Genomic DNA, 56,714 nt, shown 5'->3' with positions numbered 1-56,714 from the left:
GGGCCGAGGGGCGAAAGGCCGATATCCTGGGCTTTCAACTTCCGACATGGAAGAGCGTGCTTGAACGTCAATATGATCCATGGGAATCAGAGCACCTTGTCATCGACACAGCGAACGTGTCCGTTGAGCAGGCCGTCGAAGCAATCACGCAATGCCTATCGCTGGCGCCTCCGGAAACTCGAACGCGCCCGTCAACGGCAGCCCTATCAGCGCCCCCGGACAGCGACGATGTAATTCGTTAACCGTCGAGGTCGCCGCAATAAAGGCGAACATCGCGAGCCGAAGGAAAATGCCTGTCTAAGACGCGCGGACGACCTCAGATTGTTGCCACAGAGCCTTCAAGTGGTCAACGAACCATTTGCCTGCGGGTCCCGGGGGCTGCGAAGGCTGGTGATACACGGACATTGTCAGCATCCAGCCACTCGGCGGCATGTCATCCACGTCCAGAACGACCAACGTGCCTGCGGCAATGTCTTGTTCGACCATGTGCAAGGGCATTCCTCCCCATCCCACGCAATCTTTGAGAAACGCATACTTCGTCGATAAGTCCGCCAGGCGCCACGTCGATGCTGACGCAACCCCGAAGTCACGGCCTGCGGTGAGATCCGACCTGTCTGTCAGGACTAGTTGGACATGTTTGGCGAGTTCACGCCGCGGTATCCGATGGCCCACGCTGGCGAGGGGATGGCATGCCGAAGCGACTGCGACCAACGGCAGTTCGCCGAGTCGCTCGCTAACCAATGAGGGAAACGCCTGCGGCAGTGGTGGCAGTATTCCCAAGCTGCATCGCCCATCCAGAACGGGTTGATAGGCGGCTCCCAAGCCCTCGACGAAGAGCCGCAGCGGCGTCAACGGAAACCGCTCTGCGAATGCTTTCGCGACGGCGCTGACCACGGCGGTCGGGAAGAAAACATCGACCACCACCGAGAGTTCAGCCTCGACGCCCGACGTCATGAGTTTGGCACGTGCCTTAAGCGTGTCCACCCCGGCGACGATGTTGCGCGCGTCGGCGAGCAACAGCACGCCCTCCGGTGTGAGCTTCGGAAACCGGCCCGAGCGGTCGAACAGCACCACCCCTATCTGATCTTCCAGCCCCCCGACCCAGCCGCTCACCGCGGACTGAACGCGGTTGAGCTTTCTCGCTGCAGCCGAGAAGCTGCCCTCATCCACGGCGGCGATGAATGTTCTGAGTTGATCTAGCGAGATCCCGTCCAGCATTGGTGCTCCATCCATCTTTGGGGTAGATGGATTGTATCTCGATATACCGGCTTCTCAGATGCATGAGGCGCTGCAATTATTTGTACCAACGCAGCGAGGTTGTCGTGAAGCGCATCGGCCGCGCTTTACGGTGCCCGGATCGAGCCCATTCAACCAAGGAGTTCTTATGACCTGTTCCATCATCGGCAGCGGCTGCGTCGGCGTCGCCATCGCCAGTCAATTCGCCCGTAGCGGCATCACGGTCGGCATCGCGAACACGCGCGGGCCAGAGTCCATCGCGTCCATGGCCCAAGAGTTGGGTGACGAGGTGATGCCCCTCACGCTACAGGAGGCACTCAAGGCAGATGTGATCATCCTGGCGGTCCCGTTCTGGGCACACCGCGACGTCGCGAAAGCGGCGGTGAGCTGGAAAGGCAAAGTCGTCATCGACGCCACTAACGCCTACGGCGTGCCGCTGTCCGAGCTGGACAACCTGCCTTCCTCGGCGGTCGTGGCGAAAGCGTTCCCAGGGGCATCCCTTGTCAAGGCGTTCAATCATTTGCCCGCCAAAGTGCTCACCGAGGATCCCGTCTCTGCCGGTGGCCGTCGGGTGATCTTTCTGTCCAGCGACGACGAGGCGGCAAGCGCCACGGTCGCCGCCCTTGTCGAACGGCTCGGTTTCGCGGCGGTCAGCCTCGGCAGGATCGCCGAGGGCGGTCAGCTCGTGCAGGCCCGGGACAGAAGCTGGGCGTCGCTGATTTTCCAGGACCTGTTCAAGAGGGAGCAATAAACCATGTACGACCATGTCATCTGGCCAGAGCGCTACGACCCGAAAACGTCGGCCATCTACGCGCTCAACGACATCGACGTGAAAGCGCCGCCCGCAGTGGTGTGGAAGCTGCTCATCGACGCAAAGAACTGGTCGAGGTATTTCCCACCGGAGGATCAGGTCGAGATCCTGTCCGGCGAGTCGGAACTGGCCTTGGGAACGCGCTACCGTCGCGTGACCGTCGGCTTTCCGATGAGCTTGGTGGTGACCGAATACGTGCCGAACCGAAGGCTCGCCTGGGCGACCATCGTCGACGGCGACGCGACCGGTTCCAGCGCTTACCACGGTTGGGTGATCACGCCGACGGACGAAGGTTGCCACGTGCTGACGGAAGAGACACAACAAGGTCCCTGGTTTCTCGACGTGCTCGGACGCCAGCATCCCGGTGGGCTCTATCGCTATCACCAGGATTGGGTTGAGCGCCTCGCGCGTGCCGCAGAGGCGGAAGTTGCGAAGAACGCCGGATGACGTGTCAGTTTCAAAGTGCAAGGGCGGTGCGCGTTGGACTGTTTGCAAGCGGAAGTCGCGGACCTGCTTCCGCGCGAACGAAGTCTGGTTTTGCGTGCCTGTGTCGATGAATCGAATTGGCGGAGCAGTCGCTCTGCCATCCATACCCAGAGAAGAAGTCTATGAAAATCGAACTTAAAAGCCGCAAGGCCATCGTTACTGGCTCGACGGCGGGCATCGGCCGCGCGATCGCCGAGGGCCTCGCCCGCGCAGGCGCATCGGTCGTGATCAACGGGCGCGGAGAACAGAGAGTGGCCGCCGCGTTGGAGGAGATCCGGGCTCTCTTGCCCGACGCGGAATTGACCGGCATTGCCGCCGACCTGTCGACCGCGGAGGGATCGGCAGCCCTCGTGGCGCAGGTGGCGGATGCCGACATCCTCGTCAATAACCTCGGCACCGCGCATCTGAATGGTTTCTTCGACCAGAGCGACAGCGAATGGCTCGACCTCTTCCAGCTCAATGTGATGAGCGGCGTGCGCGCCGCACGACATTATCTGCCGGGCATGGCCAAGCGCGGTTGGGGTCGGGTCGTGTTCATCAGCAGCGAGTCCGCCATCATGATTCCCAAGGAGATGATCGACTACGGCATGACCAAGACGGCGCAACTTGCGATATCGCGGGGACTTGCGGAGTTGATGAGCGGTACCGGGGTGACCGTCAACGCGGTGCTGCCGGGGCCGACGCGCTCTGAGATTCTTGGCAACTGGATGAAGGCTACGGCTCAGGAGCAGGGCATCACGCAGGAAGAAGCGGAGCAGAACTTCCTGAAAACGATGCGCCCGACCACGCTACTCAACCGGTTCACGTCTACCGAAGAAGTCGCCAACATGGTGGTGTACGTCTGCTCCGAGCAGGCTTCCGGTACGAGCGGCGCGGCGTTGCGCGTCGACGGCGGTGTCATTCGCGCGATTCCCTGAGCCGATGCTCGATGCGCCTTTACTGCTAACGGCGCGCTCAAAGCTTCCGGGCCTCCGACAGTCCCGCCAAGCTCCGACCCTCTCCAAACCCAATCATGAAAAACGATATGTTCGAAGCAATCCATTGGCCTGCGGACATGGCACCCAGCCGCTCGCCCATTCATTTCACCAATGAGCTCGAGGTTGCCGTCGCGCCTGAAACCATCTGGTCTCTTCTCATCGAACCTAAGGCCTGGCCCCGCTTCTATCCGGGCGTCAAGGAAGTCGCCCTGCTGGACGGGCATCAGATGTTGCAAGCCGGCACGCGCTTTGAAACTAACCTGGCTGGCCAGGACGTCATCGCGTCGGTACAAGAGTTCTATCCCATCTCCCGCATCGCCTGGGGAGGCGGCCCGAAGGCTTCCGGAGAGTCCAGGGCCTATCACGCCTGGATCATCACGCCGACATCCCGCGGTTGCCACCTCTGGACTGAAGAAACGATGCAAGGGCCGCTCTGGATCGAATTGGCGAAGGAAGCGCCAGACATCTTCTGGCGCACCCATGAAAAGCTTCTGGAAGACCTCGCGAAGATCGCGCTCGAACTCGAAGCACAGGGCCATGTGAAAACCGATCGATAGTTGGCGGTGCGGAATATCCGAAACGCCAGCGTGCAGGCCTGCCGAGATATCGCCGCGATACGACCTGCTCGCGGTGATTGATCTGTAACGGTCCGATCTGGAGACCTGCAAATTTTCGCATCGACGAGCATCTCGGCATTACCTGACGGCGTCGTTGGCGCAGGTCGCAAGTCGGCCATCCGGATGTCGGCTCCGCTCAGTTACCGGACGCAGACGTGCCAATGACGCAAATCTCATCATCGGCCAACCCGATCAGCCGCCGCTCTTCGCCGCTCTTCGCCGTTGCGCCACGATCGATCTTGAACAGTCCGAAGCGATCCAAGCCACGTTTTAATTTGCGTCTCTGATGCCCCCTGCCTGAGCGGCGCTCGTCTTCAGGAGCTGCGCCAGATTGCCCACTGCCGCCGCCCCGAAGCGCTTGATGCGCTCACGAGCTTCCATGACGTTCGGGGCATCGCGATAGTGCGCGAGCCTACTGAACGGATTGAGCCGTGTTTCCTTTGCCCAGTTGGCAAGTGCCGGGTACGCAGCCCGGGCCCGTTCGTGCGCAAGAGTCGCAAGGAACGCGGACAAGTAATCCGTGTTCGCGTCCCAGTAAGCGATGGGCGGGCAGAGGTGGTTCTTGTCCTCGTCGCTCTTCACAATCGCCTCGATCACGCCGAGCATGGCGAACTGGTAACACACGAATCCCCAGAGGAATGGCTGGACGGTCACTCGCCCAGTCTCGAAGATCGGGCGCAGAGGTGGTCGCGCCAGCCCTCTCGACGCGCAGTGGACATGCACCGTCCCCTCGCTCGTAGACACGCTGCCCTCGTCCAGAACGATCTTTCCGCGCTCGATGCTGCGCACGTGGCCGAGGCGAACGACGTCCTCGATCCGGCGCAGAAGCTCCAACTCGGCCTCGCTGATCACCGCACCGCGAAACATGGTGGGAGCGAGGCCGGGATCGATGCGAAGGAAGAATCCTTCCGTTTCGAGGCGCGCAAAGAGATCCTGGATCGAAGTCGCCTGTGCCATCGCCTCGAGCTGGATCGCCATGCCGCGATAAGAGTCTGGGAGCAGCGCTTGCGGCTGCTGGAACCGGCGGTTCACCCACCATGCCTCTCGTGGTTTGATCCAGCGGATGGACGAAGCGGGCACGGCCTGTTCCAGCAGCCATACACAGGTGTCGAGGGCCGTCTTGCCTGCGCCGATTACGACGAAGCGCTCAGGCCGCTCCGTGATCGTGATACGCGCGATCTCGCCTGCGGGCACGCAGCGAACGCCATCGGCTACTTTGAAGGGAGGGGCGCTCGTCGCGGGAATGGTGCCTTCGAGATACGTGGTGTCGACGACCTTGCGCCGCACGCGCACTTTCCATGACTCTTGCGCGAGCCGGGACACAAAGCGGTTTTCCCCCAGGTAGTCGCTGCCCGGAAAGTAGTGGACGCGTCCACTGGGCAAAAAGCGGCGATGCATGACTTGCGCGAAGTAGGCCCGGATCTCGTCTGCGCCGGCGAGTTCGTAGTAGCCGCCATTCGTCCCGGCCACGTCGAGCGCGTCCTGCCCAAGCGGCACCGAGCTGACCCCGTAGAAGGCGGACGGCTGATGGAGACGGACGTAGGGATAGGCGTCGATCCAGTGTCCGCCGGGAGCATGGCGGCGATCGACTATGGTGACCGTCGCGTCGGAATGTGTGAGCAATGCGTCGGTAAACGCCATGCCAGCGGCGCCGGCACCGACCACGAGATAGTCCGTTTCGTGTTCTTCTATAGCCATTTCTCGCTCCTGTAACCCAGTCGGCGCCCTGACACCGGAGTCCGAAAGGCGGTTCCGGGTCGACTACGGAAGTTCGGTGCTGGTCGACGGCCGGCGTCGCGCGGCGTTGGTTATTCGTCTCTGTGCGGCCACAAGCTGCCGATCGCATGTGTCGTCGGTCGGACATTCATGGGTCGGCTTCGCCTCTCTTTTAGGCGGGTGCTTCAGGCTCCGCCCGAACCTCGACCGGCGGGACCACACAGCCGGCGATTCCCGCACCCTGGCATACATCGCCGATCATGACGCCGGACGATCGTCTGATCAGCGTAGCGGAAGCGCGGCTCGTGTACCAGCCGAGCGGCGCCATATGAGTCGTCTTGATTTCCTCGCAACGCGGATCGTCACTCTTTTCGATGCCGTAAACCTTTTCCAGATTGATCTGCACCGGATTCAGGCAATCCTTCGCGGTCTGGCCCGGGCAGCAGTTCCGCGTGCTCGGAGCCAGACGCTCCTCCGAGTCCAGCGCATGCGCGGAGCGCGCGCTCAGGAGCGCCAGTACGGAGGTGGGAACGTGGGACGTATTGACTTCGTGCTGCTCGCAAACCAGCTTCACGAAGGACGTTTCCTGCGCATCCGGCGGGTTGCCGTCGATGTCGAGAAGGAACGGACGCGTGTCTCCGGCTGGCGCAAGATTCGACGCGTGATCCCATAGCGTCTGCCCGCCCGAGTTGTCGGCGTAACCGCCATCAACGAGCCGGTGAGGATGGTCATCGTCACGCGGCGGATACGCGCCCGCCGGCGAGATAATCGGAAAACGTGCGCTGTGCAAGACGGCTTCTCCGAGCGGCATCGAAGATACATCGTAGTTGCGAGGAGTCGGTAGGCTCGTGTAACCGGATTCGTTGCGCACGTTCGAGAACCAGCTGCGCGCGCCGGTATCGGCGTCCGTTGTATTGAAGTACACCTTCGGTTGCGGCGAGATCGCGCCGTCGAGCCGCGCGATGGGCATGGCGAGCGTGACCGAAGGCTGATAGCTGCTGTCGGCCTTCATGAGCTCCGACGATTTCAGCGCCTCGATGAGCGCATCGTTCCAGCTTCTGAGCATCGCCATGCCTCGTTGCGGATGTATGGCGGGAACGAGGTCCACACTCAGCATTCTTGCGATCACCGGCGACAGATGGTCCTGCACGAGCGCCTGAGTCACGACATCGGTGAGCGGCGTTTTCAGGTCACCCATCCTGCACGTCTTCCACAGCCCGCGCGGCTTTAGCTCCTGGCGCGCCGCCAGATAGACCGCGACGCCGAGGCTGCCACCGGAGACGCTGCTCATCGTCTGGATGTGGTCGCCGAAGAGGCCACACGAGGCATCGTCGGCGAGGGCGAGGACCTGGGCCGTGTAGATCGCCGCGCGCAGACCGCCGCCATAGGCGTTGACAATCACGTTCGGTGTGCCCGTCTTCGCGGTGGACGGCGACGCGTTCTGCGGCGGCGGATCGAGCGATGCAGACGATTTGGGCGCGTCGAGTGTTTCGTGACCCACCGGCTCGTGAAAGACGATGCTCACGACGACGAATACGACGACCACCACAAACGAGGTGAACCCGGGCACGGCGCGTGAAACGTGACGCAGTAGGAGTTGGATGCCGCTGATCAGCACGACGGCGGCGGCGAGGAACAGCATCACGGTTGCCGCCGAACCGATGGTCCGGATGAAACCCGTGGAACTGAACGCGAGCGCGATGAGCGCGCCGAATCCGAGCACGATGAACGCGATGACCTGAAGGGTCACCTCTTTGAGGCGCAGCGCATCGTTGGCTTCCGGCAGGTCCGTTGAGAACAGCTTGTCGACGATCGCGCGTCGCGCCATCAGGAACCACAGCAGCGCGGCGGGCAGCAGCGTGCAGAGTGCGGAAAGCACGCCGACTTTCCACGAGGCGCTGTAGCGGATCAACAATCCGCATGAAATCGCGAACGCCGCCCCTCCGACCGACATCAACACCACCCTGTCGTTGCGCGCAGACGTCTTTCCGCGCTTGCGGCCACGCATCGCGCCGGTTACGAACAGCAGCGGCCCGGCGAGACCGAACACGACCAGCATGAGTCCTCCGGCGCCGTGTCCGCCCGGTTCGACATTCGCGAACATGAGCGCGCCTATGGCGGCGCCGAGCGCGGCGACGCCGTAAGTGCGCGGCAGCCATTTGATCGCGTGGCGCACGCGCTTTTCGTCGTGCGAGCCTTCGGGATCCTCGTATTGCGCCTGCCGTGGCTGGAAATCGCGCAACGCCCAGACCATCGGCATGCCGAGCCACGCCTCGACCGTGCAGAGCAGCCGGGAGCAATACCAGACGGCGAGCGCGACCAGCACCGATCCGAAGAGGTAGGACATTAGCGCCCCGATCTCCCATTGCGGTTTCGAATCGCTTCCGGCCGTATTGGACACTGACTCCGCGAATCCGCCGAGGATGTCGCGGCTCTGTGGCACGAGATAAAAGAGCGCGGCGAGGATGATGAGGCAGACCGTCGGAATCAGCGCCCGGCGCAGGCTCAGAAAGAGCCAGGGCATGATCCAGGCAACCGAGCGGCTGAGCCAGCTGTCGTCGAGTTCCGACGGATTGATGACGAACGGCTTGTTCTCGAGCTTCGGAGTGGCCATGACGCGTCCCTCTCTCGCTGGATTCGTTCCACGCGCCTGGACGCACTTTGGCGGCAGATATCGGGCGGTCGAATCGTCGGGGACGAATCGGCCATTCAATATTTAGGCGATTCGCGCCACGCGGGCGGGATTGTGGCGGATCAGAAGAGCGTTTTGGCCAGCGATGGCTAGCTTTGCCGAATGGCGGCAAGACTCAGGTCGCGAATGATGGCTGTAGTTCATCCAGAACGCGATGTCACCGCGGTGATGCGACGACTTTCCGCTCGGGCCCGGCAGAAGTCTGCCAGAAGCTGCCAGTTGGCCCGAAATTGCGAGTGGCGACGCACAAGCGAACAAGAGGCGTTCGGAGCTGGCCGTATATCCTTTTCAATCGATCTACTGCGCTCAGCCCGTTGATGGACGACGACTGTCAAGAATCAAGAGCGAACGCATTCCCATGCGCCTGTCCCGAATGAACGAGCGCGGCGTGCTGGCTTTATCTTTTTTGAGGGAACGGCCGGGACGACAGTAAGTGTCCCGGCAAGACTTTAGTGGGCTTCCGCGTGCATGGCCTTCTTGACACCTTCATCCCTCATCGGCTCATTGCCCCCGGTGACGTGAATGGGACCCTCTGGGACTTTCACGTCATAGCAACTCTTGATAATCTCGCCGTCCTTCATGACAAGGGAAATCTTTGCCGGATCCTGCAACACCTTGAGATCGTCCAGCGGGTTGCCGTCGACCAGGACGATATCCGCGTAATATCCCTCCGCCAGTTTTCCGATGCTATCCGGCTGCATCATCAGTTCGCCGCCAAGAGCGGTTGCTGACATCAATGCTTCTTTCGGGGTCATGCCGATGTATTTCACAAAGTGCTCAAGGTCGCGGGAGTTCGTACCATGTGGCATCCACGCAAAGCCGTAGTCGCCGCCCGGTAAAATCCGGATGCCGCGCTTGTGCATCTTTGTCAGCGTGTCGGACGCTACTTCGAGCTCACGGGCGTAGCCCATCTTCGTTGCAACTTCTTCTGTGATGCCCCACTTCTCAGCGTGATAGAGCGTGCTGACAAGCCAGCCGATACCGGGCGCGACGAAGTGCTTGTCCTTGTTCGCTTCGAGCATGTCGAGCGCTTCCTCGTCCGCGAAGCTCGCGTGGAATACCAGTTCCAGACCGTGGCGTACACACTGCTTGACCGACTCGCTCGATCGGGCATGAGCGGCGACGCGCTTGCCGGCACGTTTCGCTTCTGAAGCCAGCATGGCAATTTCTTCTTCCGAGAACGGAGAGGCCTCTGCCGGGATGCCTGCGATGTATTCGCCCGACAGGTTGATTTTCAGATGGTCGACGCCGTATTTGATGAACATGCGCGCCGCACGACGCACTTCTTCCGGTCCGCTCACCACCTCACCGAAGTTCAATTCCCTGAACGGCAGATGGGGAAGCGTGTTGTCGCCGAGACCACCAAGCGTTGTGATTTCCTGACTGCCCGCCAGATAACGTGGCCCAGGAAACTCGCCCGCGTTGATCGCGTTGCGCAGCACGACATCAAGACGCGCCTTCGCAGCGGCCGCACCCAGCGCGGACGTAAAGCCCATTTCCAGATAGCGCTTGGCCACACGCACACACCAGAGAATGTGCTCTTCAGGCGGCATGAACTGAATTGCCGAGAGCGAGGGCTGGTCGTTCCACGAAAAGTGCGTATGGGCCTCGGTCATGCCCGGCATGATGAATCGGCCGCGCCCGTCGATAGTGCGCGCGTCTTCGGCGTTCACGCGATCGCCATTCTTCGACACACGGGTGATGCGATTATCCTCAACCAGGATTTCGCCGATATACGGGTCAGCGCCGGTGCCGTCGAAAATATTGACGTTGGTGAATACGGTTCTGTTCATGTCTCCTCCGATAGGTGGGGGACTTACTGCGTTGACTTGTAAAAAGCCTTGAGCGCTTCGGCGCATTCGACAGGCTTCTCGAAGGTGGTCCAGTGGCCGCAGCCAGAGAGGACCATCACGTTGCTTCCGGCGATGCGCTCGCCCATCGCCTTCACCGCTGCGGGCTGCCCAACGCCGTCTTCATCGCCCGTGACGAGAAGCGTTGGAACGCCAATCTTCTCGACTTCAGTCGCTTGGGCCCCAGCGAGTGCTTCGCAGCTTTGTGCATAGCCTTCCGGCGACTGACGCATCACGCTTTCTCGCACGAGAGCGATGGCGACTGGGCGCTGTGCCTTCGTTTCAGCGCTCGTCGCGCCCTTGACTATGGCATCAGCGATCTCCTGCACGCCCGCGACGCCCTTCTCGCGGGAAAGGGCTGCACGCGCCTGAATGCCTGGACGACCTTGCTCCGGAGGCGCCAGCAGCGGCCCGAACAGAGCAAGGCTCTTGACGAGTTCGGGATGCTTGATTGCCAGATGCTGCGCGATGATCGTGCCCATCGAGTGCGCAACCATGTGCGCTTTCGAGATGTCCAATTCGCGCAGCACAGCAGCCAACGTCTCGACATACAAGTCGATGGACAGCGGCTGGGACGGCAACGCCGAACGGGCACTCCCGGGCAAGTCGGGACGGACGACTTTCATACCTTCGAACGCTGACAGAACCGGCGTCCAGTTGTTCGACGAACCGCCAAGACCGTGAATACAGACCACTGCCTGTCCGTCGCCATCGACTTCCACCGCGATGTTCTTGACCAGGGTTGTCGTCATTCGCCCACCTCATTTTCCAGCACGCCAACGTTCTCGATTTCAATGCGAATCACGTCGCCCTTCTGCAGGAATTTCGGCGGATTGAAGCCAATACCGACGCCCGCTGGGGTGCCCGTCGCAATCACATCGCCGGGTTGCAGTTCGATGCCAGCCGACAGCGTCTCGATGAGCGTCGGGATGTCGAAAATCAGTTGTTTCGTGTTCGAGTTCTGGCGCAGTTCACCATTGACCCAGCACTTCACGTCGATGTTCTGTCCGTCGACTTCGTCTGCAGTCACCAGATATGGACCCATCGGGCAAAAGCCGTCCAGCGATTTGCCAATAAACCATTGCCGGTGGAGCTTCTGCAGGTCACGCGCGGTGAAGTCGTTGATCACCGTGTAGCCGAACACGTAGTCCATGGCGTCAGCCTTTTTGATGCCGCGGCCTGCCTTACCGATCACCACGCCGAGTTCGGCTTCGTAGTCCAATTGACTGGTGACGTCAACGTGGGGCGGAATCTTCACGCCCGGACCGATAACCGTGCTGGCCGGCTTCGTGAAGATGACCGGTGCTTCCGGGGCGTGCTCGCCGTCCTTGGCGCTGCTGTCAAAGCCCGATTTCTGGAATTCGGCTGCGTGTTCGTGGTAGTTCTTGCCCACGCAGAAAATGTTACGACGGGGCTGGTCGATAGGTGCCAACACGGTTGCTTCGCTCAGAGGGCGTCCCCCGCCCCGTGGGCGCAGGTCGCCTTTGATTTGGCTGAAGCACCGGACCAATTGGACCATGTCTCCAGTGAATTCCGGTACCAGCGCCTCTACCGGCCAGAACACCGACGCATCAGTATCCACGACAGCAATAAGCGCTACGTCGTCCACGCGGAGGTTTGCAAGTTTCATAAAATGGCTCCTTAAAAAGTCCAATTGGTTTGCATGGATGAAACTGTAGAACCATATTGGGCATATTGCAAGTGAGGGTTAACCAATATCGTTACCAATTGGTACTTATCGTGATATGATTAGCTCAATGAAAACCGGGGAGCATGAGATGAGCGATGTCGAGGCGAAGAGCCCTGTGCGGGCCGCCGGCGCGAAAGCGTTGGCCGCGTATCTACATGATGAGATTGCGTCAGGTCGCATGCGCGATGGAATCAAGCTTCCGGCTGAACGGCAATTGAGCGAGCAGTTCGGTGCTTCGCGCGGCGCTGTCAGGCGCGTTTTGCAGGATCTGAAGGACCGTGGCCTGATTACTCAAAGCGTCGGTAGTGGGACTTTTGTGCTTCCCGGCGCGGCCAAGGCGTTGCCGGCGCCGGAAATCGTCGTTGACGAGATATCCGAGACGCAGACCAGCCCGGCCGAACTGATGGAAGCGCGACTCCTTATCGAACCGTTGATGCCAAAGCTGATTGCGCGCAACGCCACGTCGTCCGACTTCACGCGGATGATGGAATGCATCGACCGCTCAGAGGCGGCGCAAACCGTCGAAGAATTTGAGCACTGGGATGGCGAGTTGCATCGCACGTTTGCACTGGCAACTCACAACTCGTTCTTCCTCAAGGTGCTTGAATTGACCAATCGTATTCGTGAACAGGGCGAATGGGGCCGACTCAAGCGTCACTCGCTCACGCCAGAGCGGCGCAAGGAATACGAGGCACAGCATAGGGCGATTGTCGAAGCGCTACGTGATCGAGATGCTGAAGAGGCTGGTCAGGTTTTGACCGGGCACCTGCGTCAGATTCAACACAACCTGTTCGGGAATTGATGGCCGTATCTGCGTCCGTGAGATGGGCACGCAGTATCTGCCATGTCTCATGCGCGAGGTATGGCGCTCTTAAGGAACCGAGTTAGGAGAGTGAAGGTTAGTTGATGTCGGTGGCTGTCCGCACTACGCCAACGAACCGCCGTTCACAACGTTGCGCTGAGGGACCGTTTCGGGTCGAGAGGACTCGTTCGTCCTACGCTGGATTTCGACCGAAATCCAGCGAATCGGTGCCTCTTAGTACAGCTTGCCCGTGCGGCGCCCGGCACCGCTAGGTTTTCAGTGGCGATCACCGTCGATCTTTTGACCATCGATCTGCGCGGCAACCGCTAGAATTGCGGTTTTAGCCGGAATACGCTCGTGTCTTTTGCCTCGCTTGGCCTGATCGATCCCTTGCTCCGTAATGTGCAGGACCTCAATTACCAGACACCCACGCCGGTGCAGGCCAAGGCGATTCCTGCTGTGCTCAGTGGCCGCGACGTCATGGCTGCGGCACAGACCGGCACCGGCAAAACGGCGGGCTTTGCGCTGCCACTGTTGCAACGGCTGGTGCAACACGGCCCGGCGGTGTCCAGCAACCGCGCGCGTGTTCTGGTGCTGGTGCCCACGCGTGAACTGGCCGAACAAGTGCTGCAAAGCTTTGTCGATTACGGCAAAGGCCTCGACTTACGATTTCTGGCCGCCTACGGCGGTGTGAGTATCAACCCGCAGATGATGAAGTTGCGCAAAGGCGTGGATGTGCTCGTTGCCACGCCGGGCCGTTTGCTGGATCTCCATCGCCAGAACGCAGTGCAGTTTGATCAAATACAAACGCTGGTGCTGGATGAAGCCGACCGCATGCTGGATCTGGGCTTTGCGCGCGAACTCAACGCCGTCTTTGCTGCCTTGCCCGCTCAGCGCCAGACCCTGCTGTTCTCTGCCACATTTACCGATGATATCCGCGCCATGGCGGAGGGCATTCTGCGCGGCCCCGTCAATATCAGCGTCAGCCCGCCCAATTCCACGGTCAGCAGGATCAAGCAGTGGGTGGTGCCGGTGGATAAAAAGAACAAGCCTGACCTCTTCATGCACCTTGTGGCTGAGAACAACTGGCAGCACGCACTGGTGTTCGTCAAAACCCGCATTGGCGTGGAGTACCTGGCGGCCATGCTGGATGAAGCGGGCTATGCGGTCGACACCATCCACGGCGACAAACCGCAACCCGCGCGCATGCGTGCGCTGGAGCGCTTCAAGACGGGCGAAGTACACATGCTGGTAGCCACCGATGTAGCTGCGCGCGGGCTGGATATCGACGACCTGCCGTTGGTGATCAACGTTGATCTGCCGATCGTGGCGCAAGACTATGTGCACCGTATTGGCCGTACCGGCCGCGCGGGCGCCAGCGGCGTGGCAGTTTCCCTTGTGTGTGCCGATGAAGCGCCGCAACTGGCCGCGATTGAAGCGCTGATCCGGCAAACGCTGCCCCGCGAAGAAGAGCCGGGTTTTGAAGCCGAACACCGCGTGCCGCAAACCAGCGCGACGGGCCAGATCATCAAGAAACCCAAAAAGCCTAAGAAGCCTAAGAAGCCCAAAGTGCCGCAAGCTGCGTCGGGCGCCATGCCGGTGCTCAGTAAAAAGCCGCGCCCGCAAAGTGGCGAAAACAAAAGCAAGCCTGCGGCGCAGCGCGCTGTGGCCACGGGTGAAGGCGCAAGCTTCTCCAGCGCTAACCCATTCAGCGTGCAAAAGCCACGCAGCAAGCCCGCCAGCAAGGCCGCTGCGGGTTCACGTAAGTCGGCTGGCAAACCCGCTGGTGGCAGCGGCAAACGCCAACCCTGACGCAAGGGGATGAGTAACGCCAGCCCTGGAACAGGCTGGCGGTTTGCCGCCCGCTGGCAAGCATGCAAGGGTGCAGTCACTGGATTGACAATCGAATGAGAGTAGAATTTTCGTCGAAAAACATTATTTGCTAGTTGATTGACTATTAGAGCCCTGTTTTTTACAGGTTTTAATTCGTTGAATTGTCGCTTGATAGTTCTCGCATTCTGGAGAATGCGGGAGGAACCTGTGGCGTTTCAGTATGGTGCAATTGCACTTGGCGACAGATAATAGCGGCTACAACAATTTGAGCGCTATTTTTAGGATTACCCATGGAAATCAAAGTCAACTTTCTCGATAAGCTGCGTCTTGAAGCGAAGTTCGACGACTTCACGGTAGTGGCCGACCAGCCTATCCGTTATAAGGGCGATGGCTCGGCGCCTGGTCCTTTCGATTATTTTCTGGCCTCATCTGCCCTGTGCGCAGCTTACTTTGTGAAGTTGTACTGCGTAAATCGCAATATTCCGACCGAAAATATCCGCCTTTCGCAGAACAATATTGTTGACCCGGAAAACCGGTACCGACAGATCTTCAAGATTCAGGTTGAGTTGCCGCCAGATATCCTGGAAGCAGACCGCCGTGGCATTTTGCGCTTTATCGACCGCTGTACGGTGAAAAAAGTGGTGCAAGCCGGCCCCGAGTTTGTCATCGAAGAGGTAGAGAATCTGGATGCCGACGCTCAGTCCTTACTGATGTTGAAGCCGGCTTCTGACGCCAGCACTTATATTGCGGGCAAGGATCTGCCGTTGGAGCAAACCATCGCCAATATGTCGGGTATTTTGGCGGCCTTGGGCATCAAGATTGAAATCGCTTCGTGGCGCAATCTTGTTCCCAATGTGTGGTCGCTGCATATCCGCGATGCGCACTCGCCGATGTGTTTTACCAATGGTAAAGGAGCGACCAAAGAAAGCGCGTTGGCGTCGGCGTTGGGAGAGTATATCGAGCGACTGAACTGTAACCATTTCTACGCCGGCGCGTTTTGGGGCGAAGACATCGCTAACGAGGCGTTTGTACATTACCCGAACGAGCGCTGGTTCAAGCCTGGCCGTAAGGATGCGCTGCCGGCTGAAATTCTGGATGCGTACTGCCTCGAAATTTATAATCCCGACGGCGAGTTGCATGGCTCGCATTTGTACGACACCAATTCCGGCAATGTGCAGCGCGGTATCTGTTCGCTGCCTTTTGTGCGGCAGTCGGACGGCGAAATGGTGTATTTTCCGTCCAACCTGATCGAAAACCTGTTCGTCAGCAATGGCATGAGTGCCGGTAATACGCTGGCCGAAGCTCAGGTGCAATGTCTGTCCGAAATTTTCGAACGGGCGGTAAAGCGCGAAATTCTGGAAGGTGAAATCACATTGCCTGATGTGCCGCACGAAGTGCTGGCGAAATATCCAGGCATTCTGGCCGGGATTCAGGGGTTGGAAGAGCAGGGCTTTCCGGTGCTGGTAAAGGATGCGTCGCTGGGAGGGGTGTACCCAGTGATGTGTGTCACCTTGATGAACCCGCGTACAGGCGGTGTGTTTGCCTCGTTCGGCGCGCATCCAAGCTTGGAGGTGGCGCTGGAACGTAGTCTGACGGAATTGCTACAGGGCCGCAGTTTTGAGGGCCTGAACGAATTACCTCGGCCTACCTTTGCCAGTGAAGCCGTGACTGAGCCCAATAACTTTGTCGAGCACTTCATCGATTCCAGCGGAATTGTGTCGTGGCGCTTTTTCAGCGCTAAAGCGAATTTCGAGTTTGTTGAGTGGGATTTTTCTGGCCAGGGTGAAAACTCCAATGCCGAGGAAGCCGCAACCTTGTTTGGCATTCTTGAAGACATGGACAAAGAGGTGTACATGGCGGTGTATGACCAGCTGGGCGCCATGGCCTGCCGGATTTTGGTGCCCGGGTATTCGGAAGTTTACCCGGTAGAGGATTTGATCTGGGATAACACCAACAAGGCGCTGCTGTTCCGCGCCGATATTTTGAACTTGCATCGCCTGGACGATGCCGGCCTGGCAGCATTGCTTGAGCGGTTGGATAACAATGAACTGGATGAGCACTCCGATATTGCCACTTTGATCGGCGTCGAGTTTGACGAGAATACGGAATGGGGACAGCTAACTGTTCTCGAGTTGAAGCTGTTGATTAATCTCGCTTTGAAGCAACTTGAGGAGGCACAAGAGCTGGTGGGAGCCTTCCTGCAATACAACGACAACACGGTTGAACGCGGATTGTTTTACCAGGCCTTGAATGTGGTGCTGGAGGTGCTGCTCGATGAAGACCTGGAACTGGACGACTACGCGGTCAACTTCCGTCGCATGTTTGGCGACGCTCGGATGGACGCGGCAATGGGGTCGGTGGACGGCAGCGTGCGGTTCTATGGTTTAACGCCAACGAGTATGAAACTGGAGGGTCTCGATAGGCACCACCGCTTGATCGACAGTTACAAAAAATTGCATAAGGCGCGGGCCGATGTGGCGGCCACAGCGCGTTAGGGTTACGAGTCATGCCGCGAAAAGACCGCAGGGTGCCAGTCGGCGATTCACAAGCCCAATAGGCAAAAACGGCCATGAAGCAGCGTTCGACTGGACGGCTAACCGGACGGTCGAGTGTCTAGTTCGCTAATGGCGACTCACTCCGCCGGTTCGACGTCGGACCGGGAGCGGCCACACGAACGGACACTCGGCGACGCGGGACACATCGTTGAATCGATCTCCACACTTCCCGTCAAATCAGCCTTCACGTAACGGAGAAGAACAGGTGCCGGATCCGACGAACGAACGTAACTCCAGACTCTGGAGGCGAACCTTGTTCCTCAATCCAGGACCGATTGCCAGACCCCTCAATCTTCGCAACGTAACGTTGCATGTCAGCGGCGGCGTCAATTTCAAGTAAAACGGACGGTTTGAAACTCACCATGGCGAGATGATCAAGTGGTGGGTTCAGGATCACTCTGGTCTTTCATGCGATAGCTTTTGCCTTCGATGACGACGGTCTCGGCATGATGGAGGACGCGATCGAGCAACGCGGAGGTCAGCGTGCTGTCGTGGTTGAAGATCTCGGCCCAGTGCTTAAACGCTCGATTTGAACTGAGGATTGTTGCGCCATGCTCGTACCGCTGACTGATGATCTGGAACAGCGCGTCGGCACCCTGTTTATCGATGGGTAAATATCCCAGCTCATCGACGATGAGCACGCGCGGTTTGACGTAGCGGCGCAGTTCACGCTTGAGCCCGCCATGCGCGTATGCGGCGTTCACCGAGTTGATGATATCGACCGCGGTGGCGAAGAGTACAGAGTAGCCGCGCAGACAGGCGGTATGTCCGAGCGCGATACTCAAATGGCTCTTGCCGAGCCCGACGCCACCGAGGAAGATCACGTTGGCTCGCTCTTCGATGAAGTTCAGGCGAAACAGATTCTGGATCTGCAGCCGATTGATCTTGCTGGGCCAATTCCATTCGAATTGATCGAGCGTCTTGAGCACCGGGAAACGGGCGAGCGCGACCCGCCGAGCAATACTGCGATCCTCGCGTTGATGCGCTTCACCTTCGATCAGGTTCGCTAAATAGTCGACATGCGACCAGTGCTGCGCCGCCGCCTCGGTGGCCAACGCCTCGTAATGTTGCAGCACGTAGCCCAGATGTAGTCCCGTGAGCTGCGTGCGCAACGGATCGATGGCGAGTTCGCTCGGGTGCGCGATTGTGGTGTTACGTTGAGCTTTCGTCGTCATGGGGCTGCTCCGGTCCGTAGCGTGAGAGATCCGGTTGCGCGAGTTCGATGTCCAGCAAATCCTGATGGCGGATCAGGTGCAGCGCGCCGGGTTCAGGCAAATCGCGTGCTTTCATCTCGAGGATGTTGGCGATGTACTCGCAACTGAAGGCGTGGAACGAGAGCCCATCCTGCAAGGCGCGCGCGAGGGCCTCGATGCCGTAGATCTCGCTCAGCGCGACGATCTTGCGCATGTGCTGCCGCGCATTGGCACGCCGTTGCTCGAGCCCTTCGTAATAGGCCTGAGCGTGAGGGCCCAGACTCAGGAAGCGCAGCATCAACCGCTGTTCGCGAGCATTGCGGCGTTGTGCGAGGAGTGCCTTCGGATGCTCGGGGTCCTCGATGTCCTGGCGGCGATCGTAGCTGCGGGCATGTCGGGCGATCAGCAAGTTGTCGTGGTAAATGCAGACCCGCTCGGGATAGGCTTTGAGCGTCACGCGCTCGCTTGCGTACTGTGCCGGCACGGAATAATGGTTGGTGTCCAACGCCACGCGAAACTGCTTGGACGCACGTACCGTCACGATGCGTGCAACGTCGTAGGGTAATGGATTGAGCGGTTTCAGATGGGCTTGTTCGGCGGCGAACAGATCGGCGGGTCGCTGATGCGTCTCACCGTGTATGCGCACATTGGCGATGGTGTCGAGCCAGAGTCGGGCCGCAGGGTTGATCGCGCTGAACTCGGATAGCTCGAGCCCGTTGAGGAGATTTTTTTTGACGTAACCAACACCGTTTTCCACCCGGCCTTTCTCGTTGCCCTTGCCGACGTTGCAGGCAACGATGTCGAAACCCCAGTGCCGCGCCGCATCGAGGTAGCGCGGATTGAACACTGGCGCCTCGCCCGCCAGGCGTTGCAGCACGGCGGACTTCAGATTGTCCACCATCACCTTCCTCGGGCAACCATGGATGGCTGCGAACGCGTGCTCATGGCACGCAAGGAAGTGCTCCATCGTCTGCGACACGGTGAATTCCACATACATCAGGCGGCTGTAGCACAACACCATGACGAAGAACGACAGTCGCCGCCGAGTCGAGCCGACGCCAATCGAGCCGTATTCGCCCCAGTCGATTTGCGCGCACTCGCCGGGGGCGAAGGCGAGCTTGAGGAACGCCTGGCGCCGCGGCGGACGAACCTTGTGCACATAGTCGCGCACGATCGTGTAGCCACCGTCAAAGCCAACTTCGCGCAAGCGCTGGAAGATCTGCTGCGCGCTGTACGGATGCCCGTCAAGCCAACGCACCACCTGCGCCTTGAACGGATCAAGTCGGCTGGCGCGTGGGGGCGATTGGCGGGGCCGGTACTGACCGGCCTTGAGCCATTTCGTCACGGTTTGCGGATGCAGCCCGAGCGCGCGCGCCGTTTGCGTAATCGTCAGGTGCTGCCGATCATGGCAATCGCGGATCTTGCAGTACGCCTCATAGTCAAGCATGGCGCTTGCCCAGCGCCGCGTGCAGCCGCTCGAGCTGCGTGGCCACATCCGGGTGGCCACGCGGGGACGCTGCCGACTCAGGAGGCGGCGCATCCAGCGCCAGCACCTGATACAGCGGCCTTTGCCAGGCGATCAAGCCAATACGGATCAGATCGTTGCGGGCCATCTCCAGACGCGCCGGCGCCATCGACAGGCGATGCACCAGCGACGTGTCCGCGTAATAGCTCAGGCCCTGGGCATCGGCGACAGTGACCAGAAACAGGTACAGCGCGGCGGCACACGCGTCACAGCGCTCGATATACCGCTCGCGCACCAGCCGGTGATCGACCCAGCTGAAGTGCGCCGGAATCTGCCGCATCCGCTCAGGGCAGATGACTCGCTTGATCGGCATGCTCGCGCCCCCCGCTCAAGATGTCCTTTCCCAGTTGTAGCAGTCGCCGGGTGCTGCGCGCGATGTCCTCTTGTAACGCACTGTCGGTTAAATGGGCGATCAGCCCAATCAGCACGGCCGGTTGCGCCGATAAGGCCTCTTGTAACGCCTCGCCCACTAAGAATGCGGATTCCTCTTTTATTTCAATGGCTTGCGTGCGGCAGTCATCTTGTAACGCACCGGCCGCTGGTGAGCCTGGATGCCGCCAGTACCCCGGATGCTCGCCACGCCAGCGCTGTACTCGCACGACGTTCTCCGCGCCGCGGAAGTAGTCCTGGTTCTCAGGTAGGGAAAGCCACCGGCGTTGACTGGCCGCCTTGCTCGCCTGACGGCACGCGGCTTGGCAGCAATACCGCTGGTGCCGCACATTGCGCGGATCCGGCCGGAACAACGTCCCGCAACCCAGGCACTTACGCTGTCTTTGGCGTGTCATGGACCGGCCCCTCCCTGGGGCCAGATCATGCGCCGCTGCGCGAGCTAAGCCCACGCAGCGCGCGCGAAGAACAGGCAGGGTCATCAGCACAGCCAAGGAAAAGACCGACGAAGAAGCGACGAAGAACCGAAGAAAAGCCAGGTTCTAGAGAGATGAATTTGGGCAAGAAAATGCAGGAAGAAAAAACACTTTCACGCCGTCAATTTTTGACGACTTTCAGAACGCCGATGACAGTTGCAAGATGTGCCGGCTCTGGGCGCACTCCTTTTTAGCGCGTTCCTCGGAACAATCGATGATGCTGGGCAGGACACGGTCCAATACACATCAAAGGCGGCGGCAATTGTTGGAGGTTGGTATGGAGAATGGATTCCCGAGGCTTCGTGGGCGATCGAACACGCCGGTGAGCTTGGTTCGGCGTGCCTTGTCTGCAACTACACGCCCTACGGTTGCCCGGTTGTTGCCGTTGTAGCTACGGCACCTGCGCGAAGGCAGGTCGGTGACGGCGGAGCCCTGATTGTTGCAGCGCTGTCGTCGCTTGCAGCGCTTGGTTATAGGGAATGCTGCGCCATGGTGACTGTGGGAAACAACGCTTCCGAGCGTCTGTTCCTCAGTCATGGCTTCTCGCCCGACATGGACTGACAGAGTCGCGGCAGGCAGTCTCCGGGCCGGGAGCAACCTTTCAATTTCCCAACTTCAATCGCTGATAGTCCGAAAAGTGGCTGGGTCAACGTAAGAGCACGCTGCTAACATCCGCTCTCCCGTAGCAATCAAAGGGATGAGTGATGAGAACAAGAATCATCCGTAGGGCAGGCGAATCGGATGTGCCGGATCTTACGCAAATCCGGAACGATGCACACGCAATCAAGGTGGCGCACGGCGACTATGCGTGGGGCAAGCAAGGGGACGGATTTTCCGAGAGTTGGGTACGGAACAATGTCTCTGAAAAAGAAGTGTATGTCGTTGAGCTGGAAGGTAATCCGGTCGGAACGTTTTCGCTCGATCTGGACGAGGACAATCACTGGGGACCGCAAGAACCGATCGCCGGTTATGTGCATGGGCTTTCTGTGCGAAACGGCTTTAACGGACGTGGACTCGGGGGCTTCATGCTTGATTGGTGCGCTAACAAGGTGAGCGGCTTGAATCGGCGTTCTGTTCGACTCGACTGCGCAGTCCACAACGCGAGGCTATGCGCCTACTATGAGTCTCTTGGCTTTGTCCGCGTAGGACTGTATCCGGAGCCCGAACCCGGCGGCTATGTCTGGTCGCTGTACGAAAAATTGGTCCCGATACGCAATTGATCCTGCCGTGGTTCTTCAATGACATCATCAACTTTGTTAACCATCGCTAGGTGACCCCTTCACCCGAAGAAGGCGACCGAACCCGGCGGCCGCCGTGGCGCGGGTGAAACTCGTGGTTGCAGCGGATTAGCGATGCGAAATAATGCGTGTGCTGTGTGCGAGGGCGCGCATCCAACATAAGAGTCTCCGGATAGCATGCCTACACGAGGATCATCTGGAATCCAATTTTCGGCAAGGCTCTGCGGCACCAAGCGCCGCAGAGCCCGGTCTCGCCTTACATTGACCATGCACCAGCAAAACCACACGTTGGACTCGCACAATCGTCAGATGCTAGTCAACCCAGAGACAACCGTATCGTGAAGCGAGCGTGGGCTTTCTCCTGCATCCTCACCTTGAGCGCGCTCCTTGGCGGATGCGGCAAGGACGGATCGCGAAACGCTACTCAGGAAGCCGGCGCATCCGCGAGTCAGGCGCCGCTTCAGCCTGGGCAGGCCGCGAGCGGCACACCCGCCGCATCGGGCGCGCAGGAGCGGAGCGCGCCGGCCACCGTCACCAAGGCGCAGTTGCCGGGGGAAGCAGCCGAAACGCTGCGTCTGATCAAAGCGGGCGGCCCTTTCCCTTTTGGCGAGGACGGTGTCTTGTTCCGCAACAGCGCGGCATTGCTGCCGGAACATCCGCGCGGCTATTACCGTGCATACACAGTTCGAACGCCTGGCTCGGCGGATCGCGGGCAGCGCCGCATCGTATGCGGTGGACCGCGCAGGCAGACCCGCGACTGCTACTACACCGACGATTACTACGCCAGTTTCAAACGCATTGCAGAATAACTGAGCCAATTAAAAACGCCCCGGGCCTCCTGTCAGTGTGATCAGGGTTGGGGCGCCTGTCATTCTGCCGACGTCGTCACTTCTCCAGGGCGGCGCAGCATCTTGTCGACTTCGCCCGCGTGCATCTCTTCGACATAGATCATCTGACGGGCGAACTCCTCGAGTGCAACCGAGCGGTCCTCAACCAGCGCGAGCAGTTCGCGATAAAGCTCCAGCGCGAGGTTCTCCGCTCGCAGCGACTCGCGCAGGATCGAAGAGATATCGAATGTGTGGGAGTCCAGGAGGGGGCCGATCTCAAGCGACGGATAAGCGCCCAGAGTGGTGATCCATTCTCCGACCTGTTGTGCGTGCAACAGCGATTCATCGGCCTGCTCGCGCAGCCAGGATCTGATCGGAATGCGTCCGAAGCCGAAAACAAGAAACGAATAGTGTGTATATCTAACGACGCCGGCCAACTCGGATTCGAGAATCCGGTTCAGCACCGCAACAACGTTTTCCTTTTCTATCTCTGCCATTTGGGACCTCCTTTTTATGTCACCGCGACAGACGCAGTCCGCGTTTTCGCCGCTCGTATCACGCCATAGGGCTGGACGGATATTGATTAAATGTAGTCCCGCAGAGCGATCGCGCAAGGCATTAGTTCGGGTTCAATGCGGCGAGCGAGTTGGGCTACCCGTGCATCATCGCGTGTCCAGCCGATGCCACCACCATCAACAATCAGCATGGTGTGCAATCCCGCATCGCACAAAAAAAGTACCCGTCATTGTCTGCAAAAAAAGTGCGGAAATTCTGCCAACAGGCGTAGTCGATCCGCCCCAGTATTCGGTAATCTTGCATGCACGATGTTGGCACGCTCGGGCCTGCCCGGCCTTTCCGCCTACCTGAGACCGGATGGACACCCGTGATCCACGAAATGACCAAGACAGTTCTGCTGATTGTCGCGGCGTTGTTCCCGATCATCAACCCGCCGGCGGCGGCGTTCATCATCCTGAGTCTCACGCCGCACGCGAGCGAGGCGGAGCGCGCGGATCTGGCGCGGCGCATTGCGATAAACAGCTTCGTGATCCTGCTTGCGTCGCTGTCGGTGGGCGCCTACCTGCTGTCGTTTCTCGGGATATCGATTCCGGTGCTGCGCGTGGCGGGCGGAATCATCATCCTCATGGCGGGCTGGAACCTGCTCCAATCCTCCGACGATGACTCCGGCGAGGAAGCGCAATCGGAGCGGGCGTCGCGTCGGGATGTTTCGCTGCGATCGAAGGCGTTCTATCCGCTGACGCTGCCGGTGACGGTCGGTCCCGGGTCGATCTCGGTGGCTATCGCGCTTGGCACCGGTACGCCGCGCAGCGGCCTGCAGCCGTCTCATTTCATTGGCGTGGGCGTGGCGCTCGCGCTGCTGTGCATTGTCATTTACTTGTGTGTGCGCTTCGTGGCGAACGTCCAACGGCTGCTCGGGCCGTCCGGCACGCAGATCGCCATGCGACTCTTCGCGTTCGCGATCTTCTGCATTGGCATGCAGATCCTGTGGCTCGGACTCTCGGAACTGCTCAATTCATTGCATCCGCACTGAACTCTGCGGACGCTGCAACAGGAGCGTCGCGCGCCGGTGAACCACGGCGCCGAGCTGCACCAGGGTAGTGAAGACCGCGACGGTGAGGGCCGCGCTGGCAATGGCGAGCGAGATGTCGAACAGGGTTTGCAGCGTGGCGATCATGACGGATTCCTTTACCTTGTGCCGTAGACGCGTCGTGGGCGTCGTGCGCGTTATATCGATGAGCAGGATTCTGACGGTGCAGAATGAGGGGAAAATGAGCGGTGTGGCGGATCAGAAGCCGACCACGGCGCCGAGCAGCAGCCAGGGCAGCATTTCTTCATACGTAGCAGGGCGTTCACCGGATAGCGCGACCTTCTCGGCCGGCAGGTTGTCGTCCATGCGCAAGGTGGCCTGATCGCTGTTTCTGGTGCTCGAGTCGTGATTGAAGAGCTGGAACATGAGTCATCTCCCGTTGGGTCGTGAAGCGAACCGGTGGTTCGCGTGACTGCATGTTCACAGGCAAGAATGAGCAGACAATGAGCGCGGGGACAGCCTCGCGCTGCGCTTGGTCCTTCAGCCAGAACCGGAATTCGACCGATGAACCCATCGCTTTCGTCCGTTTTCGCGCGCTATTCGTTGAGACCGTCGCTGCGCAACAATCTCATCATTGCGCTGGCCGTGCTGGTCAGCGTGGTCGCCGTTGCGCAGGGCATCAGTACTTATCAGCTCTGCCGCACGGGCATGAGCGCGCTGCTCGACCTGCGCCTGGAGCAGGTCGCCATGCGCATGCGCGGCGATCTCGCCGATGCGATTCCGAGCGCGCCCGCGCGCGGCTCGCAACCATCGCGCGATATTGTGATCACCATTCGTAAGCCCGGGACCGATGTCCCGTTCCGCTCCACCGATCCGTCACTGTCACTGCCCGAAAGCGCCCCGGCAGGATTTTCTTCGGAGCAGGTGAATGGCGAACGCTGGCGAATCTACACGCTGCGCCAGGACGAGAGCTTGATCCAGGTAGCGCAGCGTTCGTCGGTGCGCGACGAGCTCGTGCGCGAAGCCGCGCTCACTACGCTCTGGCCCACGCTGATCCTGTTGCCGCTCGTGCTCTTCGCGGTGGTTGTGATCGTGCGTGGCACGCTGCGGCGGCTGACGCCACTCGGGCAGGCAGCGCAATCCATCGATGCCGCGAATCTGAAACCGCTGCCCGTCGCGGGCGTGCCAAGTGAAGTGCTGCCGTTCGTCGAATCGATCAACCGCATGATCGCGCGCCTCGCGCAAGTGATCGAATCCGAACGAAAGTTCATTGCCGACGCCGCGCACGAACTGCGCACGCCACTTACTGCGCTTCAGTTGCAGGCGGACAATCTGCAGCCGCATATTGTGGCCGGCAACCAGGAGCGGTTTCAGGAGTTGCGCAACGGCATTGCTCGCAGCGGTGCGCTGATCGGGCAGTTGCTGCGGCTCGCGCGCGCGGACGCGCCGCTCGACATCGCGGTCGAACCTTCGGATGTTTCGCCAATCGTGGTCGATGCCGTCTCCGGCGTGCTGCCCATTGCATCGGCGCGGGGTATCGACATTGGCGCGGAGGCCATGCTCGCAGACAAGGTCGCCGCTGCACGGGCAGATGTGGCCATTGCCGTCAAGAATCTGGTGAGCAACGCGGTGCGCTACACCCCGGATGGCGGCACGATCGACCTGCGTATGCGTCGCGAGGCGAACGCACTGTGGATCGAGGTCACGGATACCGGTCCGGGCATTGCCGAGGAGTCGCTGCCGCGTGTCTTCGACCGGTTCTTTCGGGCAAACAGCAACACTCTCGCGGACGTGGAAGGGACCGGGCTCGGCCTGTCGATCGTGAAAGCGATCACGGCGAAGTATGGCGGTCAGGCAGTCATCCAGAACCGCCGCGATGGCTGCTCGGGGATTATTGCTGCGGTCAGTTTTCCGCTGGCGAGTGCGTGAGGGTAGTGGTGAACGGGTTGAAGGCGTGTGCCGCCAAATGCAGAGGCGCTGTGGGAATGGAGTGAGCGCTGAAGCGGCACTGCTTGCTGAGCCTTAGCAAGCGCTGAAACGGCACTGCTGGTCGCGCCTGAGTAAGCGCTGAAGCGCCAACTCAGGCATGGGACCAGAGTAAGGCGCTAAAGCGCCAACTCTGGTCGACACAGGAGGAAGGCATGAGAGTCCTGCTGGTTGAAGACGATCTCCAGATCGGACAAAGCCTGATGCGCGCACTGAAGGACGCGGACTACGCCGTGGACTGGGTGCGCGACGGCGTCGCTGGACGCAAGGCCATGAGCGCGGCCGACTACACCGTGGTGCTGCTGGACATCGGCTTGCCGGGCATGTCAGGCATCGAACTGCTGCGCACCGCGCGCGCGGGCGGCAATCCGGTGCCGGTGCTGATCCTGACCGCGCGTGACGATCTCGATTCGCGCATCGAGGGCCTCGATATTGGCGCCGACGACTATCTGCTCAAGCCCTTCGAAGTCGGCGAGCTGCTGGCCCGGATCCGTGCGGTGCTGCGGCGCAAGGCGGGTTACGCCGTATCCCGGCTCGGCGATGACACCCTAAGCCTGAATCTCGACCAGCGCACGCTGACCTTCGGCGACAAGGCCAGCGCGCTGTCCGCGCGCGAATTTGCGCTGATGCACGCGCTGCTCGAACATCCGGGAACGATCTTCTCGCGTGGGCAGATCGAGGACAAGCTGTACGGCTGGGGCAAGGAAGTGGAGAGCAATGCCGTCGATGTGCTGATCCATTCAGTGCGCAAGAAATTCGGCCAGGGCGTGATCCGCAATGTGCGCGGACTCGGCTGGACAGTCATGCTCGGCGCGCCGGCCGAGCGCAAACCCTCCGACGACTGAGCGAGGCCATGGAAATCGTCCGCGTCTCGAAACTTCTGCTCGTGATGGCGATGGCGCTGCTCGCGTCGCTCGTAAGCTTCGGTAACCTGACTGATTACGGGACCAATCTTGCGTTCGTGCAGCATGTGTTCCTCATGGACACGACCTTCCCGGGCAACCCGAACCGGTATCGCGCGATTACATCGCCCGTCGTGCAGAACGCGGGTTACATGCTGATTATTGCGCTCGAAACCGCGACCGCCGTGTGCTGTTGGATCGGCGCCTTCAACATCTGGCGCGCGCGCCGGGCGAGTGGACAAGCGTTCAGTCATGCGAAACAAATGGCGATTGCGGGGCTCACGCTCGGCTTCCTCACGTGGCAGGTCGCGTTCATGTCGATTGGCGGCGAATGGTTTGACATGTGGATGTCGACGACGTGGAACGGAGAGGAAAGTGCGTTCCGGTTCTTTGCGACCTTTGCACTCGTGTTGATCTTCGTGAGTCTTCGCAATGACGATACGGCTGCATAAGTTCAGCAAGATCGCGCTGGCGCCGGCAATGTTGCTGCTTTTCGCCTCTTTGCCCGCCATGGCTGCAGAGCTGCTGGTCGATACGGGCACGCCCGCCACGCTCACGACCGAAACCTTGTTGGCCATGCCCGATGCCGCGACAATCCAGGTCCCGGGCGACGTCACCTATCATCGCACGATGACCTATCGAGCCGTGCCCTTGCGCTCGCTGCCGGGCGTGCGAACATTGCCCGCCGATGCCGAACTGCAGATCACTGCAACCGATGGTTTCGTCACCAACTTGCCTGCGGCGCTCGTGCGCGGCGGTAGTGGTCACGGCGCGACGCCGTGGCTCGCGATCGAACCGCTTGACAAGCCTTGGCCGCGGACATCGAAGGGAACTGATATCGGCCCGTTCTATCTCGTCTGGATCAATCCAGATGCATCGGGTGTGATGAGCGAACAGTGGCCGTATCAGATCAATGCCATCCGTACGGTGGTCTCGCGCGCGGCGAAGTGGCCGCAAATTGCCGTGGATGACAGGGTGCCGGCGAACTCACCGGTTCGCCGTGGACAGGCACTCTTTGCCACGCAGTGCATGGTTTGCCATCGCATGAACGGCGCGGGCGACGCAGCGGTCGGCCCGGACCTGAACCTGCCGCGTAATCCGACCGAGTACTTCCAGGCGTGGGCGCTAAGGGCTTATATTCGCGATCCGAAATCAATCCGGGAATGGTCTGGCATGAAGATGCCAGGCTTCGACAAGACCCGCCTTAGCGATCCAGACCTCGACGCGATCATCGCTTATCTGGGCTACATGGCGCATAGGCGTAAGTAGCGACGCGCACGATGAGAACGTACGGAGACTCTCGGGCGTGCAGGAAGGTGCCTCTCGTGTTCAAATTCAGCTTTCACGGAGGCACATATGGTCGCTGAACGTCAACAAAACGGTAACCGTAACGGTGGCGCGGTCAAACGGTACGCGGTTCGAGACTTTTTCCGCAGACCAGACAAGCACGCGTTCACAATCGCGCCTGATGGACGGCACCTGTCCTTTCTTGCGCGGTGCTCCGGCCGCCAGAATATCTTCGTGCAAGCGATCGATACTGACGGCGCTCCCATAGGCGAGCCGCACGCCTTGACCAACGAGACGGAACGCGACGTGCCTGGGCAAGCATGGAAGGGCAACGATCAGATCCTGTTCGTGAAAGATTTTGGAGGCGACGAAAACTTCCACGTGCTTTCGGTCCCCATCAACGGTGGCGAGCCGCGCGATCTGACGCCGTTTGATGGCGTCAAGGCCAGTATTGTCGATGACCTCAGGGACGACGACCGCCACGTGTTGATCCAGATGAATCGTCGCGATCCGCAGGTCTTTGACGTTTTTCGTGTTGACGTCATGACCGGAGAACTGACGCCGCTCGCTGAGAATCCGGGCAATGTCATGGGCTGGATGACGGATCACGAAGGGCGCTTGCGCGTCGCGACCGCGTCCGATGGTGTCAATCAGACGCTGCTCTACCGCGACGTCGAGACAGAGCCTTTCCGGGCCGTTCTGACGACGGACTTCCGTGAAGCTGTCTCACCCTTGTTCTTTACGTTCGATGACAAACGGCTGTACGTTTTATCGAATCGAAGGCGCGACAAAGCCGCAATTTTCGAATTCGATCCGCAGACGGGCGAAGAGGGAGCGTTGCTGTTTGAGACCACGCATGTCGACGTGAGCGAGCTCGTGTATTCGAAAAAGCGGCGCGTGCTGACAGCCGCCTTATATATCGACGATCGGGTTCGTCGCCATTTCTTCGATAACTGGGCTCGAGACGTCAGGGCCGATCTTGAGCGGCAGTTGCCGGATCAGGAAATTAGCATAGTGAGCATCACGCGCGACGAGTCGCGCGCGATCGTGCGTGCCGCAAGCGATCGGTCGGCCGGCTCAGTGTGGATCTACGACATCGATCGCCGGCGCTTGGCCAAGCTTGCCGACATGATGCCCTGGCTCGATCGTGCCGATATGGCGCCCATGCTGCCGATTCGCTTTAAGGCACGCGATGGCTTGCAACTCAGCGGATACCTGACGTTGCCCGGGGGATTCGAGCTTGGGCAGGATTTTGCCGAGCCCTTGCCCTTGGTCGTCAATCCGCATGGCGGTCCTTGGGCAAGAGACATGTGGGGATTCAATGTCGAAGCGCAGCTGCTTGCGAACCGCGGCTATGCGGTGCTACAGGTCAATTTCCGGGGCTCGACGGGATATGGACGGGCTTTCTGGGAAGCCAGCTTCGGGCAATGGGGTCGCGCCATGCAGAATGATATTGACGATGGCGTCGACTGGCTCGTATCCCAAGGGATTGTCGATCCGGCGCGCGTCGGGATATACGGCGTAAGTTATGGTGGCTACGCGACACTGGCGGGCGTTGCGTTTTCGCCGGATCGATACGCGGCTGCCGTCGACTACGTCGGTGTATCGAACCTCTTCACTTTTCTCGAATCGATTCCTCCGTATTGGAAACCGCTGCTCGACATGTTCTACGAGATGATCGGCAACCCGCAGACCGAAGAGGGCAAGCGGGCACTGCACGATGCGTCGCCACTGTTCTTCGTGGACCGGATCGTGACTCCGCTCCTGGTCGCGCAAGGCGCCAACGATCCGCGAGTCAAACAGGTTGAGAGCGATCAGATCGTGGAGGCTTTGCGTGCGCGCGGCGTCGATGTCAAATACATGCTAAAGGAAAACGAAGGGCACGGCTTTCGCAATGAAGAGAACCAGTTCGAGTTCTATGAAGCAATGGACGTGTTTCTTGCCGAACATCTCGGCGGAGCTGCAGGCAGCGAGCATGCAGGGCGTTGATAGTTGAGAGCGTACACAACGAAGGTATCGTTATCCCGCAGACACTTGGCCCATTCAGCGCGGCCGATGTGACGGCTGCGGCAAGGGCGCGTCGCCGTTTATCGACTGGCTGCCCAGTGGGATATCTGAATCGCCGTTGCCCTGCTATGCGGGCTTGTTTTCAAACCGTGCCTTGCGACTTACAGATAATGGTGCGCAGCGAAACAATGGCAAACGCTATTGCAATAGCACACGCGCGGCCAACGCTGGTTCGGACCCAAACGAGAAAGAAGCCCAATGCGCTTGACCCTCACGTAACGTAAGGTTCTAGCCTTTGTCGTGCGCACTGAACGGAGGCATGCATGCTTTTGAAAGTAGGGGAATTGGCGAAGAAGAGCGGACTGACCGTCCGCGCGTTGCATCACTACGACGCTATCGGCCTGCTCACGCCCTCGGCGCGCGCCGACAACGGCTACCGGCTGTACAACCGCGACGACATAGCCCGGCTCCATCGGATTCAGGCGTTGCGCGGTTTTGGTCTCACGCTGGCCGACATCGGCGCTTATCTGACCCAGCCCGATAAACCTCTTTCCGACATCATCGCGCGTCAAATTGCCATGCTCGACGTGGAGATCGGTCCATTTTTCCACATCGCCGTTAGCGGGGATAAAGAGCTCACGATGGATCAACATGACGCGTCAGAAAGCACCGAACCCGGGCAACACATTCCGTTCATCACGCACGGATCGTATCCGAGGCGGGGAGGGAATCGGGTCTGGCCTCTGGTTGATAGCGGCCCCGCTTTTCGCCGGATTTGCGAAGCCGTGGAGCTGGCGCAGCACAGCGTCTGGGTCACGGTCACATTCGTGGCCACGGACTTCCAGATGCCGGACGGACGCGGCTCGATTTTCGACGTCCTGGACCGCGCGGTCGAACGAGGCCTGGACGTCCGTGTGATTTTCTGGCGGCCCAACCCCGAGAGCAGCGGATACGGGCAGACCTTCGCCGGCACGAGCACGGACTTCGACCTGCTTGCCGCACGCGGCTCGCGTTTTCTCGCACGCTGGGATCGTGCTCCTCTCGCCTATTGTCATCATCAGAAAAGCTGGCTGGTCGACGCAGGCAGGTCGTCGGAAACGGCTTTTGTCGGCGGGATCAATCCAACTTTTGCGGCCGTCGAACCGGGACACATGGGTGAGGGGCAACGTCACGACATCTATGTCGAGATCACGGGCCCATCCGCTAGCGACGTGCATCACAATTTCGTGCAGCGATGGAACGAGGCCAGCGAGCGGAACATGGCCTTGGGAGTGTGGGCGCATGGCAGCGATGAGCGCTTACCCTTCCCAACGGACCTATCCGAAGCACGAGGCAACACCGTCGTGCAGATTCAACGCAACGTGCATGCGGGTTGTTATAGCGACCCTCATGCGGCGCCTGGATGCGCTCCGTATCAAATCGACATCGCCAGCGGCGAGCGGTCGATCACCGGTCAATACTTGCTGGCGATCAATGCGGCCCGCCGCTCTATCTATCTCGAGAATCAAGCGCTCCCTGTGCCGGAGATTGCGTATGCGCTCGAGGAGGCGCTCAAACGAGGCGTGCATGTAGTGCTTTTGGTACCGGGCGAACCGGAGGAATATGTGAGCCTGTGGCGCCAACGTCCCGAGCGCAAGCCGTTTTTCGACCGGCTGGAAGTGCTCGGTCAATACGAGCATTTCGTGCTGACGGGCATAGCCGGGAAGACGCGATCCGGCGACCGGGCATACGTCTACGTTCACGCGAAGATCATGCTGGTCGATGACGTATGGGCGACGATTGGCTCATGCAACCTGCATGCGAATTCCCTGTTCGGGCACAGCGAGATGAATGCAGCGGTGTGGGATCGTGACGTGGTGCGAGCATTGCGCTGTCAGCTTCTGCTTGAGCATCTGGGGCAGGATACTGAGCATCTGGACGACCAGTGGGCGATGCAGCTTTATCAACGTATCGCTCGCGAAAACGCGGCCCGATGGGAGGTCGGTGATGTCGACTGGCAAGGTCTCGCATGCAGCCTGAATCCCGCGACGTATGGTGAATCGAAGGCGCGCTAGATGACGCCAGCGCTGCGCTTCACGATCCCAGGCATCACTCTGGCAGAGCCTCGAACGCATTGCTCACTGCATCGATGGCCGCATCGTCGATATGCCGGTGAATCACAAGACGCATCGCTTGCGCGCCGCTTGCCCGCACTGCAACCCCATGAGTTGCGAGCCATTGCGCGTAGTCCTCCGCCCGGCCGTCCGGTACGGCCAGCCGCAGGATATTGGTTTGCGGCGCCAGTGGATCAGTCTCCACGCGCGCGTTGTTCTGCAGCCTTTGCCAAAGCAGCATCGTGCGCCGATGATCCTCGGCAAGCTTCGCGGGCATCGTCCGTAACGCGACCAGACCCGCGGCGGCCATGATGCCCGCTTGCCTCAGTCCGCCGCCAATTGTCCGGCGCAGAGTCCTTGCCCGTTCGATGAATTCACGCGAGCCCAGCAGCACCGAGCCCATCGGCGCGCTTAGCCCTTTCGACAGGCAGAACGTGACACTATCTCCATGTACGGCAATCTCGCGGGCTTCAACGCCCAGCGCGAGCGCCGCGTTGAACAGGCGCGCACCATCCACATGGACGGCAGCGCCTCGTTCACGTGCAATGCCAGCTACGCGGGCCATATAGTCGAGCCCTTGAACGCAACCGCCCGCGGCATTGTGGCTTGTCTCGATGGCGACCATCGCCGTCGGTTCGCCGTAGCGCGAATAGCCGCCGCGAACGTTATCTCTTAGCAGGTCCAGGTCCATCTCCCCACGACGCGAAGCAATGGTGCGACAGAACAGGCCCGCAAGCCGGGAGACGCCGCCGCCTTCCGAGTTGGCCATGTGCGCGTGCTGGTCGAGGACGGCTTCACCGCCACGGCTCGCATGAACAAGCGTCGCCAGCACATTGCCCATCGTGCCGCTGCATACGAAGAGTGCAGCCTCCTTACCCAGCAACACCGCCGCTTCCTGTTCCAGCGTCTGAACGGTTGCGTCGCCTTCCAGCGTGTCGTCGCCGAGTGACGCTGCGCGCATCGCGTCCCACATGGCGTCAGTGGGGCGGGTCACGGTATCGCTGCGCAGATCGATCATGCCGGTCATGCAATCCCCCTCGGCACACCCGTCGCATGCTGCGGAGAACTTGGCTCCGGTTCAGCCTCGCTCGCCGGCTGCTCGTAAGCCACGTGCGCCAGTTTCATCACCAGCTTGACGGCAACCGTGTTGCTGTAGACGTTGATTGCCGTACGTCCCATGTCGAGAAACGCGTCGACGCCCGCAATGATCGCCAGTGCCTCCACCGGAACGCCGATGGTACTCAGCACCATCGCGACCGCCACGAGGCCGCCTGAGGGCACGTTTGCGCTGCCCTTGCTGGCAAGCGTGGTGACGATCACGATCGACAGCAGCGTGTGCCAGTCGAGCGGAATGCGATACGCGTCCGCCAGAAACCCCACCGCGAGCGCAAAGTACATGATCGAGCCGTCGCGATTGAATGCATAGCCGAGCGGCAGCACCACGGATGCCACGGCTTTCGGCACGCCCATCTTCACCAGCTTTTCCATATGCAGTGGCAGGCTTGCTTCCGACGAGCGTGTGGCGAACGCCAGCAGCACCGGCTCGCTGATTTGCCGCGTCACCTGCCACGGCTTTTCACCGATCACCTTCAGCACGATCATGAAGATCACGACAAGCAGCGCGAGGCCGAGATACATCACTCCGACCAGCTTCACGAGCGACAGCAGCGTTGCGATCCCCTGGGTGGCGAAGAGCCACGAGATGATCGCGAAGATCGCGATGGGCGAGAGCGAGATGATCCAGTCCGTCACTTTGAACACCGCTGCCATCAATGCGTCCAGCACATCGATCAGCGGCTTCGCGCGGTTGCCGAGCGAGGCCAGCGCAAGCCCGAGAAGCACCGCGAAGAACAGCACCGGCAAAAGATTGCTGCCCGACATAGCCGCCACGATATTGCTAGGAATCATGTCGAGGAAAAACTTGGTCCAGTCAACGCTCGTAGCAATGACTTTCCCGGGCTTGGCTGCTTCGGCCAAGTTCGCACCCAGGCCCGGATGGAACAGCGCATTGAGCCCGAGACCGATGAAGATGGAGATCACGGTCGCAACGAAGAAGTAGATGAGGCTGATCGCCGACACCCGCCCGAGCGAGCGGGTCTGATTGCCCATCTGGTAGATGCCGAGCGTGATCGCGGTGAACACCAGCGGCACGACGATCATCTTGATCGCCTGCACGAACGCAGTGCCAACGGGCGCAAGCTTCGCGGCGAAATGCGGAAACAGAAACCCGACCACACATCCCAGGACCAGTCCGAGGAGCATCTGCAAAGGCAAGGCTATTTTTCTACGAGCGTGATGCGACCGCATGACTATTCTCCTGGGACAGGTGATGAGTGACGTGACTAACTTGAGCGGCGCAGAGGACGGTTACGTCCGCTCGTCACTCGTGTGCGCGAGAAACTTCAGGCGAATTTGCATCGCGCGTTCAAGGTGGCCGTAGACGAGTCCGCGAGCGTCTTCAGCGTCGCCGGCTTGAATCGCCGCGTAGATTGCCAAGTGCTCCAGCACCGCCTGTTTCGTCCGCTCGGCGCTGTAGCGTTCAACGCGCCGCAACGCGAGACCGCTCTGATCGCGCAGGTTTCGATAGGTCTGCCGCAAGCGCCCGTTGTCGGCGCATTCGAACATGGCGTCGTGAAATGCCCAGCCAATGCTCTGCGCGTCGTCAACGTCGAGTGCACGGCCGGCATTGACTCCTGCTACCAGCGCTTGCAGTCCCGCTGCCGCTTCATCAAGCGAAGCGCAGGGGCCATGGCGCGCTGCAAGGAACGCCGCCATCCCCTCTAGCGCAAGACGCATTTCGTGGATCTCGCGCAAGTCGGCCACCGACATCTCGCGCACGAACGTGCCTCGCATGGGCACGATTTCAAGCAGGCCGTCGCGTGCGAGCCATTTAACTGCCTCACGAATCGGCGTTCGGCCGACCTGCAAGCGCTCAGCGAGGCTACGTTCGGAAAGTGCTTCGCCTGGGCGAAGCGATCCATCGACGATCAACGCGCGAAGGCTTGTGTAAGGTTCGGGAATTTCACTGGTTTCTGTCTGGTTCATGACTGGTATACCAGCATGAAAAAAATAGGCGTGCAAGGTTTTTTGCAGATATTGGCGAAGCGCGGCGTGGGCGTCAGCGGCCTATCCGAGTCGAAAGTTCGGGATTTTCAGGTTGATTGCTGCACTGCGCGAAGGCGTGCTTTAGCGGCTGGCTAGCACGGCAGCTCGCGTGTCCTAGCGGCGTTATCCCACCCAGAACAATCCGGACGCGCTGCACTCGGCGCGAATGAAATCCGCCAAGAGCTTGACTCGCGCTACATCGTGCGAGTCCGCATGCGTGACCAGCCAGTAGGAGCGGCTTAACGAAATTTCATCGGGGAGAATGCGAACGAGGGTGGGATCGATGCGGGCGATAAAGCATGGCAACACGCCTATCCCCGCGCCGCCGCTAACTGCTGCGGCCTGACTAATCACATTCGAAATACGCACGGACGGCGTGAGCGACGTGGAAATCTGCGACAGGTAATCAAGCTCAGCACTCCACATCAAATCTTCTACATAGCCGATCCACGGATGATTGAAGATATCTTGAAACGTAGTGATGGGTGCATGAGTGTCGAGGTATTGAGGCGATGCATAAACCCCAAGGGAATAGTCGTTGAGCCTGTGTGCATAAACTCGACCCTGACTTGGGCGGGTCATGCTGACTGCAATATCGGCTTCGCGTTTGGACAAGCTGAACATGCGCGGATTAGCGACCAGTTCTATCTCCAGGTCGGGATGCATGGCCGTGAGCTTCGCAATCCTCGGCGCAAGAAAGTAGGTCCCGAATCCCTCCGGCGTGCCGACTCTGACCGTCCCCGTCAATCCAACTGATGGGTCGCCCAAGCGCGCGTTGATGCGCAGGGCCAGGCTCTCCATGGCCTCTGCATCAGTCATCAAACGCTCGCCTTCGGGCGTCAGCAAAAAACCGACTGAACGCCGCTCGAACAACTGCACGCCAATGCTTGCCTCAAGCGAGGCGACTCGCCGGCTTAGCGTGGAATGGTCTACGCCCATTTGCTGCGCTGCGACAGTGAGACGCCCCGCGCGCGCGACAGCCAGGAAGGCTTGCAGGGAATCCCAATCAAATCTTCGCATGGGAGTTTTTGCACAGCGCGGTTGTGGAATTGCCCATTCTATTGCAAAAAGCTGGCTGCTATCTTTGCCTTCATGCTCTTCCCCGATGAAGGCGCGCGGCTCGATCCGGTACGAAGAACCATGTCGAATCGCGATTCAACCGTATGATTAAAGGAGACAGCATGTCGCTTATTGCGAAGCTCGAAGCTCGTGCCCAGGCAGGGCGTCCCGTCAGAGTAGGGCTGATTGGCGCTGGTAAATTTGGATCGATGTATCTGTCGCAGGCACCGCGTACGCCGGGCATTCATCTGGTCGGCATCGCCGATCTCTCGCCGGCGCGGGCACGCGGCGCGATGCAGCGTGTGGGTTGGGAAGAAGCGCGTTATTCCGCGAGTTCGTGGGCGGAGGCTTTGCGCAGCGGCTCGACCTTCATCACTGACGACGCCGACGCGATGATCGCAAGTGACCACGTCGATATCGTCATCGATGCAACGGGCAGCCCCGCAGCGGGCATCCATCACGCGCTGCTGTGCTGCAAGCACAAGAAACACATTGTGATGGTCAACGTTGAAGCCGACGTGCTTGCCGGTCCGCTACTTGCGCGCCGTGCGGCGGAGGCGGGCATCATCTATTCGATGGCTTCCGGCGATCAACCGGCATTGATTGCGGAACTGGTGGACTGGGCTCGCACGATTGGCTTCAACGTCATCTGTGCCGGCAAGGGCACCAAGTACTTGCCGGTCTATCATCAGTCAACCCCCGACACCGTCTGGAGCTACTACGGCTTCACGGAAGAGCAGGTTGCTTCCGGCGACTTCAACGCCCAGATGTTCAACTCGTTCCTTGATGGCACGAAGTCGGCGCTGGAAATGGCGGCGGTATCGAACGCATGCGATCTGCGTCCGCCTCCTGATGGCCTGGCGTTCCCCGCTTGTGGCGTCGACGATCTGCCTGAGTTGCTACGCCCGGCCTCTGAGGGCGGGATCCTTCCGCATCGCGGCAGCGTGGAAGTGGTGTCGTCGCTCGAACGCGATGGCCGTCCTGTGTTCCGCGACTTGCGCTGGGGCGTCTACGCCGTTTTTGAAGCACCCTCCGATTACGTCCGCGACTGCTTTGCGCAATACGGTCTCAAGACTGACAAGAGCGGGCGTTTCGCTGCCATGTATAAGCCGTATCACCTGATCGGTCTCGAACTCGGGGTATCGATTGCCAGCATTGCGGTGCGCGGTGAGGCCACGGGCGCGACCACGGGGTTCCACGGAGACGTTGCCGCCACCGCGAAGCGTGACCTGCGAGCGGGTGAACGGCTGGACGGCGAGGGCGGTCACACCGTCTACGGCAAGCTGATGCCCGCGGTGGACTCGCTGGTGCAGGGCGCACTGCCCATTGGCCTTGCGCACAACATGGTGCTGCAGCGTCCGGTTGCGGCAGGGCAGCCGGTTCGCTGGAGCGACGTGGCCTTCGACACCACCAAGGAAGCCGTACGCGTACGTCTCGAGATGGAGGCGATGTTCCGCAAGGAACTTGGCATAGAGGTGGCAGCCGAAAAACTCGCATCGTAATTGAATCATAAGCAACCCTGACTGATCTGGCCGGGCGTCCGCCCGGCCGCACTCTATAACGTCCGGCAAAGGACGACGGAGGAGACATGAGCCATATCAGCGAAACCCTTTTGGTGGCGCCGGGGGCGCGTACCGATGTGTACCGCAAGATCAGTTGGCGCATCATGCCGTTCATCGTGCTGTGTTATTTGTGCGGTTATCTCGACCGGGTGAACGTCGGTTTTGCCAAGTTGCAGATGCTCAATGCCCTGCACATGAGCGATGCTGTCTATGGTCTGGGCGCCGGCATCTTCTTTATCGGCTATTTTATTTTCGAAGTGCCCAGCAACCTGATCCTGCATCGGGTTGGCGCTCGTCTCTGGATCGCGCGCATCATGATTACGTGGGCCATTATTTCGGCGCTTACGCTGCTGGTGAAAACGCCGATGCAGTTTTACACCGCGCGCTTTTTTCTGGGCGTGGCCGAAGCGGGTTTCTCGCCGGGCATCATGTTGTACCTGACCTATTGGTTTCCCGCGAGAAAACGGGGGTTCGCGCTCGGCGTGTATTACATTGCGATCCCGTTGTCAGGGGTGGTCGGCGGTCCGTTGTCGGGCTGGGTACTCAGCAGCTTCAGTCATTCCACCGTCATGGCGGGATGGCAGTGGCTGTTCCTGATCGAAGCGCTTCCGGCTCTGCTTTGCGGCATTGCGGTGTTGGCCTTGATGGTCGATCGTCCCACGCAGGCCAAGTGGTTGACCGACGATGAGAAAGCCCAGGTGACAGGGGAGATCGAACGGGAGGATTCAGAGAAGACGACGCATCACAACCTTGGCGCTATTCTTTCTGATCGCCACATCTGGAAACTCTGCGCCGTCTACTTCTGCCAGATCATCGGCTTGTACGGCATCAGTTTCTGGTTACCGTCGATCATCAAGGACTCGGGGTTGAGCGACGTATCGACGATCGGCTGGTTATCGGCTATTCCCTACCTTGTCGCCATTCCCGCGATCGTGCTAACTGGAATGAGCTCGGATCGCTTTCGCTCGCGCCGGATGCATTTTTCCGTGCTGGCTGTGATCGGTGCAATAGGATTCGCTGCGAGTGGCTATGTGGGTCACCATCCGACGCTCGCGGTGATCTGGCTGAGCGTGGCGGCTGCGGGCATATTGTCGGCGCTATCGTTGTTCTGGAGCATTCCATCGTCGTTTCTTGCCGGCACTTCCGTGGCTGTTGGGATTGCCGGAATCAACTGCGTGGGTAACCTCGCCGGTTTTGTCTCGCCCTATGCGGTGGGATGGCTCAACGTGACGACGCACGACAATCGCATGGGCCTGTATTTTGTGGCCGCGTGCCTTGTGCTGGGTGCATTGCTGGTGCGAACTATCTCAGGAAAACTCGCGGATAGATGATCGTTACTTGCTGTGTTGGAGGGGGCCTGAGTTCGCAGGCGATTCCATGCCCGCCACGGCCCTCTTCCACGCAGACAAAGTCGCGTTGGTGGGACGCGGCGGCGTTTTCCTGGTCGCCAGCGAAACAGCTATGCCATCCACGCGGCACCCAAAATAAGTTGTTAAGTAATCCGAATCTATCTACTGCATTTCAACACAAGCCTCGCTTCCAGGCCACCGTCCGGCCGGTTGAGCAACGACAACTCCGCGTCCATCGCCGAAGCGAGTTGCCGCGCAATCGCGAGGCCGAGCCCGGTACCGCCAGTTCCGCGGTTACGCGATTCTTCCAGCCGATAGAAGGGTTCAAACACAGCTTCCAGCGACTTAGCCGGAATACCCGGCCCGCGATCGAGCACTGAGATCGTCACGCGCCCCTCCGGCGACGCGGCAACCCTGATCTCGGCCGCCCCGCCAAACTTCAAAGCGTTATCGACGAGATTGCCCACGATCCGGCGCAACGCCTGAGGGCGCGTCACAAGTGCGGTGTCGATTCGCCCGTGGAGCGAGACGTCCTTGCCGGCATCGACATAGTCGAACACGAGGCTGTCTAACAGCGCGTCCGGATCAATACGGATAGGCGCTTCAGTCGCACCGTGCATGGTGCGCGCGTAAGTGACGCCTTCCTTGACCATCGTTTCCATTTCCTGCAGGTCCTGCTGCAGCTTTGCCCCTTGTGCGCTGTCATCCATCACATCGACGCGCAAACGCATGCGGGTAATCGGCGTTTGCAAGTCATGCGAAATTGCCGCGAGGATCTGCAGGCGCTCGGTCATGTACATCCTGATACGGTCCTGCATGGCGTTGAAAGCCCGCGCCGCGCGCGCTACTTCGTCAGGTCCGTCTTCGGGCAGGCGCTCTGCTTTCAGGTCGGGGCCCAGGGTATCGGCGGCTCGCGCCAACTGGCTTAACGGACGCGTCGCCAGCCGTACCGCGACCCAGCAGCAAGCGGCCAGCACCACCAGTTGCAGGATAAGCAGCCACGACAACCACGGGGACAGCGGCGCGCCCGGCATGGGGCGGTAGTCGATTGTCAGAGGTGTGCCGTCACTCAACTGCAGATGGACTTGCAGGCGGTCGGGTTCACCCGGCACGGCGTTGACCGTTAGCGGATAGCGCTTGCCGATGCCGTCTGCAATCGATTGAGCCACCCTCGCGGATAGCTGTGCATCAGGCGGGGCACCCGGGATACCCGGGCCAAGAATGAAGCTATACGTGCGCCGCGCCAGCCTTGGCAGCCATTCGGCCCGTTCGTTAGCGGGCAAGTGATCGAGGAGCGCGACGGAGCTGGTGACCTCGCGTTCGATGTAACCCATCATCACGTTATTCATGGTCTGGTCCCGTTCCGTCATGGTGAGCCAGACCGAAAGCGTTTGCACCAGTGCAAGGCTGACAAAGAGAATCAGGGCAAGCCTCGCAAACAGCGTGCGCGGCCAATGCAGCAATGCATTCAGCTTCATGGATGACCTTCAATCATGATCACGGCCGCCGAAAATACATAACCTTCACTGCGCAGCGTCTTGATGTAACGGGGCTCGCGCGCCGTATCCTGCAGGCGCTGTCGCAAGCGGCTGACCAGCAGGTCGATCGACCGGTCGAACGGATCGGCCTGGCGGCCCTGGGTCAGATTGAGCAATTGATCTCGCGTGAGCACGCGCTGCGGATGATCGAGGAACACGCGCAGCAAGCGGTACTCCGCGCCGCTGAGGGCCACCATGGTGCCCTCGGCGTCGAGTAGATGGCGCGCGGTGGTGTCGAGCCGCCAGTCGCCGAAACTGATCACCGGCGCGGTCTCCGTCACCTGCATGCCGGGCGGCAGCATGCGGGCGCGGCGCAACACGGAGCGGATGCGCGCCAGCAGTTCGCGCACCGCAAACGGCTTGGACAGGTAATCGTCAGCGCCCATTTCCAGCCCGACGATACGATCCGCCTCCTCGCTCCGGGCGGTCAGCATCAATACCGGTACCGAGCGAAACTTGCCCGCACGCAATTCCCGGCATAGCACCAGGCCGTCCTCGCCGGGCAGCATCAGGTCAAGCACGATCAGGTCGGGCGCACCCTGCTCGAGGACCGTGCGCATCTGGCGGCCGTTGGCCGCCAGCGAAACGCGCATGCCGTTCTTCTCGAGATAGGTGGCAAGCAATTCGCGAATGCCACGATCGTCGTCGACGATCAGCACGTGGTCAATGTTTTCCATCAGTGAATCAGTCCTTCCGACGATTGACGCGCACGCGGTTCACCGTATTCATCTTATTCACGTTAACCAGCGAACATTGCACGGGGTGCGCCATTTCCGCTGCAAGTCCGCCCGCCAGGAAGGCGAGAACCGCCATTAGCCGTTTCATGCGTCCTCCACGACGGACAGGCTGGCGCCATTGGCTACGCTGGCCTCCAGCGTATACGGATCGATGCCTTCCAGGCAACCGATGTTGACGCGCCAGAGCTGCGGGTCTTTACGCGTCTGATGGAACGGATAAATGCCGCAATGCTTGCAGAAGTAGTGCTTCGCCGTGCGCGTATTGAACTGGTAAAGCGTCAGCGCTTCGTTACCCTGCAGGATCTTCAGTTCGCCCGCAGCGAACGGCGGCGTCATCAGCGCGCCCTTGCGCCGGCATAGGCTGCAATTGCAACGCGAAGCAGGGACGACGGCGCTACGGACTTCAAATTTCACGGTCCCGCAATGACAGGACCCTTGCAGCAGTTCGGTACTCATCTGGCTCTCCGCGGTAGGGATGGTTGCTTCATCGCCCTTGCTTTATAGCCCAGTAAATGCGGCGCTTTGTATCGCAATGTATCTGGGTGTTCCCCCGACACAAAACATTGCACCCAGGCGGTTTCGGCGACACAAGCCAGATACGAGCGGGCGTTCCAATACAGCCATGCCAACCACTGGAACGCCTGTCATGCATAACCTGCTTGAAACACCTATCGCCCTGCTGGCGGGCCTGCTCACGATTGCGTCGCCTTGCATCCTCCCGGTGATGCCGATCCTGCTCGGCACCTCCGTTGAGCGGCCCGATCGTGTGCGGCCTCTCTTCATCATCGCCGGCTTCATCCTGACCTTCGCGTCCTTCGCGCTGTTGCTGGGCGCCGTATCCAGCACGGTTCACGTGGCGCAACAAGCGCTGCGCGACACCGCCATTGCGTTACTGGCGTTGTCCGGACTGCTGCGCCTGTGGCCACGTCCCTACGACTGGCTGATGACGCAGCTTCAGGAGCCGCTGCAGCGCATGGGCGCAGCGGTGGCTCCGGGCACCCAGGCCGCCAGCGGCAACGCCGGTGGCTTCGTGCTCGGCATGTCGCTCGGCGCGGTATGGACTCCGTGCGCCGGACCTGTGCTTGCATCGATTCTGGTGCTGGTGGTCAAGGCCCAGGACCTCGGATGGTCATCCCTGTTGCTTGGTTTGTATGCGCTGGGCGCGGCGATTCCCATGCTCGCCATCATTTATGGCGGTCAGTACATGACCCATCGCGTGAGGCTGGTGTCACGTCACGCACACCGCCTGCAACAGGTGTTCGGGGTGCTGGTGATGCTCACTGCCCTTGCGATCTACCTGCAATACGACGTCCTGGTCTACGCCCGGATCGCCGCTCTCTTCCCCTCCCTGAAAGGACTCTGACATGCTCTCCCGACTCAAAACCGCCGCTACCGTCGCCCTGTTTGCTGCAGCCGTTGCAAGCGGCGCCGCAGCAATCGCAAGTCTCGTTGCAAGCCCCGCGGCGAGTGCCACCGAAAGTCTCGTCGCAAGTCCGGTTGGCACCCGCACCACCGCTCCGGAATTCACCGGCATTGAGAAATGGCTCAATAGCGATCCCCTGACCATGCAGCAGTTGCGCGGCAAGGTGGTGCTCGTCGATTTCTGGACCTACACTTGCATCAACTGCATCGACGTGCTGCCTTACGTGAAGGCCTGGAATCAGAAATATAAGGACCAGGGCCTGGTGGTGGTCGGAGTACACACGCCCGAGTACCCGTTCGAACGCAACACGGACAACGTCAAGACGGCCATCAAGCGCTTCGGCATTACATTCCCGGTGGCGCAAGACAACCGCTATGCAACGTGGAACGCCTACGACAACCAGTATTGGCCCGCGTTTTATCTGGTCGACAAGAAAGGGCACGTGGTCTACACGCACTTCGGCGAAGGTGACTACGAACAGACCGAGGCGAAGATCAAGTCCTTGCTGGCGGAAAACCCGTGATTCGTGTCGCCATGTATCTGTGCATTGAGCCGATGCATAACATGGCGGTCGTCTCGCTTTTCGATGCGAATCAGATACGTTCGCAGGTCTAAGTATGCAAGCAGCCTTCAATGGCGCGTGGGATCACGTTGCCATTGACCGGGAACCTGGCTTCATCGTCATTCGGAGATTTTATGTTAGACAACATCCTTCCCCAATCACCGTCTCGCCGGCGTTTTGTTGGTGTGGCGGCGGCAGCCGTTGCTGCGGGCTCATTGAGTCAGCTCGCCTTTGCAGAAACTAATCAAGCGACTACTGAAGTTGGTCAATCAACAAGCGGCGACAAGACTGCTATTCGTCCACTTCGTGTGCATGTGCCGGAATCGCAACTGATCGATTTGCGCAGACGCATCAAAGCGACAAGGTGGCCCGAGCGGGAAACGGTCACCGATGACTCGCAAGGCGTGCCGCTCGCGATGATTCAGGAACTCACGCGCCATTGGACGACCGATTACGACTGGCGCAAGTGCGAGGCAAAACTGAACACCTTGCCGAACTTCGTGACCGAAATCGACGGACTGGATATCCACTTCATCCATGTTCGTTCAAAACATGAGAATGCAATGCCGCTCATCGTCACGCATGGGTGGCCGGGCTCGATCATCGAGCAGTTCAAGATTATCGATCCGCTCACCAATCCGACAGCGTATGGCGCGAGCGCGTTGGACGCGTTTCATCTGGTGATTCCGTCCTTACCGGGCTACGGATTTTCAGGCAAACCTACCGTTACCGGATGGGGTCCGGAACGCACTGCGCGTGCTTGGGTGGTGCTGATGAAGCGCCTTGGGTACGGGAAGTTTGCGGCGCAAGGCGGCGATCTGGGCGGCGTGGTCGCGAACGTGATGGCTAAGCAGGCGCCTCCGGAATTGCTGGGCATCCACGTCAACTTCCCTGCCACTGTTCCGCCCGAGATTGTGAAAGCGCTTCAGGCGGGTGATCCGCCGCCAGCCGGCCTCTCGGACGACGAAAAGCACGCTTACGAGCAACTGAGCAGCGCTGCCATGAAGCGGCGCGCCTACGCATTGGAACAGGGCACGCGCCCGCAGACGCTCTACGGACTGTCGGACTCGCCCGTTGGATTGGCAAGTTGGCTTCTTGATCACGGTGACGGGTATATTCAGCCGGCGGCGGCACTCACCTCGGCTGTGTTCGGGCGCCCGGTCAATGGAGAATCCGCGGGCGAGCTGACACGAGACGACGTCCTCGACGACATCACGCTCTACTGGTTGACGAACACGGGGATTTCGGCGGCGCGCTTCTATTGGGAGACACACTTCAACGTCACGGCTGCAGCCGACGTGTCCATACCGGCTGCTATCAGCGTCTTTCCTCGTGAGAACTATCAGGCACCGCGGAGTTGGACGGAGCGTGCGTATCACAACCTTATCTACTACAACAGGGTGGGCAGGGGCGGGCACTTCGCCGCGTGGGAACAGCCGCAATTATTTGCAGAGGAGGTTCGCGCGGGGTTGAGACCGCTGCGCGCCTAGTGGATCGGGGGAGGTTGGCTTGGACCGACCGGATAAGATTGTTGCGCAGCGTTGGGGCCGCCGCCATGCCTCTTGTGCATATCGGTCAGGGGTAAATCGATCCACGAAAGTCCGCTTACTTAAGGACTTTGTTCGGCGTAGCGCTGAATGAGATGAACCGGGCGATGGACCATTTGCCATCCGGCTGCCGTTTAAAAATGTCCATCCCCGCTTCAGTACTCACGCTCTGGTCGGTACCCTTGCGCGCCGTAAGCGTCCAGAATAGCCGTACTACGGCGATGTCCCCGGAAACCATGATTTCGCGGATGTCAGGGCTGTCGTAATGGAGCTGCAACTCAGGCTTCGCCAACACGGCACTCAGCTTCCCGCAGAGCGCGTCCCGGCTACCATTAAGCGCTCCAGGAACGGTCGAAACCAGATCAGGGGCGAACACATCGCAGACCCCTGCAGCATCGCGAGCGTTGAATGCTACCGTCCAGCGCCGCAGCCGATCCGTGATCGCGGCCCTGTCTGAATCCACGTCTGCGCGAGCTGGAGTCGCCGCACCAACGCCCGCCAACACGGTGGCAATCGCCAGCAACCATCTGATCATGGACCTCTCCAAGTCAACCGGACTCGCTCGTCATTTTATAGGGAACTACGGCTGAGCAATGGGCACCGGATCAAGCCGATTACGACCGCGCCCGGTATTCGGCAAAGCTCTGATGTATTGATAAATCGACCGTTGTTCAATAGCTAACGAAAGCGTCGTCGCTTGCATTGTTTGAGGGTGGCGACGCTTCCAGATTGGCACATATAAGGTTCGGACTACTTCTGGATATAGATTGCGCATCTAACTTCCTTATCCGCATTCGGGGCGTTGCGAACCGTGAGCTTTGAAGCGCCGCCGCATTCAGCCAAGCGGCGATACTCCGATCACATGCGTATGAGCCGACAGCAGCACGAACGCGTACAGCCCCAACCCCACGACGATGACGATCACATCGTTCACGGCCGAAGCCGGGGCGCCCGGCACCGGGCGGACGTGGGCGCGCCGGCTGACCGAGATCAGGTCCGCCACGGACCAGACAAGGAAACCGCCGAACAGCAGCAGATCGTTGAGCGTGCCGTTGGCAAGCAAATGCGACACCGCCCACAAGATCACGGCGAGCAGCATCGGATTGCGGGTCAGGCGTTTAATGCGGCCGGGTAAATAAGCCGCAATCAGCAGAGGAAACACGGGCAACATGAGCAACAACGCGAGGTGCCGCAGCGCCATCGGCGGCGCGTAGACCATGACCGGTGCTTGTCGCGCGATGCCGTAACCGTAGATCATCGCGACGAAACTCGCGATCGACACTAGCGCATACAGTCCCTTCCACCCCTTCTCGCCCATCCGCGCGGCTTGCGCGTCTCGCCAGCGTGGCGCGACGATGGAAACGGAGTGGATGCCGAGGAAAATCAGGAGACCTGCAACGAAGATTGTCATAGGTTGATTGAATGTTGACGGCAGCAACATTTAAAATAAATGCTGCGCTTCTGTTCGTCAAGTTCAAATTGACGGCGTCAACATCACGGAAACAGATGACCATCAGGAACATGAGCAAACAAGCATTAGCAGGCGTGGTCAAGCGTCCGTATCACCATGGCGCATTGCGCGAGGCAATGCTGGAAGCAGCCGAACGCATCCTCGCTCGTGAGGGCATTGGCGGGCTCACGTTGCGAGCCGCCGCGCGCGAGGCTGGTGCTTCTCACGCCGCGCCCAAGAACCACTTCGACAACGTGACCGGGCTGCTCAGCGAGTTGGCAGCCGTAGGTTTTCGACGCTTCGAGCGTCGCCTGCTCGATGCCGCCGCCGCGGTGTCGACCCCAGAGGCGCGGCTTGCCGCCCAGGGGCGCGCCTACGTCGAGTTCGCGACACAGTTTCCGGGTCTCTTCATGCTGATGTTTCGCAGCGAACGGCTCGACCTCAAACGACCCGGTTTGCGCGAAGCAATGAACAGCGCGTCGTCGGTACTGCGCGGAGCGGTCGGGGCGCCACAAGAGCCGGACGCGCCGCTGCCCACGGACGGCGCCGCGCGGATAGTTGCCGCGTGGGCACTGGTGCACGGGTTCGCCATGCTACAGATCGACGGGCGTCTTGACGCCATAGTCCGTAGTTTGCCCGAAGGCATGGACGCAATGGCGTTGCTCGATGTGATCCTCAACGCGGGCGGCGGCCAACTGAGAAGCAGCGACGCTCTTGCATGCCAGGAAAGATGAAAAACACCGGCCGCACTTCTGCTGGTTCAATTTTTAGTTTGCCTTCCAACCGATGCCGCATGGATGGGGTCCGAAGCATGTGTTTTGTCAACGCCGCTGTTCGATCCAAACCAGCCGGCCATGACGCAACGTCGTTATGCAGCGAGCGCTGCGTCCATCGCAGGCAGATAGCTGTTGAACCCGGCCTCCACAAGGGCTGCGCGAACGCGCCGGAGTTCTTGCCGGGTCTCTTCGCGAGAATGGTCTTGCAGTGCGCGAGCAAGGGCGCGGCCGCGGGCTGCAAACAAGTCTGCCCAGGGCAGAGGCTCGGCACGCGCATAGTCTTCGAGCGTCGCGACGTAACGCAGTGCGCCGGCCGCATCGCTAGCGGACAGCATCGCTTCAATGGCGTCGCGGTAGAACCAGAGATGATTGTGGCCGACCGCGCCTCGGCGCAGGAGGTCAGCCCCCTCGCGGAGCAGTCGCTCACGCTCGCCGTCGTCCTCGACCGCGCGGCTCAACGCGCCCACGGCCTTGGGTGCGCTGAACTGCGTGCCCACTTCGCGGCAGATCGTTAGCGCTTCACGCAACAATTCAGCGGCGTCTTTCCGGTGACCGCTATCGAGCAGCACGCGAGCCCGCATTTCCGCACTCTGTGCCTCAAAGCGGCGCGCGCCCAGTTGAAGGATGAGTTGCATCTCCCGCTCCAGATGGATCAGCGTAGCCTCCATGTCGCCCATTTCGTAGCAGGCAAAGACGCCCAACGTTTCGCACAACATTTGGGCGCGCGGCTGCCCGACCAACGCGGCCGCGCGCGCAGCGGCGCTTGCGTCCTCCCGCGCTTCGCGCGCCTCGTTAAGGTAGATCCGGCTGAAGCCGGCCATTGAACGATTGGCGACCTCGATACGGCCGAAGCCGTGTTCGCGACTCAACGCTACGCACCGGCTGAAGTACTCGAAGGCGGTGCGCATTCGCCCTTGCGCGTAAGCAGCGTCCGCGAGACCCCCGAGCGAGCGAGCCTCCGCTTCGGGGGAGCCGAGCCGCTGTGCATACGCGAGTCCGTGCTCATGCTGGGCGCGGCAATCCGCGATCTTGCCAAGCGGAAAAAGGATGTTGCCGCGCAGATGATGCAGGCGCGCGAGCTCGGGCACCATATCTCTGCGTTGCGCCACTTGCTGGGCTGCCTCGAGCAACGCAAGCGCTTCGGCGAGTCCTTCGCTCACGCGCAGACCCTCGGCCAGCCCCAGTTGGGATTGACAGAGACTCGCTTCATCTGGAGCCGCGGCCACGGCCGCGCGGTAAGTCGCAATCGATGCGGCGATGTCGCCGAGATCGCGCTGCAATTCGCCCCTGAAACAGATCAGCGCATGGCGGTCCTCATTCGTTTGCGCGAGTTCCAGACCGCGCTCGACCAGCCGCAGTGCCGTCTCGGTAAAGTAAGCAGTGCGCTGCGCGATCGCCGCGTCGAGGTACGCGCGCGGCGCGCGGTCATCCTCGGCACGATCGAGATGCTGCGCACGTAGCACCGGGTCAGTCGGCGCGAACCAGTCGGCCGTCAACCGATGCAATTCGCGGCGGCGCGCCCGCAGCAGCGTTGAGTAGGCGCTCTCCTGAATGAGCGCGTGGGCAAACAGAAAATCTTCGCCTTCTGGCAAGACGAGTGCGTTGGCAACGAGCCCGTCGCAGACATACTCAGGGTCGTCGATCAACCGTCGCAGCAAGGCGAGGCCAAAGCGCTGGCCGATTACCGCGGCAGCCTGGAACGCTTCGCGTTCGCGCGGCGGCAGCCGGTCCATGCGCGCCAGTACGAGGCTCTGGATGGTCGCCGGGACGGCTTCTTCGCGGCCTTCCTCCGCGTTGTGCAGGAGTTGCTCGAGGAACAGCGGATTGCCGCCCGCCCGTTCGATGCAGGCACGCGCGATACGCCCGGTTGCATCGATAAAACCGCCCGCAAGATGCAGCGCCTCTTCGCAACGCAGCGGCCCGAGATCGATTGTCGCGAAGGAGGTGGCCCGGCAACTGGCCCGCCACGCCGCGTCGAGCGGATCGCCGTCCACCCGCGAAGTCATTACAAGCAGACCTGGCCCTTTTGTGACAGCTGAGGCAAGGGCGCTAAGGTAACCGAGCACCTGCGGGTCGGCCCAGTGCAGGTCTTCCACGACAATCATGATTGGGCCGCGCCTGCAGGCCTCTTCGGCGATCGTCCTGACGACCGTGCGTTTGCCGCGCGTGCGGGCAGAACTGTCCATAGCGTCGTAGAGCGTGCGCCATTCGCCGGTCTGCGTGAGGTCGAGGATGTCATGGATAAACATGAGCTGTTCAGCGCCGACGGCCCCAGAAGCGCCGATGCGTGCGGCGGCGGCACGCCGGGCATCGGCATCGGCTCCGGCGCCGGCCGGCAAGCCCAGCATGCTGCCAACGATGGTGCGTATGGGGTCCTGGTCCTTTCCCACGCCAAAATCCAGAACGAGGCCGCGGTGGCTGGCCATTCCCAGCGTTTCGGCGAAGCGGCGCATCTCTTCGACGAGTCGCGTCTTGCCGATGCCCGCCTCGCCGCGCACGTACACGACCTGGCCGACCCGTTGCTGCAGGCACGCGTGGACGAGACCCTTGAACTGCTCGAACTCAGCCTTGCGGCCAACAAAAGGACTGCGGCTCGCCGTGCCGGTATCGCTTGTGAGACCGTGCAGGCGCCACACGCGCACGGGCATGTCGATTCCTTTGAAGCGCATTGTGTCGGCGACCTCGCTGATCACGGCACTGCCGAGCGTGCGATGCACGCTGTCAGAGAGGAGCGTCTCTCCGGGGCCGGCGGCGGCGACCAGCCGGGCCGCCAGATTCACGGAATCGCCGAGCACTGTGTAGTCCTGGACGTCTGCGCGGCCGAGCGGACCCGCGACCACCTCGCCGCTGGCGATACCGACGTGCGCCTTCAGCGTTCGCGACGCGTGTCCGCTCAACCCCGCGCTCAACCCATTAAGCGCCTCGTGAATATCCAGTGCGGCGCGCGCCGCGCGCAGTGGATCGGTGTCGTGCGCGCGTGGCGCGCCGAAGATTGCCATTACGGCGTCGCCGATGTGCTTGTCGATCGTGCCGCCGTAGCCAAGGACGATGCTGTCGACGAGCGCCGTGTAACGGCTGGTCACATCGCGCAACTCTTCTGGATCGAGCGCTTGCGAAAGCGCGGTGAAACCGCAGAGATCGGCAAAGAGAATGGTGACCTGGCGGCGCTCACCTGCGGGCGCATTCACAGCGCACGACGCTGCACACAGTGCAGCATCGCGCTGATCGGCAATCGCCAGCAGAATGCGCTTGCGGTGGCCAAGCGAGAGGATGCCGAGCTCTTTCAGATCCGCGTCGTTGAGCTGGGCCAGCATCGCAAGATCGATGTCGTTTTCGGCGAACGCGGGAGCATACTGATCCAACCCCAATGCATGCAGCCACTGATCGATATCCATCATTGCCGCCCAGTCCGGTTCTTTCGACGCGGCTCGCGCAAACGCCGTCGCAGCTCAGTCATAGGCAGTCGTGGGACCGTTCGCCCGGGCCGAACCCACTGCGTCAACTGATCAGACGAATCGACGCAACATTGGCGGCCAGACGTCAGGGGCTCCACGCCGCCCCTGTCCCCAAGGCTGTCCAGATAAACACAGTGTACGTCCAGCCAGCCGGTATCCGATACGGGGCGTGTACGACGAAGATTTCACATGCACAGGCCAGATGCGCTAGAGCGGGGCGCAGCGCGTTTGACATGGTTCGGGAGCACGGTGGATACTGCATAGCGAATCGGGAACGGCGTCGGGCGAGCGGAACGCACTGTCATTAGTCATCCGGAACGATTCGTCATGTTCGAACAAGACAAACCGCTGCGCGTCGCGCGAACGGCGCGGCTCAGGCGAAATCCGGCCCGCACTTACTGGGGAGCGCCGTGAAGGCAGGCAAGACAGATTCCTCACCGGAAGTGCGCTCCGACTCAGCCCTTGCGGGACTGATCGGCGACCTGACTGCCGGCACCGTATCGACCCTCGTCATGCTCTGCTACGCCATGAGCCTCGGCACCATGATCTTTAGCGCGGATCTTGCCCGATACGCCCAACTGGGTGTGCCCACGGCTCTCGTCAGTTGTGTTGTGACCGCGCTGGTGATCGCTTTGACCAGTTCGATGCGCGTCAACATTGCCGGGCCAGACAGCAACGCGACTGCGTTTCTCGTCGGCGTTGCTGCGGGTGTCGCGAGCAGCGTGCGCACCGACGGCGGGTCAGTCCATGCAGTCCTGGTGACGGTGCTGATCGCCATCGCGCTGTGTTCGGTTGTGACCGGCCTTATCCTGTATGCGATCGGTTCGTCGAGGCGCAGCCGTTCGTTGCAGTTCCTGCCGTACCCGGTCGTGGGCGGCTTCCTGGCCGGCACCGGCTACCTGCTGCTGGCGGGCGCGTTTCGTGTGCTCACCGGAAAGGCTCTGCACTGGCATACATTGGCGCTGCTGACGCACCTGCACTGGATCGTATGGACACCCGCAGTGCTGGTAGGCGTGCTAACCACAATCCTGTCACGTACGTGGAAACACGCTGCAGCGCTGCCCCTGAGCCTGGCGTCCGGTATCGCCCTGTTCTACCTCCTGCTCCATGCGGCAGGCCTGTCAACCGATGACGCACGCAGCATGGGACTGCTGCTTCCGCACGTGGCGCTGCAGACGATCCAGATTCCGGAGTTGCGCTTGCCAGTGTTATTCGGGGGCGGGGAAATCGACTGGTCGGCAATTGGCGCACACCTGCCGGAAACCCTGGTCGTAACGTCGATCTCGGCAATCACGATCCTGATGAACTCAACTGCGATCGGTGCGACGACGGGGGAGGATATCGATCTGAACCGGGAGATGCGGGCGGCCGGCCTCGCCAACATTGCGAGCGGCATGCTGGGCGGAATGGTCGGCTACCAGTCGTTCAACCGTTCAATGCTCAACGCGCGCGCGGGCGCGACAAGTCGTATGGCGGGCATATTCGCCTCCCTCGCCTGTCTGGTCGTGCTTGCCGTCTCGCCGGACCTGGTGGCGCTGTTCCCCGTGCCGGTGCTGGTCGGATTGCAGCTCTTCATGGGGCTGCGTCTGTTGATACAGTGGCTCGTGGGCGCGTATGGCAAGCTCAATTGGCACGAGTATCTGCTTGTGCCGCTTATTCTCGGCGTGATTGCCTTCTACGGCGTCGTCGCTGGCGTGGTGGTGGGTATGGTTGCCGCATGCGTGATGTTCGCGCTGCTGTACGGTCGCGTCAGTTGCGTGCGCATGGAGTTCGATGCCAGTACCCGTACATCGAATGTCGAGCGCAGTATTGAAGCAACCCAACGGCTACACGAACTCGGCACACAGGTATGCGGGGCCTGCCTGCAGGGATTCCTCTTCTTCGGCACCGCCAATTCGATCCTGCAGCGCATGCGCGAACGACTGGCCGAGCATGATCAGGTACCGGTTCGCTTCGTCGTGCTGGACTTCGCCTCGACCAATGGTATGGACGCGTCGGTATCGGTCAGCTTCGTCAAGCTAAGACAACTGTGCGCGACGGTCGACGCGGACCTGGTGTTGACTGCGCTGCCGGCACGCTCGCGTGACCTGCTTGCGAAATCCGGCACGCTCAATCTCCGCATTCACGAGTTTGCTACGCTGGACGCCGGACTTGAATGGGTCGAGGACAAGCTCCTTGCAGTGGATTCACACACGCCTGCTCGCGGGGAAGAAAATCTTTACGCAATGCTGGCGCCGCATTTCACATCGCAGGCCCTCGACAAACTATCAGCTCTTCTGGAGGTGTGCGACCTCGGCGAGGGGCAATTGCTGTTCCGTCGCGGCGAGCCGGGTGAGGTCATGTACATCGTCGAGCGCGGCCGCGTCACCGTCTCATTGCCGCTTGTCGATGGGACGTCAGTCCGGCTGCGTTCGTTTGGCCCTGGAACGATCGTGGGTGAAATGGCGGTCTACACACACAAGCCGCGCACCGCGAATGTGTTCGCCGAGGGGCCCGCGCGTGTCCGGCGTCTGTCGCTCGCAGCGTTGCGTGCACTCGAGCAGGACGATCCCGTGACAGCACAGCAATTTCATCGGTTTGTCGTCCAGGTCATGGCGTCGCGGCTCGCCGTCGCAGACGAAGCCATGCGCGCGGCCCATTGACAGGTAAGCCGCGGCATCGAGGCACACGGTTACCGTAACGCCGCCGATCCGGCTCGTCGTTGCGGAACCGTTCTGCGCTCAAGCGCGGACGACACCACCAGGCAAGCAAGCTGTTGCCGGGCGTCGTTTTTACAGAACTTATACGGTGGGAAGCGTTCTTTCGACACGGCAATTACCGCGGACGGTCAACAATATCGAGCGATCCGAAGACGGACCAATTTTCGCAAGATCGAAACTATAAAAAGCGGGAGTATTATGACCGACGACGTTGGGACCTTGATTGCAGAAATTCAACGATACGCTGGAAACCGCGCGCAGGACGTGACACGTGGCGCGGAAACGCCGGCGCTGGCCGCGCTGATGGTCGAGAAATTTGGTGAAGGTCTGGTGAAGGCGGGGCACCTGCTGGGAGTTTCGCGGGCTGATGAACTCAAGCGTGAAATCGACCGCCTGGTACGCGAGATCGACGTGCAATACCCCAAGCATCTTCAATACCGTTTTGAAGCGCGCCCGGCGGGACTGGCCATTAACGGCACTGCCCACTGAGCGTTGCTTAGGCCGACGTGAAAAAAAGGCGTGCTTGGCTGCTTCCCGGCCTTGTGATGGATACAGAGCACTACCAAGTATTGATTGATTGAGTTTTTATGCGAACTCCTTCAGCCGGTGCGCACCAATTTACAGAGGATGTCATGGCTTTCAAACAAACCAAGGGCAACGTGACCGTTGAGGCTTGTGTTCTGCCCTCTCCTGGCCAGATGTTTAAAGGCGCGATCCGTGTGACAACGGTTCGTGACACGAAGACGATCGAGCGAGTGACGGGGCGCGGCTGTGGCCGCCCGATGCGCGACGCTGCCGCAGCATTGGCGATGGCTGAAACTGCCGCCAGACAGATGATTGGCGTCTAAGCTTTTACAGGCCCAACAGCTGCAAGTGGACGTTGCGATCGCTCACGGGGCAGTGCGTTCCACGTCATTGCAAGATCCAGTTGCTCGACACGGTCGATCGGCGGCTGGGTGAAGACGCGAATTTTAGGTACTCGCCAGAGCCACGGACGTGTGAATTCATGCGTCTCGCGAATTCTGGCATGAACACGCTCGCCACCAATGCTCTCTCGTAAGCCCGAGTTGCGAAGCAACCAGCATGGCCTCACGCGTTTTTGCTACCTGGGTTAGCTGTTGGAATAGCAACGGAAACTGATGGAAGTGTAGACGCGGCGCGTCTCATCAGGGAACGAGAAGCGATACGCCACCCTTGCAGCGGTAGTAGTCAGAAAGCAGAGTACTACCGCTGAACGTCATCTCATTGCAATCAAAGGGGCACAATGGATGCTGCGTGCGATACGCCATAGCGTTTCAGCGTTTCAAGTGCATGCTCCGACACAATGAGCTGCAACCCTGATGCAATGCCAAAATCATCCTTACTCGGCTCACCTATAACCTTGAGCCAAATAAAATCAGGGACACTTTTATTTGGATAGAGTTCTTTAAATTGATCTGATAACGTAATTTTAGCAAAGGCAAATTCGACACCTGACAATTTCTGAATTTCGATTTCTTGAGCCAACTCCTTCGTAACGATATAACAAGGCGTACTTTCCAATAGGTGATCGCCAAGCCACCCTTCAAATTCATAGTGTAAATCAGTGACGACCATCTTCCCGGATGAGCGATCGATCACTGTATGCTGTCCAAGTCCGCCTGCAACCTCGGGCTCTACTATAAAAAATTTTGCCATTTTTCATTACCTTACAGGCGGCTCAAACAGCGAGCCAAATTTATCATCAATTTCTGTTGCCTTTTGGAGGGCGGTTTCAAACCGAAGCGCAACAGGAGGGGCTAGTGTTTAGAGCCTTGAGGTTGGCTTGCTGAGGCAAGTGTCGCAGCGAAGACCTCGAATGGCGAATGGAACGCGTGAGTGGCGCGCGGGCGGCTGTTCAGACTGTCGGCGATCGCGTCGAGTTCTTCCTGACTGTAGACCGATAGGTCCGTGCCTTTAGGCAGATACTGGCGCAGCAGCCCGTTGGTGTTCTCGCAGGTTCCACGTTGCCAGGGGCTATGTGGGTCACAGAAGTAGACATTCACGCCGGTGGCGGCGGCCAGCTCCTTATGCCGCGACATTTCTTTGCCCTGGTCGTAAGTAAAGCTTTGCCGTAAGGGCGCCACAATCGAATTGAGTTTGGCGGAGAAGCCCGCTAGCGCTGACGCGGCGGTGGCGTCCTCCATCTTGGCAAGCAGCACCAGGCGGCTGGTGCGCTCGACCAGAACGCCTACAGAGGATTGGTTGTTCGCACCCTTGATGAAGTCGCCTTCCCAGTGACCTGGCAGCAGTCGGTCTTCAATTTCGGGCGGGCGCACGTGGATACTGACCATGTCGGGAATCTGTCCGCGCCGGTCGGTGCCCCGCGTGCGTGGCATGCGCGTGCTGTGGCCATGGCGCAGGCAGGCAATGAGTTGGCGGCGCAGTTCACCGCGCGGCTGAGCGTAGATGGCCGTGTAGATGGTTTCGTGCGAGACGTGCTGGGTCGAGTCGGTTGGATACATGCGCTTCAGTGTGCCCGATATCTGCTGAGGCGACCATTTCCACTCAAGCAGGGTGAGAACGATGCGCCAGCAGACACTTTGCGGGCAAAGCTTGGCGGGAGGGCGTGACGCACTGCGGCGCGCGCTGCAAAGCGCTGCAGCAGGCACTGATGCATAGCCAACAGGAGAGCTGTTTCGCGTTAACTCGCGGCTGATAGTTCCCGGCGAGCGCCCAAGTATGCGAGCCATGGCTCGCAT

Annotated in this window: 53 protein-coding genes and 1 pseudogene (2 of these 54 running past the window's edge); 28 read left to right on the top strand and 26 right to left on the bottom strand. The window is 60.3% G+C overall.

The window, feature by feature from the left end:
• A protein-coding gene (locus tag SBC1_RS20830) for an AAA family ATPase (RefSeq protein WP_165097024.1) crosses the window boundary here: on the top strand, positions 1-242 show its end. It extends 334 nt beyond the left edge of the window; the window shows 242 of its 576 coding nt (coding positions 335-576); its start codon lies off the left edge, out of view; the stop codon is at positions 240-242.
• Positions 243-297: 55 nt separating this feature from the next.
• Here the strand turns inward: SBC1_RS20830 and SBC1_RS20825 are convergent, their stop codons facing one another.
• Positions 298-1,218 (bottom strand): LysR family transcriptional regulator, encoded by a 921-nt coding sequence (locus SBC1_RS20825; RefSeq protein ID WP_165097029.1) that lies wholly within the window; start codon positions 1,216-1,218, stop codon positions 298-300.
• 166 nt (positions 1,219-1,384) lie between these two features.
• On the opposite strand from SBC1_RS20825, the gene SBC1_RS20820 reads away from it, so the two are divergent.
• The 4 genes from SBC1_RS20820 to SBC1_RS20805 all read left to right on the top strand — a co-directional run bounded on the left by SBC1_RS20820 (position 1,385) and on the right by SBC1_RS20805 (position 4,067).
• Positions 1,385-1,987, top strand: coding sequence for an NADPH-dependent F420 reductase (locus tag SBC1_RS20820; protein WP_165097033.1), 603 nt, complete (start codon positions 1,385-1,387; stop codon positions 1,985-1,987).
• A 3-nt stretch (positions 1,988-1,990) separates the two neighbouring features.
• A complete protein-coding gene (locus SBC1_RS20815) occupies positions 1,991-2,494 on the top strand; it encodes an SRPBCC domain-containing protein (protein ID WP_165097037.1) in 504 nt (167 codons plus the stop codon).
• A 161-nt stretch (positions 2,495-2,655) separates the two neighbouring features.
• Positions 2,656-3,450: an SDR family NAD(P)-dependent oxidoreductase gene (locus tag SBC1_RS20810; protein WP_165097041.1), complete on the top strand. Its 795-nt coding sequence runs from the start codon at positions 2,656-2,658 to the stop codon at positions 3,448-3,450.
• Between the two features lie 95 nt (positions 3,451-3,545).
• Positions 3,546-4,067, top strand: coding sequence for an SRPBCC domain-containing protein (locus SBC1_RS20805; RefSeq protein WP_243830311.1), 522 nt, complete (start codon positions 3,546-3,548; stop codon positions 4,065-4,067).
• Between the two features lie 330 nt (positions 4,068-4,397).
• Here SBC1_RS20805 and SBC1_RS20800 read toward each other — a convergent pair whose 3' ends face one another.
• From SBC1_RS20800 to SBC1_RS20780, 5 genes are all read right to left on the bottom strand, one after another.
• Positions 4,398-5,825: an NAD(P)-binding protein gene (locus tag SBC1_RS20800; RefSeq protein ID WP_165097049.1), complete on the bottom strand. Its 1,428-nt coding sequence runs from the start codon at positions 5,823-5,825 to the stop codon at positions 4,398-4,400.
• 190 nt (positions 5,826-6,015) lie between these two features.
• The gene (locus SBC1_RS20795; RefSeq protein WP_165097052.1) at positions 6,016-8,457 is read right to left on the bottom strand and encodes a hypothetical protein; all 2,442 of its coding nucleotides are present in this window, start codon (positions 8,455-8,457) and stop codon (positions 6,016-6,018) included.
• A gap of 527 nt (positions 8,458-8,984) precedes the next feature.
• Positions 8,985-10,328, bottom strand: a complete 1,344-nt coding sequence (locus tag SBC1_RS20790) for an amidohydrolase family protein (protein ID WP_165097055.1) — start codon at positions 10,326-10,328, stop codon at positions 8,985-8,987.
• Between the two features lie 23 nt (positions 10,329-10,351).
• The gene (locus SBC1_RS20785) at positions 10,352-11,137 is read right to left on the bottom strand and encodes an alpha/beta fold hydrolase (protein ID WP_165097060.1); all 786 of its coding nucleotides are present in this window, start codon (positions 11,135-11,137) and stop codon (positions 10,352-10,354) included.
• A complete protein-coding gene (locus SBC1_RS20780; RefSeq protein WP_165097063.1) occupies positions 11,134-12,015 on the bottom strand; it encodes a fumarylacetoacetate hydrolase family protein in 882 nt (293 codons plus the stop codon). Before SBC1_RS20780 ends, SBC1_RS20785 begins: the two co-directional genes overlap by 4 nt.
• 148 nt (positions 12,016-12,163) lie before the next feature.
• On the opposite strand from SBC1_RS20780, the gene SBC1_RS20775 reads away from it, so the two are divergent.
• The 3 genes from SBC1_RS20775 (at position 12,164) to SBC1_RS20765 (ending at position 17,205) form a co-directional block, all read left to right on the top strand.
• Positions 12,164-12,877 (top strand): FadR/GntR family transcriptional regulator, encoded by a 714-nt coding sequence (locus SBC1_RS20775; protein WP_206366073.1) that lies wholly within the window; start codon positions 12,164-12,166, stop codon positions 12,875-12,877.
• Between the two features lie 357 nt (positions 12,878-13,234).
• Positions 13,235-14,689, top strand: a complete 1,455-nt coding sequence (locus tag SBC1_RS20770) for a DEAD/DEAH box helicase (protein ID WP_165097066.1) — start codon at positions 13,235-13,237, stop codon at positions 14,687-14,689.
• Positions 14,690-15,000: 311 nt separating this feature from the next.
• On the top strand, positions 15,001-17,205 hold the full coding sequence (locus SBC1_RS20765) for an OsmC domain/YcaO domain-containing protein (protein WP_165097069.1): 2,205 nt from the start codon (positions 15,001-15,003) through the stop codon (positions 17,203-17,205).
• 434 nt (positions 17,206-17,639) lie between these two features.
• Here SBC1_RS20765 and istB read toward each other — a convergent pair whose 3' ends face one another.
• The 4 genes from istB to SBC1_RS20745 are packed head-to-tail and all read right to left on the bottom strand — an operon-like array spanning position 17,640 to position 20,768.
• The gene (gene istB, locus SBC1_RS20760; RefSeq protein ID WP_165097072.1) at positions 17,640-18,440 is read right to left on the bottom strand and encodes an IS21-like element helper ATPase IstB; all 801 of its coding nucleotides are present in this window, start codon (positions 18,438-18,440) and stop codon (positions 17,640-17,642) included.
• Positions 18,418-19,905, bottom strand: coding sequence for an IS21 family transposase (gene istA / locus SBC1_RS20755; protein ID WP_165097075.1), 1,488 nt, complete (start codon positions 19,903-19,905; stop codon positions 18,418-18,420). The genes istB and istA overlap by 23 nt, the downstream gene beginning before the upstream one ends.
• Positions 19,898-20,296: a hypothetical protein gene (locus SBC1_RS20750; protein ID WP_147408238.1), complete on the bottom strand. Its 399-nt coding sequence runs from the start codon at positions 20,294-20,296 to the stop codon at positions 19,898-19,900. The genes istA and SBC1_RS20750 overlap by 8 nt, the downstream gene beginning before the upstream one ends.
• Positions 20,268-20,768 (bottom strand): hypothetical protein, encoded by a 501-nt coding sequence (locus tag SBC1_RS20745; RefSeq protein WP_165097078.1) that lies wholly within the window; start codon positions 20,766-20,768, stop codon positions 20,268-20,270. Before SBC1_RS20745 ends, SBC1_RS20750 begins: the two co-directional genes overlap by 29 nt.
• A 234-nt stretch (positions 20,769-21,002) precedes the next feature.
• Between SBC1_RS20745 and SBC1_RS20740 the strand changes: the two genes are divergently transcribed.
• The 3 genes from SBC1_RS20740 (at position 21,003) to SBC1_RS20730 (ending at position 22,893) form a co-directional block, all read left to right on the top strand.
• On the top strand, positions 21,003-21,407 hold the full coding sequence (locus SBC1_RS20740) for a hypothetical protein (protein ID WP_165097081.1): 405 nt from the start codon (positions 21,003-21,005) through the stop codon (positions 21,405-21,407).
• Positions 21,408-21,589: 182 nt separating this feature from the next.
• The gene (locus SBC1_RS20735; RefSeq protein ID WP_243830310.1) at positions 21,590-22,066 is read left to right on the top strand and encodes a GNAT family N-acetyltransferase; all 477 of its coding nucleotides are present in this window, start codon (positions 21,590-21,592) and stop codon (positions 22,064-22,066) included.
• A gap of 356 nt (positions 22,067-22,422) precedes the next feature.
• Positions 22,423-22,893: a ribonuclease gene (locus SBC1_RS20730; RefSeq protein WP_165097088.1), complete on the top strand. Its 471-nt coding sequence runs from the start codon at positions 22,423-22,425 to the stop codon at positions 22,891-22,893.
• Between the two features lie 59 nt (positions 22,894-22,952).
• Here SBC1_RS20730 and SBC1_RS20725 read toward each other — a convergent pair whose 3' ends face one another.
• The gene (locus tag SBC1_RS20725; protein WP_165097091.1) at positions 22,953-23,408 is read right to left on the bottom strand and encodes a bacterioferritin; all 456 of its coding nucleotides are present in this window, start codon (positions 23,406-23,408) and stop codon (positions 22,953-22,955) included.
• Between the two features lie 398 nt (positions 23,409-23,806).
• Between SBC1_RS20725 and SBC1_RS20720 the strand changes: the two genes are divergently transcribed.
• Positions 23,807-24,460 (top strand): MarC family protein, encoded by a 654-nt coding sequence (locus SBC1_RS20720; RefSeq protein WP_165097096.1) that lies wholly within the window; start codon positions 23,807-23,809, stop codon positions 24,458-24,460.
• Here SBC1_RS20720 and SBC1_RS20715 read toward each other — a convergent pair.
• On the bottom strand, positions 24,443-24,604 hold the full coding sequence (locus SBC1_RS20715; RefSeq protein WP_165097100.1) for a hypothetical protein: 162 nt from the start codon (positions 24,602-24,604) through the stop codon (positions 24,443-24,445). The genes SBC1_RS20720 and SBC1_RS20715 overlap by 18 nt on opposite strands.
• 111 nt (positions 24,605-24,715) lie before the next feature.
• Positions 24,716-24,883, bottom strand: coding sequence for a hypothetical protein (locus tag SBC1_RS20710; protein ID WP_165097103.1), 168 nt, complete (start codon positions 24,881-24,883; stop codon positions 24,716-24,718).
• A gap of 138 nt (positions 24,884-25,021) precedes the next feature.
• On the opposite strand from SBC1_RS20710, the gene SBC1_RS20705 reads away from it, so the two are divergent.
• From SBC1_RS20705 to SBC1_RS40635, 7 genes and pseudogenes are all read left to right on the top strand, one after another.
• The gene (locus tag SBC1_RS20705; protein WP_241202136.1) at positions 25,022-26,386 is read left to right on the top strand and encodes an ATP-binding protein; all 1,365 of its coding nucleotides are present in this window, start codon (positions 25,022-25,024) and stop codon (positions 26,384-26,386) included.
• A 212-nt stretch (positions 26,387-26,598) separates the two neighbouring features.
• On the top strand, positions 26,599-27,288 hold the full coding sequence (locus SBC1_RS20700; RefSeq protein ID WP_165097106.1) for a response regulator transcription factor: 690 nt from the start codon (positions 26,599-26,601) through the stop codon (positions 27,286-27,288).
• Positions 27,289-27,296: 8 nt separating this feature from the next.
• Positions 27,297-27,797, top strand: coding sequence for a DUF2165 family protein (locus SBC1_RS20695; RefSeq protein ID WP_165097109.1), 501 nt, complete (start codon positions 27,297-27,299; stop codon positions 27,795-27,797).
• Entirely contained in the window at positions 27,778-28,614 is an 837-nt protein-coding gene (locus tag SBC1_RS20690) for a cytochrome c (protein ID WP_165097112.1), read from the top strand. Before SBC1_RS20695 ends, SBC1_RS20690 begins: the two co-directional genes overlap by 20 nt.
• Positions 28,615-28,866: 252 nt before the next feature.
• The gene (locus SBC1_RS20685; RefSeq protein ID WP_243830309.1) at positions 28,867-30,621 is read left to right on the top strand and encodes a S9 family peptidase; all 1,755 of its coding nucleotides are present in this window, start codon (positions 28,867-28,869) and stop codon (positions 30,619-30,621) included.
• A gap of 341 nt (positions 30,622-30,962) precedes the next feature.
• A pseudogene (locus SBC1_RS39975) lies at positions 30,963-31,235 on the top strand (MerR family transcriptional regulator); the annotation flags it as partial.
• A complete protein-coding gene (locus tag SBC1_RS40635; protein ID WP_371826762.1) occupies positions 31,218-32,693 on the top strand; it encodes a phosphatidylserine/phosphatidylglycerophosphate/cardiolipin synthase family protein in 1,476 nt (491 codons plus the stop codon). The pseudogene SBC1_RS39975 and the gene SBC1_RS40635, both read left to right, overlap by 18 nt.
• A 34-nt stretch (positions 32,694-32,727) precedes the next feature.
• On the opposite strand, the gene SBC1_RS20675 is transcribed toward SBC1_RS40635, so the two are convergent.
• The 4 genes from SBC1_RS20675 to SBC1_RS20660 form a co-directional block, all read right to left on the bottom strand.
• Positions 32,728-33,759 (bottom strand): low specificity L-threonine aldolase, encoded by a 1,032-nt coding sequence (locus tag SBC1_RS20675; protein ID WP_165097122.1) that lies wholly within the window; start codon positions 33,757-33,759, stop codon positions 32,728-32,730.
• On the bottom strand, positions 33,756-35,039 hold the full coding sequence (locus tag SBC1_RS20670) for a dicarboxylate/amino acid:cation symporter (protein WP_241202137.1): 1,284 nt from the start codon (positions 35,037-35,039) through the stop codon (positions 33,756-33,758). The genes SBC1_RS20675 and SBC1_RS20670 overlap by 4 nt, the downstream gene beginning before the upstream one ends.
• Positions 35,040-35,099: 60 nt before the next feature.
• Positions 35,100-35,777, bottom strand: coding sequence for a GntR family transcriptional regulator (locus tag SBC1_RS20665; RefSeq protein ID WP_165097126.1), 678 nt, complete (start codon positions 35,775-35,777; stop codon positions 35,100-35,102).
• A 183-nt stretch (positions 35,778-35,960) separates the two neighbouring features.
• On the bottom strand, positions 35,961-36,857 hold the full coding sequence (locus SBC1_RS20660) for a LysR family transcriptional regulator (protein WP_165097130.1): 897 nt from the start codon (positions 36,855-36,857) through the stop codon (positions 35,961-35,963).
• A 161-nt stretch (positions 36,858-37,018) separates the two neighbouring features.
• On the opposite strand from SBC1_RS20660, the gene SBC1_RS20655 reads away from it, so the two are divergent.
• Together SBC1_RS20655 and SBC1_RS20650 are read left to right on the top strand one after the other, a co-directional pair.
• Positions 37,019-38,398, top strand: coding sequence for an NAD(P)H-dependent oxidoreductase (locus SBC1_RS20655; RefSeq protein WP_165097134.1), 1,380 nt, complete (start codon positions 37,019-37,021; stop codon positions 38,396-38,398).
• 86 nt (positions 38,399-38,484) lie between these two features.
• The gene (locus tag SBC1_RS20650) at positions 38,485-39,789 is read left to right on the top strand and encodes an MFS transporter (protein ID WP_165097139.1); all 1,305 of its coding nucleotides are present in this window, start codon (positions 38,485-38,487) and stop codon (positions 39,787-39,789) included.
• Positions 39,790-39,965: 176 nt separating this feature from the next.
• Here the strand turns inward: SBC1_RS20650 and SBC1_RS20645 are convergent, their stop codons facing one another.
• Genes SBC1_RS20645 through SBC1_RS20630 form a run of 4 tightly spaced genes read right to left on the bottom strand, consistent with a single transcriptional unit; the run spans position 39,966 to position 42,538 of the window.
• Positions 39,966-41,285: an ATP-binding protein gene (locus SBC1_RS20645; protein ID WP_165097143.1), complete on the bottom strand. Its 1,320-nt coding sequence runs from the start codon at positions 41,283-41,285 to the stop codon at positions 39,966-39,968.
• Positions 41,282-42,022: a response regulator gene (locus SBC1_RS20640; RefSeq protein ID WP_165097147.1), complete on the bottom strand. Its 741-nt coding sequence runs from the start codon at positions 42,020-42,022 to the stop codon at positions 41,282-41,284. The genes SBC1_RS20645 and SBC1_RS20640 overlap by 4 nt, the downstream gene beginning before the upstream one ends.
• A gap of 7 nt (positions 42,023-42,029) precedes the next feature.
• A complete protein-coding gene (locus SBC1_RS20635) occupies positions 42,030-42,170 on the bottom strand; it encodes a hypothetical protein (protein ID WP_165097151.1) in 141 nt (46 codons plus the stop codon).
• The gene (locus tag SBC1_RS20630; RefSeq protein WP_165097156.1) at positions 42,167-42,538 is read right to left on the bottom strand and encodes a GFA family protein; all 372 of its coding nucleotides are present in this window, start codon (positions 42,536-42,538) and stop codon (positions 42,167-42,169) included. The genes SBC1_RS20635 and SBC1_RS20630 overlap by 4 nt, the downstream gene beginning before the upstream one ends.
• 190 nt (positions 42,539-42,728) lie before the next feature.
• Here SBC1_RS20630 and SBC1_RS20625 point away from each other — a divergent pair, with 190 nt between their 5' ends.
• From SBC1_RS20625 to SBC1_RS20615, 3 genes are all read left to right on the top strand, one after another.
• Positions 42,729-43,445 (top strand): cytochrome c biogenesis CcdA family protein, encoded by a 717-nt coding sequence (locus tag SBC1_RS20625; RefSeq protein WP_165101433.1) that lies wholly within the window; start codon positions 42,729-42,731, stop codon positions 43,443-43,445.
• A gap of 1 nt (position 43,446) precedes the next feature.
• On the top strand, positions 43,447-44,028 hold the full coding sequence (locus tag SBC1_RS20620) for a thioredoxin family protein (protein WP_165097160.1): 582 nt from the start codon (positions 43,447-43,449) through the stop codon (positions 44,026-44,028).
• A 173-nt stretch (positions 44,029-44,201) separates the two neighbouring features.
• The gene (locus SBC1_RS20615) at positions 44,202-45,557 is read left to right on the top strand and encodes an epoxide hydrolase family protein (protein ID WP_165097164.1); all 1,356 of its coding nucleotides are present in this window, start codon (positions 44,202-44,204) and stop codon (positions 45,555-45,557) included.
• Between the two features lie 115 nt (positions 45,558-45,672).
• Here SBC1_RS20615 and SBC1_RS20610 read toward each other — a convergent pair whose 3' ends face one another.
• Together SBC1_RS20610 and SBC1_RS20605 are read right to left on the bottom strand one after the other, a co-directional pair.
• Complete coding sequence (locus SBC1_RS20610) at positions 45,673-46,149, bottom strand: SgcJ/EcaC family oxidoreductase (RefSeq protein ID WP_165097167.1); 477 nt, start codon at positions 46,147-46,149, stop codon at positions 45,673-45,675.
• A gap of 300 nt (positions 46,150-46,449) precedes the next feature.
• Entirely contained in the window at positions 46,450-47,025 is a 576-nt protein-coding gene (locus SBC1_RS20605; protein WP_165097172.1) for an NnrU family protein, read from the bottom strand.
• 110 nt (positions 47,026-47,135) lie between these two features.
• Between SBC1_RS20605 and SBC1_RS20600 the strand changes: the two genes are divergently transcribed.
• Positions 47,136-47,798 carry a TetR/AcrR family transcriptional regulator gene (locus SBC1_RS20600; protein WP_165097177.1) on the top strand — a complete coding sequence of 221 codons (663 nt, stop codon included), beginning with the start codon at positions 47,136-47,138 and terminating at the stop codon, positions 47,796-47,798.
• Positions 47,799-47,932: 134 nt separating this feature from the next.
• Here the strand turns inward: SBC1_RS20600 and SBC1_RS20595 are convergent, their stop codons facing one another.
• Positions 47,933-51,238: an adenylate/guanylate cyclase domain-containing protein gene (locus tag SBC1_RS20595; RefSeq protein ID WP_241202138.1), complete on the bottom strand. Its 3,306-nt coding sequence runs from the start codon at positions 51,236-51,238 to the stop codon at positions 47,933-47,935.
• 467 nt (positions 51,239-51,705) lie between these two features.
• Between SBC1_RS20595 and SBC1_RS20590 the strand changes: the two genes are divergently transcribed.
• From SBC1_RS20590 to SBC1_RS20580, 3 genes are all read left to right on the top strand, one after another.
• Complete coding sequence (locus tag SBC1_RS20590) at positions 51,706-53,937, top strand: SulP family inorganic anion transporter (protein WP_165097181.1); 2,232 nt, start codon at positions 51,706-51,708, stop codon at positions 53,935-53,937.
• A 255-nt stretch (positions 53,938-54,192) separates the two neighbouring features.
• Positions 54,193-54,483, top strand: coding sequence for a hypothetical protein (locus SBC1_RS20585; RefSeq protein WP_165097184.1), 291 nt, complete (start codon positions 54,193-54,195; stop codon positions 54,481-54,483).
• A gap of 143 nt (positions 54,484-54,626) precedes the next feature.
• Positions 54,627-54,842 carry a hypothetical protein gene (locus SBC1_RS20580; protein WP_165097187.1) on the top strand — a complete coding sequence of 72 codons (216 nt, stop codon included), beginning with the start codon at positions 54,627-54,629 and terminating at the stop codon, positions 54,840-54,842.
• Between the two features lie 403 nt (positions 54,843-55,245).
• Here the strand turns inward: SBC1_RS20580 and SBC1_RS20575 are convergent, their stop codons facing one another.
• Positions 55,246-55,671 (bottom strand): hypothetical protein, encoded by a 426-nt coding sequence (locus SBC1_RS20575; protein WP_165097190.1) that lies wholly within the window; start codon positions 55,669-55,671, stop codon positions 55,246-55,248.
• 101 nt (positions 55,672-55,772) lie between these two features.
• Positions 55,773-56,714, bottom strand: the 3' portion of a protein-coding gene (locus SBC1_RS20570; protein ID WP_241202270.1) for an IS30 family transposase. The gene runs 69 nt beyond the window's last position; 942 of the gene's 1,011 nt are visible here — the last part of the coding sequence; the start codon falls outside the window, past its right edge; its stop codon occupies positions 55,773-55,775.

The organism is Caballeronia sp. SBC1, from assembly GCF_011493005.1.
In the GTDB taxonomy this organism is placed as follows: domain Bacteria; phylum Pseudomonadota; class Gammaproteobacteria; order Burkholderiales; family Burkholderiaceae; genus Caballeronia.
This window is presented reverse-complemented; position numbering and strand designations above follow the sequence as displayed.

Excerpts from the sequence above, each read along its gene's own strand:
- SBC1_RS20825 (WP_165097029.1), bottom strand. The coding sequence starts at position 1,218 with ATGCTGGACGGGATCTCGCTAGATCAACTCAGAACATTCATCGCCGCC.
- SBC1_RS20820 (WP_165097033.1), top strand. The coding sequence starts at position 1,385 with ATGACCTGTTCCATCATCGGCAGCGGCTGCGTCGGCGTCGCCATCGCC.
- SBC1_RS20815 (WP_165097037.1), top strand. The coding sequence starts at position 1,991 with ATGTACGACCATGTCATCTGGCCAGAGCGCTACGACCCGAAAACGTCG.
- SBC1_RS20810 (WP_165097041.1), top strand. The coding sequence starts at position 2,656 with ATGAAAATCGAACTTAAAAGCCGCAAGGCCATCGTTACTGGCTCGACG.
- SBC1_RS20805 (WP_243830311.1), top strand. The coding sequence starts at position 3,546 with ATGAAAAACGATATGTTCGAAGCAATCCATTGGCCTGCGGACATGGCA.
- SBC1_RS20800 (WP_165097049.1), bottom strand. The coding sequence starts at position 5,825 with ATGGCTATAGAAGAACACGAAACGGACTATCTCGTGGTCGGTGCCGGC.
- SBC1_RS20795 (WP_165097052.1), bottom strand. The coding sequence starts at position 8,457 with ATGGCCACTCCGAAGCTCGAGAACAAGCCGTTCGTCATCAATCCGTCG.
- SBC1_RS20790 (WP_165097055.1), bottom strand. The coding sequence starts at position 10,328 with ATGAACAGAACCGTATTCACCAACGTCAATATTTTCGACGGCACCGGC.
- SBC1_RS20785 (WP_165097060.1), bottom strand. The coding sequence starts at position 11,137 with ATGACGACAACCCTGGTCAAGAACATCGCGGTGGAAGTCGATGGCGAC.
- SBC1_RS20780 (WP_165097063.1), bottom strand. The coding sequence starts at position 12,015 with ATGAAACTTGCAAACCTCCGCGTGGACGACGTAGCGCTTATTGCTGTC.
- SBC1_RS20775 (WP_206366073.1), top strand. The coding sequence starts at position 12,164 with ATGAGCGATGTCGAGGCGAAGAGCCCTGTGCGGGCCGCCGGCGCGAAA.
- SBC1_RS20765 (WP_165097069.1), top strand. The coding sequence starts at position 15,001 with ATGGAAATCAAAGTCAACTTTCTCGATAAGCTGCGTCTTGAAGCGAAG.
- istB (WP_165097072.1), bottom strand. The coding sequence starts at position 18,440 with ATGACGACGAAAGCTCAACGTAACACCACAATCGCGCACCCGAGCGAA.
- istA (WP_165097075.1), bottom strand. The coding sequence starts at position 19,905 with ATGCTTGACTATGAGGCGTACTGCAAGATCCGCGATTGCCATGATCGG.
- SBC1_RS20750 (WP_147408238.1), bottom strand. The coding sequence starts at position 20,296 with ATGCCGATCAAGCGAGTCATCTGCCCTGAGCGGATGCGGCAGATTCCG.
- SBC1_RS20745 (WP_165097078.1), bottom strand. The coding sequence starts at position 20,768 with ATGACACGCCAAAGACAGCGTAAGTGCCTGGGTTGCGGGACGTTGTTC.
- SBC1_RS20725 (WP_165097091.1), bottom strand. The coding sequence starts at position 23,408 with ATGGCAGAGATAGAAAAGGAAAACGTTGTTGCGGTGCTGAACCGGATT.
- SBC1_RS20720 (WP_165097096.1), top strand. The coding sequence starts at position 23,807 with ATGACCAAGACAGTTCTGCTGATTGTCGCGGCGTTGTTCCCGATCATC.
- SBC1_RS20715 (WP_165097100.1), bottom strand. The coding sequence starts at position 24,604 with ATGATCGCCACGCTGCAAACCCTGTTCGACATCTCGCTCGCCATTGCC.
- SBC1_RS20710 (WP_165097103.1), bottom strand. The coding sequence starts at position 24,883 with ATGTTCCAGCTCTTCAATCACGACTCGAGCACCAGAAACAGCGATCAG.
- SBC1_RS20705 (WP_241202136.1), top strand. The coding sequence starts at position 25,022 with ATGAACCCATCGCTTTCGTCCGTTTTCGCGCGCTATTCGTTGAGACCG.
- SBC1_RS20700 (WP_165097106.1), top strand. The coding sequence starts at position 26,599 with ATGAGAGTCCTGCTGGTTGAAGACGATCTCCAGATCGGACAAAGCCTG.
- SBC1_RS20695 (WP_165097109.1), top strand. The coding sequence starts at position 27,297 with ATGGAAATCGTCCGCGTCTCGAAACTTCTGCTCGTGATGGCGATGGCG.
- SBC1_RS20690 (WP_165097112.1), top strand. The coding sequence starts at position 27,778 with ATGACGATACGGCTGCATAAGTTCAGCAAGATCGCGCTGGCGCCGGCA.
- SBC1_RS40635 (WP_371826762.1), top strand. The coding sequence starts at position 31,218 with ATGCTCGACGTGGAGATCGGTCCATTTTTCCACATCGCCGTTAGCGGG.
- SBC1_RS20675 (WP_165097122.1), bottom strand. The coding sequence starts at position 33,759 with ATGACCGGCATGATCGATCTGCGCAGCGATACCGTGACCCGCCCCACT.
- SBC1_RS20670 (WP_241202137.1), bottom strand. The coding sequence starts at position 35,039 with ATGCGGTCGCATCACGCTCGTAGAAAAATAGCCTTGCCTTTGCAGATG.
- SBC1_RS20665 (WP_165097126.1), bottom strand. The coding sequence starts at position 35,777 with ATGAACCAGACAGAAACCAGTGAAATTCCCGAACCTTACACAAGCCTT.
- SBC1_RS20660 (WP_165097130.1), bottom strand. The coding sequence starts at position 36,857 with ATGCGAAGATTTGATTGGGATTCCCTGCAAGCCTTCCTGGCTGTCGCG.
- SBC1_RS20655 (WP_165097134.1), top strand. The coding sequence starts at position 37,019 with ATGTCGCTTATTGCGAAGCTCGAAGCTCGTGCCCAGGCAGGGCGTCCC.
- SBC1_RS20650 (WP_165097139.1), top strand. The coding sequence starts at position 38,485 with ATGAGCCATATCAGCGAAACCCTTTTGGTGGCGCCGGGGGCGCGTACC.
- SBC1_RS20645 (WP_165097143.1), bottom strand. The coding sequence starts at position 41,285 with ATGAAGCTGAATGCATTGCTGCATTGGCCGCGCACGCTGTTTGCGAGG.
- SBC1_RS20640 (WP_165097147.1), bottom strand. The coding sequence starts at position 42,022 with ATGGAAAACATTGACCACGTGCTGATCGTCGACGACGATCGTGGCATT.
- SBC1_RS20635 (WP_165097151.1), bottom strand. The coding sequence starts at position 42,170 with ATGAAACGGCTAATGGCGGTTCTCGCCTTCCTGGCGGGCGGACTTGCA.
- SBC1_RS20630 (WP_165097156.1), bottom strand. The coding sequence starts at position 42,538 with ATGAGTACCGAACTGCTGCAAGGGTCCTGTCATTGCGGGACCGTGAAA.
- SBC1_RS20625 (WP_165101433.1), top strand. The coding sequence starts at position 42,729 with ATGCATAACCTGCTTGAAACACCTATCGCCCTGCTGGCGGGCCTGCTC.
- SBC1_RS20620 (WP_165097160.1), top strand. The coding sequence starts at position 43,447 with ATGCTCTCCCGACTCAAAACCGCCGCTACCGTCGCCCTGTTTGCTGCA.
- SBC1_RS20615 (WP_165097164.1), top strand. The coding sequence starts at position 44,202 with ATGTTAGACAACATCCTTCCCCAATCACCGTCTCGCCGGCGTTTTGTT.
- SBC1_RS20610 (WP_165097167.1), bottom strand. The coding sequence starts at position 46,149 with ATGATCAGATGGTTGCTGGCGATTGCCACCGTGTTGGCGGGCGTTGGT.
- SBC1_RS20605 (WP_165097172.1), bottom strand. The coding sequence starts at position 47,025 with ATGACAATCTTCGTTGCAGGTCTCCTGATTTTCCTCGGCATCCACTCC.
- SBC1_RS20600 (WP_165097177.1), top strand. The coding sequence starts at position 47,136 with ATGAGCAAACAAGCATTAGCAGGCGTGGTCAAGCGTCCGTATCACCAT.
- SBC1_RS20595 (WP_241202138.1), bottom strand. The coding sequence starts at position 51,238 with ATGATGGATATCGATCAGTGGCTGCATGCATTGGGGTTGGATCAGTAT.
- SBC1_RS20585 (WP_165097184.1), top strand. The coding sequence starts at position 54,193 with ATGACCGACGACGTTGGGACCTTGATTGCAGAAATTCAACGATACGCT.
- SBC1_RS20580 (WP_165097187.1), top strand. The coding sequence starts at position 54,627 with ATGGCTTTCAAACAAACCAAGGGCAACGTGACCGTTGAGGCTTGTGTT.
- SBC1_RS20575 (WP_165097190.1), bottom strand. The coding sequence starts at position 55,671 with ATGGCAAAATTTTTTATAGTAGAGCCCGAGGTTGCAGGCGGACTTGGA.